The organism is Brevundimonas sp., from assembly GCF_030704825.1.
GTDB lineage: Bacteria > Pseudomonadota > Alphaproteobacteria > Caulobacterales > Caulobacteraceae > Brevundimonas.
The window spans coordinates 1-55,185 of sequence record NZ_JAUYNX010000016.1; the positions used below are offsets into that span (position 1 = coordinate 1).

52 protein-coding genes, 2 tRNA genes and 2 rRNA genes (1 of these 56 only partly in view) are annotated in these 55,185 nt (G+C 70.8%); 22 read left to right on the forward strand and 34 right to left on the reverse strand.

Features of this window, described 5'->3' with window-relative positions:
- From Q8Q71_RS08790 to Q8Q71_RS08810, 5 genes are all read left to right on the forward strand, one after another.
- Positions 1-394 (forward strand): 23S ribosomal RNA (locus Q8Q71_RS08790); the annotation flags it as partial.
- Positions 395-464: 70 nt separating this feature from the next.
- Positions 465-579: ribosomal RNA gene (gene rrf, locus Q8Q71_RS08795) — 5S ribosomal RNA — on the forward strand.
- Positions 580-656: 77 nt separating this feature from the next.
- A tRNA-Met gene (locus Q8Q71_RS08800) sits at positions 657-733 on the forward strand.
- A gap of 175 nt (positions 734-908) precedes the next feature.
- The gene (locus Q8Q71_RS08805) at positions 909-1,283 is read left to right on the forward strand and encodes a BlaI/MecI/CopY family transcriptional regulator (protein ID WP_305759212.1); all 375 of its coding nucleotides are present in this window, start codon (positions 909-911) and stop codon (positions 1,281-1,283) included.
- Entirely contained in the window at positions 1,280-3,004 is a 1,725-nt protein-coding gene (locus Q8Q71_RS08810; protein ID WP_305759213.1) for a M56 family metallopeptidase, read from the forward strand. Before Q8Q71_RS08805 ends, Q8Q71_RS08810 begins: the two co-directional genes overlap by 4 nt.
- Before the next feature lie 162 nt (positions 3,005-3,166).
- On the opposite strand, the gene ileS is transcribed toward Q8Q71_RS08810, so the two are convergent.
- Positions 3,167-6,088, reverse strand: a complete 2,922-nt coding sequence (gene ileS, locus Q8Q71_RS08815) for an isoleucine--tRNA ligase (RefSeq protein ID WP_305759214.1) — start codon at positions 6,086-6,088, stop codon at positions 3,167-3,169.
- Between the two features lie 226 nt (positions 6,089-6,314).
- On the opposite strand from ileS, the gene Q8Q71_RS08820 reads away from it, so the two are divergent.
- Positions 6,315-6,848 (forward strand): DUF3828 domain-containing protein, encoded by a 534-nt coding sequence (locus Q8Q71_RS08820; protein WP_305759215.1) that lies wholly within the window; start codon positions 6,315-6,317, stop codon positions 6,846-6,848.
- Here Q8Q71_RS08820 and Q8Q71_RS08825 read toward each other — a convergent pair.
- From Q8Q71_RS08825 to Q8Q71_RS08840, 4 genes are read right to left on the reverse strand one after another with little or no spacing between them, the layout of a single operon-like run.
- Positions 6,826-7,782: a bifunctional riboflavin kinase/FAD synthetase gene (locus Q8Q71_RS08825; RefSeq protein ID WP_305759216.1), complete on the reverse strand. Its 957-nt coding sequence runs from the start codon at positions 7,780-7,782 to the stop codon at positions 6,826-6,828. The genes Q8Q71_RS08820 and Q8Q71_RS08825 overlap by 23 nt on opposite strands.
- A gap of 7 nt (positions 7,783-7,789) precedes the next feature.
- Complete coding sequence (locus tag Q8Q71_RS08830; protein WP_305759217.1) at positions 7,790-8,251, reverse strand: MaoC family dehydratase; 462 nt, start codon at positions 8,249-8,251, stop codon at positions 7,790-7,792.
- Positions 8,252-8,280: 29 nt separating this feature from the next.
- Positions 8,281-9,150 carry a TIGR01459 family HAD-type hydrolase gene (locus tag Q8Q71_RS08835; protein WP_305759218.1) on the reverse strand — a complete coding sequence of 290 codons (870 nt, stop codon included), beginning with the start codon at positions 9,148-9,150 and terminating at the stop codon, positions 8,281-8,283.
- Complete coding sequence (locus tag Q8Q71_RS08840; RefSeq protein WP_305759219.1) at positions 9,147-9,425, reverse strand: hypothetical protein; 279 nt, start codon at positions 9,423-9,425, stop codon at positions 9,147-9,149. The genes Q8Q71_RS08835 and Q8Q71_RS08840 overlap by 4 nt, the downstream gene beginning before the upstream one ends.
- A gap of 792 nt (positions 9,426-10,217) precedes the next feature.
- Here Q8Q71_RS08840 and Q8Q71_RS08845 point away from each other — a divergent pair.
- Positions 10,218-10,562, forward strand: coding sequence for a glycine zipper 2TM domain-containing protein (locus Q8Q71_RS08845; RefSeq protein WP_305759220.1), 345 nt, complete (start codon positions 10,218-10,220; stop codon positions 10,560-10,562).
- Here the strand turns inward: Q8Q71_RS08845 and Q8Q71_RS08850 are convergent.
- On the reverse strand, positions 10,532-11,359 hold the full coding sequence (locus Q8Q71_RS08850; protein ID WP_305759221.1) for a hypothetical protein: 828 nt from the start codon (positions 11,357-11,359) through the stop codon (positions 10,532-10,534). The two genes, Q8Q71_RS08845 and Q8Q71_RS08850, sit on opposite strands and share 31 nt — an antisense overlap.
- Positions 11,360-11,869: 510 nt before the next feature.
- Positions 11,870-13,138 (reverse strand): EAL domain-containing protein, encoded by a 1,269-nt coding sequence (locus tag Q8Q71_RS08855; protein WP_305759222.1) that lies wholly within the window; start codon positions 13,136-13,138, stop codon positions 11,870-11,872.
- A gap of 107 nt (positions 13,139-13,245) precedes the next feature.
- On the opposite strand from Q8Q71_RS08855, the gene Q8Q71_RS08860 reads away from it, so the two are divergent.
- The gene (locus Q8Q71_RS08860; RefSeq protein WP_305759223.1) at positions 13,246-14,016 is read left to right on the forward strand and encodes an SDR family NAD(P)-dependent oxidoreductase; all 771 of its coding nucleotides are present in this window, start codon (positions 13,246-13,248) and stop codon (positions 14,014-14,016) included.
- A gap of 76 nt (positions 14,017-14,092) precedes the next feature.
- Positions 14,093-14,983 carry a lysophospholipid acyltransferase family protein gene (locus Q8Q71_RS08865; RefSeq protein ID WP_371315944.1) on the forward strand — a complete coding sequence of 297 codons (891 nt, stop codon included), beginning with the start codon at positions 14,093-14,095 and terminating at the stop codon, positions 14,981-14,983.
- Here the strand turns inward: Q8Q71_RS08865 and Q8Q71_RS08870 are convergent.
- The 4 genes from Q8Q71_RS08870 to xseA all read right to left on the reverse strand — a co-directional run bounded on the left by Q8Q71_RS08870 (position 14,941) and on the right by xseA (position 18,128).
- Positions 14,941-15,465, reverse strand: coding sequence for a response regulator (locus Q8Q71_RS08870; protein WP_305759224.1), 525 nt, complete (start codon positions 15,463-15,465; stop codon positions 14,941-14,943). The two genes, Q8Q71_RS08865 and Q8Q71_RS08870, sit on opposite strands and share 43 nt — an antisense overlap.
- Before the next feature lie 111 nt (positions 15,466-15,576).
- Entirely contained in the window at positions 15,577-16,407 is an 831-nt protein-coding gene (locus Q8Q71_RS08875; RefSeq protein WP_305759225.1) for a M23 family metallopeptidase, read from the reverse strand.
- On the reverse strand, positions 16,404-16,604 hold the full coding sequence (locus Q8Q71_RS08880; RefSeq protein ID WP_305759226.1) for a DUF2093 domain-containing protein: 201 nt from the start codon (positions 16,602-16,604) through the stop codon (positions 16,404-16,406). The genes Q8Q71_RS08875 and Q8Q71_RS08880 overlap by 4 nt, the downstream gene beginning before the upstream one ends.
- Positions 16,605-16,652: 48 nt before the next feature.
- Positions 16,653-18,128: an exodeoxyribonuclease VII large subunit gene (gene xseA / locus Q8Q71_RS08885; RefSeq protein WP_305759227.1), complete on the reverse strand. Its 1,476-nt coding sequence runs from the start codon at positions 18,126-18,128 to the stop codon at positions 16,653-16,655.
- A 134-nt stretch (positions 18,129-18,262) separates the two neighbouring features.
- On the opposite strand from xseA, the gene Q8Q71_RS08890 reads away from it, so the two are divergent.
- The 5 genes from Q8Q71_RS08890 (at position 18,263) to Q8Q71_RS08910 (ending at position 24,115) form a co-directional block, all read left to right on the forward strand.
- The gene (locus Q8Q71_RS08890) at positions 18,263-20,698 is read left to right on the forward strand and encodes a glycoside hydrolase family 95 protein (RefSeq protein WP_305759228.1); all 2,436 of its coding nucleotides are present in this window, start codon (positions 18,263-18,265) and stop codon (positions 20,696-20,698) included.
- Positions 20,699-20,883: 185 nt separating this feature from the next.
- Entirely contained in the window at positions 20,884-21,921 is a 1,038-nt protein-coding gene (locus Q8Q71_RS08895; protein WP_305759229.1) for an AraC family transcriptional regulator, read from the forward strand.
- 36 nt (positions 21,922-21,957) lie between these two features.
- On the forward strand, positions 21,958-22,119 hold the full coding sequence (locus Q8Q71_RS08900; RefSeq protein ID WP_305759230.1) for a hypothetical protein: 162 nt from the start codon (positions 21,958-21,960) through the stop codon (positions 22,117-22,119).
- A 46-nt stretch (positions 22,120-22,165) separates the two neighbouring features.
- Complete coding sequence (gene purD / locus Q8Q71_RS08905) at positions 22,166-23,452, forward strand: phosphoribosylamine--glycine ligase (RefSeq protein ID WP_305759231.1); 1,287 nt, start codon at positions 22,166-22,168, stop codon at positions 23,450-23,452.
- A 3-nt stretch (positions 23,453-23,455) separates the two neighbouring features.
- Positions 23,456-24,115, forward strand: coding sequence for a hemolysin III family protein (locus Q8Q71_RS08910; RefSeq protein WP_305759232.1), 660 nt, complete (start codon positions 23,456-23,458; stop codon positions 24,113-24,115).
- Positions 24,116-24,119: 4 nt separating this feature from the next.
- On the opposite strand, the gene Q8Q71_RS08915 is transcribed toward Q8Q71_RS08910, so the two are convergent.
- The gene (locus tag Q8Q71_RS08915) at positions 24,120-25,271 is read right to left on the reverse strand and encodes a DJ-1/PfpI family protein (RefSeq protein WP_305759233.1); all 1,152 of its coding nucleotides are present in this window, start codon (positions 25,269-25,271) and stop codon (positions 24,120-24,122) included.
- 97 nt (positions 25,272-25,368) lie between these two features.
- Here Q8Q71_RS08915 and Q8Q71_RS08920 point away from each other — a divergent pair, with 97 nt between their 5' ends.
- Positions 25,369-26,304 carry a GlxA family transcriptional regulator gene (locus Q8Q71_RS08920; protein WP_305759234.1) on the forward strand — a complete coding sequence of 312 codons (936 nt, stop codon included), beginning with the start codon at positions 25,369-25,371 and terminating at the stop codon, positions 26,302-26,304.
- 1 nt (position 26,305) lies between these two features.
- On the opposite strand, the gene Q8Q71_RS08925 is transcribed toward Q8Q71_RS08920, so the two are convergent.
- Positions 26,306-27,004: a murein L,D-transpeptidase catalytic domain-containing protein gene (locus Q8Q71_RS08925; protein ID WP_305759235.1), complete on the reverse strand. Its 699-nt coding sequence runs from the start codon at positions 27,002-27,004 to the stop codon at positions 26,306-26,308.
- A gap of 135 nt (positions 27,005-27,139) precedes the next feature.
- Here Q8Q71_RS08925 and Q8Q71_RS08930 point away from each other — a divergent pair, with 135 nt between their 5' ends.
- On the forward strand, positions 27,140-28,459 hold the full coding sequence (locus Q8Q71_RS08930) for an amidohydrolase family protein (protein WP_371315948.1): 1,320 nt from the start codon (positions 27,140-27,142) through the stop codon (positions 28,457-28,459).
- Here Q8Q71_RS08930 and lpxK read toward each other — a convergent pair.
- The 5 genes from lpxK to Q8Q71_RS08955 all read right to left on the reverse strand — a co-directional run bounded on the left by lpxK (position 28,444) and on the right by Q8Q71_RS08955 (position 34,449).
- On the reverse strand, positions 28,444-29,466 hold the full coding sequence (gene lpxK, locus Q8Q71_RS08935) for a tetraacyldisaccharide 4'-kinase (protein ID WP_305759237.1): 1,023 nt from the start codon (positions 29,464-29,466) through the stop codon (positions 28,444-28,446). The two genes, Q8Q71_RS08930 and lpxK, sit on opposite strands and share 16 nt — an antisense overlap.
- Complete coding sequence (locus Q8Q71_RS08940) at positions 29,463-30,773, reverse strand: 3-deoxy-D-manno-octulosonic acid transferase (RefSeq protein ID WP_305759238.1); 1,311 nt, start codon at positions 30,771-30,773, stop codon at positions 29,463-29,465. Before Q8Q71_RS08940 ends, lpxK begins: the two co-directional genes overlap by 4 nt.
- On the reverse strand, positions 30,774-31,460 hold the full coding sequence (locus tag Q8Q71_RS08945) for a lysophospholipid acyltransferase family protein (RefSeq protein ID WP_305759239.1): 687 nt from the start codon (positions 31,458-31,460) through the stop codon (positions 30,774-30,776).
- A complete protein-coding gene (locus tag Q8Q71_RS08950) occupies positions 31,457-33,292 on the reverse strand; it encodes an ABC transporter ATP-binding protein (RefSeq protein WP_305759240.1) in 1,836 nt (611 codons plus the stop codon). The genes Q8Q71_RS08945 and Q8Q71_RS08950 overlap by 4 nt, the downstream gene beginning before the upstream one ends.
- A 98-nt stretch (positions 33,293-33,390) precedes the next feature.
- The gene (locus Q8Q71_RS08955; protein WP_305759241.1) at positions 33,391-34,449 is read right to left on the reverse strand and encodes a phytase; all 1,059 of its coding nucleotides are present in this window, start codon (positions 34,447-34,449) and stop codon (positions 33,391-33,393) included.
- Between the two features lie 246 nt (positions 34,450-34,695).
- On the opposite strand from Q8Q71_RS08955, the gene Q8Q71_RS08960 reads away from it, so the two are divergent.
- Positions 34,696-36,912 (forward strand): TonB-dependent siderophore receptor, encoded by a 2,217-nt coding sequence (locus tag Q8Q71_RS08960; protein ID WP_305759242.1) that lies wholly within the window; start codon positions 34,696-34,698, stop codon positions 36,910-36,912.
- 123 nt (positions 36,913-37,035) lie between these two features.
- On the forward strand, positions 37,036-37,701 hold the full coding sequence (locus Q8Q71_RS08965) for a tyrosine-protein phosphatase (RefSeq protein ID WP_305759243.1): 666 nt from the start codon (positions 37,036-37,038) through the stop codon (positions 37,699-37,701).
- Here Q8Q71_RS08965 and Q8Q71_RS08970 read toward each other — a convergent pair whose 3' ends face one another.
- The 9 genes from Q8Q71_RS08970 to Q8Q71_RS09010 form a co-directional block, all read right to left on the reverse strand.
- Positions 37,702-37,932 carry a hypothetical protein gene (locus Q8Q71_RS08970; protein ID WP_305759244.1) on the reverse strand — a complete coding sequence of 77 codons (231 nt, stop codon included), beginning with the start codon at positions 37,930-37,932 and terminating at the stop codon, positions 37,702-37,704.
- Positions 37,929-38,156, reverse strand: coding sequence for a hypothetical protein (locus tag Q8Q71_RS08975; RefSeq protein WP_305759245.1), 228 nt, complete (start codon positions 38,154-38,156; stop codon positions 37,929-37,931). Before Q8Q71_RS08975 ends, Q8Q71_RS08970 begins: the two co-directional genes overlap by 4 nt.
- 68 nt (positions 38,157-38,224) lie before the next feature.
- Positions 38,225-38,473 (reverse strand): DUF4170 domain-containing protein, encoded by a 249-nt coding sequence (locus Q8Q71_RS08980; RefSeq protein ID WP_305759246.1) that lies wholly within the window; start codon positions 38,471-38,473, stop codon positions 38,225-38,227.
- A gap of 22 nt (positions 38,474-38,495) precedes the next feature.
- Complete coding sequence (locus tag Q8Q71_RS08985) at positions 38,496-39,293, reverse strand: 3'(2'),5'-bisphosphate nucleotidase CysQ (RefSeq protein WP_305759247.1); 798 nt, start codon at positions 39,291-39,293, stop codon at positions 38,496-38,498.
- Positions 39,290-40,645 carry a TldD/PmbA family protein gene (locus Q8Q71_RS08990; RefSeq protein WP_305759248.1) on the reverse strand — a complete coding sequence of 452 codons (1,356 nt, stop codon included), beginning with the start codon at positions 40,643-40,645 and terminating at the stop codon, positions 39,290-39,292. The genes Q8Q71_RS08985 and Q8Q71_RS08990 overlap by 4 nt, the downstream gene beginning before the upstream one ends.
- A gap of 40 nt (positions 40,646-40,685) precedes the next feature.
- Positions 40,686-41,105 (reverse strand): MAPEG family protein, encoded by a 420-nt coding sequence (locus Q8Q71_RS08995; RefSeq protein WP_305759249.1) that lies wholly within the window; start codon positions 41,103-41,105, stop codon positions 40,686-40,688.
- A gap of 7 nt (positions 41,106-41,112) precedes the next feature.
- Positions 41,113-42,942, reverse strand: a complete 1,830-nt coding sequence (locus Q8Q71_RS09000) for a M14 family metallopeptidase (protein ID WP_305759250.1) — start codon at positions 42,940-42,942, stop codon at positions 41,113-41,115.
- A 51-nt stretch (positions 42,943-42,993) separates the two neighbouring features.
- Complete coding sequence (locus Q8Q71_RS09005; RefSeq protein ID WP_305759251.1) at positions 42,994-43,665, reverse strand: NIPSNAP family protein; 672 nt, start codon at positions 43,663-43,665, stop codon at positions 42,994-42,996.
- Positions 43,666-43,766: 101 nt separating this feature from the next.
- Positions 43,767-44,255 carry a DUF1579 domain-containing protein gene (locus Q8Q71_RS09010; RefSeq protein ID WP_305759252.1) on the reverse strand — a complete coding sequence of 163 codons (489 nt, stop codon included), beginning with the start codon at positions 44,253-44,255 and terminating at the stop codon, positions 43,767-43,769.
- An 88-nt stretch (positions 44,256-44,343) separates the two neighbouring features.
- On the opposite strand from Q8Q71_RS09010, the gene Q8Q71_RS09015 reads away from it, so the two are divergent.
- Positions 44,344-45,318 carry a YafY family protein gene (locus Q8Q71_RS09015; RefSeq protein WP_305759253.1) on the forward strand — a complete coding sequence of 325 codons (975 nt, stop codon included), beginning with the start codon at positions 44,344-44,346 and terminating at the stop codon, positions 45,316-45,318.
- Between the two features lie 12 nt (positions 45,319-45,330).
- Here the strand turns inward: Q8Q71_RS09015 and Q8Q71_RS09020 are convergent, their stop codons facing one another.
- The 6 genes from Q8Q71_RS09020 to Q8Q71_RS09045 form a co-directional block, all read right to left on the reverse strand.
- Positions 45,331-46,374 (reverse strand): DUF1963 domain-containing protein, encoded by a 1,044-nt coding sequence (locus Q8Q71_RS09020; RefSeq protein ID WP_305759254.1) that lies wholly within the window; start codon positions 46,372-46,374, stop codon positions 45,331-45,333.
- Positions 46,375-46,377: 3 nt separating this feature from the next.
- Positions 46,378-47,907: a UbiD family decarboxylase gene (locus Q8Q71_RS09025; protein WP_305759255.1), complete on the reverse strand. Its 1,530-nt coding sequence runs from the start codon at positions 47,905-47,907 to the stop codon at positions 46,378-46,380.
- 73 nt (positions 47,908-47,980) lie between these two features.
- A complete protein-coding gene (locus tag Q8Q71_RS09030) occupies positions 47,981-48,229 on the reverse strand; it encodes a helix-turn-helix domain-containing protein (RefSeq protein WP_305759256.1) in 249 nt (82 codons plus the stop codon).
- Between the two features lie 77 nt (positions 48,230-48,306).
- Complete coding sequence (locus Q8Q71_RS09035) at positions 48,307-49,158, reverse strand: aldo/keto reductase (RefSeq protein WP_305759257.1); 852 nt, start codon at positions 49,156-49,158, stop codon at positions 48,307-48,309.
- Positions 49,159-49,205: 47 nt separating this feature from the next.
- Complete coding sequence (locus Q8Q71_RS09040) at positions 49,206-49,718, reverse strand: hypothetical protein (RefSeq protein WP_305759258.1); 513 nt, start codon at positions 49,716-49,718, stop codon at positions 49,206-49,208.
- A gap of 47 nt (positions 49,719-49,765) precedes the next feature.
- Positions 49,766-50,638, reverse strand: a complete 873-nt coding sequence (locus tag Q8Q71_RS09045) for a serine aminopeptidase domain-containing protein (protein ID WP_305759259.1) — start codon at positions 50,636-50,638, stop codon at positions 49,766-49,768.
- 123 nt (positions 50,639-50,761) lie between these two features.
- Between Q8Q71_RS09045 and Q8Q71_RS09050 the strand changes: the two genes are divergently transcribed.
- From Q8Q71_RS09050 to Q8Q71_RS09060, 3 genes are all read left to right on the forward strand, one after another.
- The gene (locus tag Q8Q71_RS09050; protein ID WP_305759260.1) at positions 50,762-51,001 is read left to right on the forward strand and encodes a DUF3297 family protein; all 240 of its coding nucleotides are present in this window, start codon (positions 50,762-50,764) and stop codon (positions 50,999-51,001) included.
- A gap of 100 nt (positions 51,002-51,101) precedes the next feature.
- A complete protein-coding gene (locus Q8Q71_RS09055) occupies positions 51,102-52,529 on the forward strand; it encodes a M20/M25/M40 family metallo-hydrolase (protein ID WP_305759261.1) in 1,428 nt (475 codons plus the stop codon).
- Between the two features lie 46 nt (positions 52,530-52,575).
- Positions 52,576-52,660, forward strand: a tRNA-Leu gene (locus Q8Q71_RS09060).
- A gap of 60 nt (positions 52,661-52,720) precedes the next feature.
- On the opposite strand, the gene Q8Q71_RS09065 is transcribed toward Q8Q71_RS09060, so the two are convergent.
- Positions 52,721-55,185, reverse strand: partial view of a cation-translocating P-type ATPase gene (locus tag Q8Q71_RS09065; RefSeq protein WP_305759262.1) — the 3' portion only. Its footprint extends 46 nt past the window's final position; only the last 2,465 of its 2,511 coding nucleotides appear in the window; its start codon lies off the right edge, out of view — the gene reads right to left on this strand; the stop codon is at positions 52,721-52,723.

Sequence of the window (55,185 nt, forward strand, 5' to 3'; positions counted from 1 at the left end):
TGGCACCTCGATGTCGGCTCATCACATCCTGGGGCTGGAGCAGGTCCCAAGGGTATGGCTGTTCGCCATTTAAAGTGGTACGTGAGCTGGGTTCAGAACGTCGTGAGACAGTTTGGTCCCTATCTGCCGTGGGTGTTCGAAGCTTGAGAGGATCTGTCCCTAGTACGAGAGGACCGGGATGGACATACCTCTGGTGGACCTGTCATGACGCCAGTTGTGCAGCAGGGTAGCTATGTATGGAATAGATAACCGCTGAAAGCATCTAAGCGGGAAACTAACCTCAAAACAAGGCTTCGCTGAGGATCGTGGAAGACTACCACGTTGATAGGCCAGGTGTGGAAGTGGGGCGACCCATGAAGCTTACTGGTACTAATAATCCGATCGGCTTGATCGTTTCTCAGCAAAACTCATTCGATTTTCGAATACGACAATGTCTTCTCACAATCGTCTATCCGCCTGGTTGACCTGGTGGCTATGTCGGAGGTTCCCCACCCGATCCCATTCCGAACTCGGTCGTTAAGGCCTCCAGAGCCGATGGTACTTCGTCTCAAGGCGCGGGAGAGTAGGTCGCCGCCGGGTCTACCAGACGGATAGATGATTGTATTATGGGCTGTCGCCCATCTCTCGAACTGCTCTTCCCTTACACTACCGTTTGCCGCGGGATGGAGCAGCCCGGTAGCTCGTCAGGCTCATAACCTGAAGGTCGCAGGTTCAAATCCTGCTCCCGCACCCAAGATCTGAAAGCCCCGCCCGGCATCGCCGGCGGGGCTTTTGGCTGTTCGTCTCGGGGCCGGCTGGCCGGGAGAAGCCCTTTCCTTGCCAGGAGTTCACCTCCACCGCCTCAATTCTGCCGCACTGCGCTACAAACGTAGCGCGACAAATGTAGTGACGATCGGATGGAGCCCGCCGTGATCGAGACCCTGCCGCGACGCGAACGAGAGGCGTTCGAGGTTCTGTGTCGTCTTGAGGAGGCCACTACCGGCGCCGTTCGCGCCGCGATGAGCGGCGCGCTCAGCGATTCCGCGGTCCGGACCTTGCTGTCCCGGCTCGAGGCCAAGGGGTTGGTCGGGCGCCGGTCGGCCGAGGACGGCTTCGTCTATCGACCCATGCAACGGCCGCAGACCCTGGCGGCCGGAGCGCTGAAGCGCACGGTCGACACCTTCTTCGCCGGCTCGGCGGTTTCGGCAGCGACGGCCCTTCTGGGTTTGACGAAAAAATTGAGTCCCGAGGAGGTCCAGGCCCTGGAACGGGCGATCGAGCAGGCCCGGGAGCGCGGCTCGTGAGCGCCGCCCTTGTTATCGAACTGCTGCTCAAGTCCGGTTTCATCGCAGGCGCGGGCCTGGCCCTGGCGTGGGCCCTGCGTTTCCGTCCGGCGGCCGACCGGGTCGACATCCTGAGGGTCAGTGTCTGCCTGCTGGTCGCCCTCCCGCTGGTGATGGCGGCCGCGCCCGGCCTGTCGGTTCCGCTGTTGCCGCCGCTTGAGGCCGCCGCCGCCCTTCCGTCCCCGGTGGCCTGGGCAGGGGCGGTCGAACCGGTCGAAGGCGTGACTCTTTCCGGCTCGATCCTGTGGCCGTCGGTTGCAGACCTGGCGCTCTGGGCCTGGGCCGCCGGCGCCTTGCTGGTGCTGGGCCGGTTCGCACTCGGAGTCTGGACTCTGCGGCGCTGGACCCGGAGCGGCCAGATGGTGACTGCCCCGGCCTGGACCGCGCCTCTCGACCGCCTGGACGCCGCACGGCGTCCGCGGCTGGTGGCGTCCGCAGCCGTCGGCGCCCCGCTGAGTTGGGGGACGCCGCCCGGGGTGGTCCTGATCGGCGAGGACCAGTTGGCCCGCCCCGAGACCGCCCGCGCCGTCATGGCGCATGAACTGGCGCATCTGCAGCGCGGCGACTGGGTCTTCCTGGCCCTGTCCCGGCTGGCGCTCGGCCTGTTCTGGTTCAATCCGCTCGTGTGGAGACTTCACGTCGTCCTGTCGGCGCGCAGCGAAGAAGCGGCGGACGCCGTCGCCCTCGGCGAGGTCGATCGCCGCTCCTACGCTCGAGCCCTCGTCGACCTCGCCGCCGACTTCAACCCGCCCGCCGCCCTGGGGATGGCGGGACCTGCTGAAACCCTCACCCGAAGGATCGCCTGCATCATGAAGACTCCCGCCCCGCTGCGTCCCCGCCCCCTCGCCATGGCCCTGACGGTCGGCGCCCTCATCGCGGTCGCCACGCCGATCGCTGCTCTGGATCTGACGCATCGCGCAGAGGCCGCGCCCGAAGCGGCGGGCGCGCCGGTTGCGTCCGCCGCTTCCGTCGATGTTCTCGCTCCGATCACGGAGGTTCGAGCCGCCGCTGCGGTCATGCCCGCCGCGCTCGTCGCGTCAGACGAGGCGTGGCTCGCGGGCCAGGATGACCATACACCGACCCCGCCTGCTCCGCCTGCTCCGCCTGCTCGGCCCGCTCCGCCTGCTCCGCCGCCCCATGCGGCTCTACCGGTCCCGCCCACTCCCCCGGCCCCGCCCGCGCCGCCGGCTCCTCCGGCCCCGCCCGCGCCGGGCGGCTCCGGCTGGGTCCATAGCGCCCGTCCGTTGACGGAACAGGAGCGGCAGGCGGTCGCCGAAGCCCGTCAGGCGGCCGCGGAGGCGCGGATCGAGGCGCGGGAGGCTCGCCGTCAGGCGGTCGAGGCCCAGGCCCGGGCTCGCGCGTACCTCGCCGGCTCGGAAGGCGCTCGAACCCATGCCCGCGCGGCCATGGCTCATGCGGCGGAGGCCCGCGCCCAGGCGGCCGTCGCCCGTGAACAAGCCGCTCGCGAAATGGCCAATGCGCGGGTGCACATGGCCCAGGGCGCCGAGCAAATGGCCGCGGGGGCCGAACGGATGCGCCAGGAGTCGGCGCGACGTGATTCCGCCTATCGCGCGACCCAGATCGAACGGGCGCGAGAGCATCGCGAACCCGTCAACCCCGCCGAACTGCAGGCCATGGCCTTGCGTCTGACAACCCAGGCCGACAGCCGGCGTCGCCCGTGACTACGCGGCCCGCGAAAAATGGTCACGCGCGGCGCGCCAGCCGTCCTGATCCGAGGATGTGAACGCCCGCCGATCAATCCAGATCGGCGGGCTTTTCGCGCGCGCAGAACCTCGTCCAGGCGCGCAAGCCGGCGGGCCAGCAGGGCGCCCTACGCCGACCAATTAGCCTCGCTGCGTGTCCCACCAGCGCACAGCGTCCGCGTCGCGGGCGCTGAGTTCGGGATAGGCGGGGTCGGAACCGACGTCGGGCACGCGGCGCCATGAGCGGGCGCACTTGGGATGGGCGGCGAGCCGGACCTCGACCGCGACCGCGACCGCGTCGCCGCCGACGACCAGTTCGGCGCCAGAGGTGCGGAACACCTCGGCGGCGTCAAGGCCCTCGAAGGCCGCGAAGGCTTCCAAGGGACCGGTCACCACGGGCCAGGCGTCCAGCGCCCCGCCGATGGTCTTCTCCCGCCGCGCCGCTTCCAGCGACTCATTCACGATCTCGAGCACGGCCTGGACCCCAAGCCAGCGGTCAGCCTCATCCCGGTTGCGCCAGCTGTCCGGAGTTTCCGGGATCACCCGGGCGCAGTTCGAACCGCCCTCCGGGTACCGCGTGCCCCAGGCCTCTTCCATGGTGAAGGGCGTCAGGGGGGCCAGCCAGGCGGTCAGGCGCAGGAAGACCTCATGCATGACGGTGCGGGCGGCGCGGCGACGGATGGCGTCGGGGCGATCGCAGTAGAGGCTGTCCTTGCGGATGTCGAAATAGAGGGCCGACAGGTCGTTGGAGCAGAACTCCAGCACCGGCCGCACGACATCCTGGAAGCGGTATTCGGCGTAGGCCTTGCGGACGTCGCGATCGAGTTCCCACAGCCGGTGCAGGATGAACCGCTCGAGCGGCGGCATCTGGTCGAGCGGCAGGCGCTCTTCCTCGTCGAAGCCGACCAGGGCGCCGAGCAGGTAGCGGACGGTGTTCCTCAGCTTGCGGTAGGCGTCGACCGTGGTCTGAAGGATCTGCTTCCCGATCCGCTGGTCCTCGGCGTAGTCCACGAGGGCGACCCAGAGGCGCAGGATGTCGGCGCCGGATTCCTTGATGACGACGGCGGGGTCGGTCGTGTTGCCCCGCGACTTGGACATCTTCTCCCCATTCTCGTCCTGGGTGAAGCCATGGGTGAGGACGGCCTCATAGGGGGCGCGGCCGCGAGTGCCGGCGCCTTCGAGCAGGTTGGACTGGAACCAGCCGCGGTGCTGGTCCGAGCCTTCGAGATAGAGGTCGGCGGGCCAGTGCGAGGGTCGGTCGCCGGTGTAGCCGTGCGCCGGATCCCGCACTTCCAGGGTGAAGGCGTGGGTGCAGCCGGAGTCGAACCAGACGTCGAGGATGTCCTCGATCTTCTCGTAGCGGGCCGGGTCGTGAGCGCCGAGGAAGTCGGCGTCGGGGCGGGTGAACCAGGCGTCCGCGCCGCCCTCGGCCACCGCGGCGGTGATCCGGGCGTCGACCTCGGCGTCGATCAGCGGCTGGCCGGTCTGTTTGTCGACGAACATGGCCAGGGGCGTGCCCCAGGCGCGCTGGCGGCTGATCAGCCAGTCGGGCCGGCCCTCGACCATGGAGCGGATGCGGTTCCGGCCGGCCTCGGGGTGGAAGTCGGTCTTGTCGATCGCCTCCAGCGCCCGCTCGCGCAGGGTCCCGTCGTCCTCGAGCGGCGCATCCATGCGGATGAACCACTGGGGCGTATTGCGGAAGATGATCGGCGCCTTGGAGCGCCAGCTGTGCGGATAGGAATGCTCCATCCGGCCGCGGGCCAGCAGGGCGCCGGCCTCGATCAGCTTGTCGATCACCGCCGGGTTGGCGGGCCCGAACTTGCCGGTCTTCTTGCCCTCGGTCTCCAGCACCTTGAGGCCGGCGAACAGGGGGACGTGGTCGTAGTAGGCGCCGTCGGGATCGACGGTGTCGGGCACCTCGTGATGGCCGTGGGCCTTCCACACCTCGAAGTCGTCGGCGCCGTGGCCGGGCGCGGTGTGGACGAAGCCGGTGCCGGCGTCGTCGGTGACGTGGTCGCCGGCCAGCAGGGGCACAGAGAAGCCGTAGCCGGGCGACAGCTGGGCCAGCGGGTGGGCGCATTCGAGGCCCGACGGGTTCAGGTCGTCGATGCGGGTCCAGGTCGCGATCTTCGCGGCCTTGAAGACGTCCCCGGCCAGTTTGTCGGCGACGATCAGCCGGTCGCCTGGTTTGGCCCAGGGCTCGAACTCCAGCCCGGTCTCCATGGCCGTGACCTCATAGAGGCCATAGGCGATCTCGGGGCCGTAGCTGATGGCGCGGTTGGCCGGAATGGTCCACGGCGTGGTGGTCCAGATCACGACCGAAGGCGTGGCGTGGCGGAAGGCCAGCAGGTCGTCGGGGTGATCGTCGGTCGCCCCGGTGACCGGGAATTTGACCCAGACCGTCGGACTGACGTGGTCGTGGTATTCGATCTCGGCGTCGGCCAGGGCGGTGCGTTCGACCGGCGACCACATGACGGGCTTGGAGCCGCGGTAGAGCTGGCCGGAGTTCTTGAACTTGTGGAACTCGGCGACGATGGCCGCCTCGGTCGTGAAGTCCATGGTGGCGTAGCGGTGGTCCCAGTCGCCGAGGACGCCCAGCCGCTTGAACTGATCGCGCTGCACGTCGATCCAGCCAGCCGCGTATTCACGGCAGGCCTGGCGGAACTCCGCCTTGGAGACCTCGTCCTTGCGCCGGCCCTGGGCGCGGTAGCGTTCCTCGATCTTCCACTCGATCGGCAGGCCGTGGCAGTCCCAGCCGGGGACGTAGTCGACGTCGTGGCCCAGCAGGAACCGCGAGCGGACGACGAAATCCTTCAGCGTCTTGTTGAGGGCGTGGCCGATGTGGATATCGCCATTGGCGTAGGGCGGGCCATCGTGGAGGACGTAGAGCGGCGCGCCCTCGGCCTGACGCTGTTTGCGCAGGGCGGAATAGAGGTCGCCCCAAGCCTCGATGATCGCCGGTTCCTTCTGCGGCAGGCCGCCGCGCATGGGGAAGGGCGTCTCGGGCAGGAAGACCGTCTCGCGGTAATCGCGTCCGGTGGGCGTGTCGCTGGCGTCGGCCATGAAGTCTCGTCTCGTCGTCTGTGATCGTTCGCGAAGTTTCGATATCCCGGCGAGCACGGGGCCAGCGGCCCTGCGGCGCTACGCCGGGCGACGAATCGAAATCGGGCGAAACACGCGGACGGTCATGGTGGCGCCGGTCTAGCAGAGGCTGCCCCTCCTGCGCCAGTCGGGATTGCCACCGGGTGGCGGCGGCGGGATAGTCGGAGCGACCTTGGGAGTGTTCGTCATGGGCCGGAACGTTCTGATCATCGCCGTCGCCGGCTTCGCAGCGGTCGCCGCCTGTTCCTCGCCGGAAGGGGCCGCGCCGGAGCCGGCCGACGCGCCGGCCGCCCTGCCGCCCGGTCGGCCCGCGATCTACGAGGCGGCGAGGGCGGGGCCGGAGGAATTCGTGCGGGCGATCTATGCGGCCTACGCCGCCGACGCGATGGGCGAGTCGCCGGCGGCGGGGCAGGACCCGATCTATTCGCGGATGATGGCCGCCCGGATCGGGGCGGACGCGAGGCGGCCGGGCGGGGAGCCGAGGCTGGACTACGACCCGATCTGCGACTGCCAGGACCCGGCGGGGATGGGCCCGGCGGTGGTGGAGGTGACCGGCGCCTCGACGACCGAGGCGACCGGAGTGGTCCGATTCCCGCAGGCCGGGGAGGAGAAGACCCTGACGCTGAAGCTGCTCAAGGAGGGCCCGATGTGGCGGGTCGAGGACGTGCTGGTCGAGGGCCGGCCGCCCCTGTCCGAGGTCACGATGGAGGGGCTGGAGTAGCCAGCACGGCGCGGGCCGCGGCCGCGTCGGCCCCGATCTGGACCTTGAGGGCCTCGAGGCCGTCGAAGGTCATTTCCTCGCGCAGGAAGGCGATCAGGTCCGTCTCGACGGTCTGGCCGTAGAGGTCCTCGTCGAAGTCGAACAGCCAGACCTCGAGCAGGGGCTGGTCCAGCGCGTACATGGGGCGCAGGCCGAGGCTGGCGACGCCGTCGAACGTGCGGCCGTCCCATTTCTCGTTTTTTGGCAGACGGGTGCGGGTCGCATAGATTCCGTAGGCCGGGCGCATGTAGTCGCCCATGGGGATGTTGGCGGTCGGGACGCCGATGGTGCGGCCGCGCTTGTCGCCGTGAACGACCTCGCCCTCGATGGCGAAGGGCCGGCCGAGGATGGCGGCGGCGCGGGCCATGTCGCCGGCCTTGAGCGCCTCGCGCACGGCGGAGGAGGACAGTTTCAGCCCGTCGGGATCGTCGATCCGGTCGGCGACGCTGACGGTGAAGCCAAGGGCCTCGCCCTGGCGGCGCAGGCCCTCGGGCGAGCCCGTGCGCCCCTTGCCGTAGGTGAAGTCGAAGCCGACGGCGGCGTGCCGGATCCCCAGTCCGTCGGAGAGCACGTCCCGGGCGAAGGCCTCGTCGGACATGGCGGCCATGCCGCCGTCGAAGGGCAGGAGGTACAGGATGTCGACGCCCAGCGGCTCCATGGCCCGGGCCATCTGGCCGGGCGTCATCAGGCGGAAGGGGGCGGCGTCGGGCTGGAACCAGCGCCGGGGATGGGGATCGAAGCTGACCACGCCGAGCGGGGCGCCGAGCCGCCGCGCGGCCTCGCGGGCCTCCGCGATCACCGCCTGGTGTCCGCGATGCACGCCGTCGAAGGCGCCGATGGCGACGGCGGCGCCCCTCAACTGCTCGGGCAGGCCGCGCCAGTCGGTGACGATCACGGCCCGGTCAGTCCTTCGCGGGACGCCGGCGGCGGGGCACGCGGACCAGGGCGACGCCATCCATGATCAGCTTGCCGTCGACGAAGCCCTCGCAGTCCAGCTCGACCCGGGCGCTTTCCGGGTCGACGGATTTGACGCTGACCCGGACCAGGACCTGGTCGCCGATGCGGACAGGCAGGTGGAAGCCGAGGGTCTGGGACAGGTAGATGGCCCCCGCGCCGGGCAGGATGGTGCCGACCACGGCCGAGCCGAACGAGGCCGTCAGCAGGCCGTGGGCGATGCGGCCGCGATAGGCGGTCTTCGCGGCGAAGGCCTCGTCCATATGCACGGGGTTGAAGTCGTCCGAGGCCTCGGCGAACTGCTGGATCCGCGCCTCGGTGACCGGGATGACCTTTTCGGCGGTCATGCCGACGTGCAGCTCCTCGAGGATGTAGCCGCCGGACGGATGTTTGCTGACGAGTTCGGTCATGGCCCGGCCTTAGCGTGAATCGAGACCGGTCACCACGTCAGATCGAGCGCGGCGTAGCGGGCGTACGTCGTTTCCGCCTTCAGCAGGTCGGCGGCGCGGGCCGGGTCGAGGCGGCCGTCGGGACCACGGGCGGCGTCGCCGTGGATGCCCTGGGCGACGAACAGGCAGTCCAGCGCCTGTTTGGCAGCGCCGAGGACGTCGGTGACCACGCCGTCGCCGATGCACAGGACGCGCGACCGGTCGACGGGTTTACCGAGCAGGTCGGCGGCCTCCCTGAGCGCCAGGTCGTAGATCGGGCCGAAGGGTTTGCCGGCCATGACGACGCGGCCGCCGAGGCTTTCGTAGAGGTCGGCCAGGGAGCCGCCGCACCAGATGAGTTTGTCGCCGCGCTGGACCACCCGGTCGGGGTTGGCGCAGATCATCTCCAGATCGCGGGCGGCGCCGGCGGACAGGCGGTCGCGGTAGTCCTCGGGGACTTCCGTTTCGTCGTCGATCATGCCGGTGACCGAGATGAAGGCGGCGTCCGCGGCGCCCGCCGCCATCGCCAGGCCGAGGCCGTCGTAGAGGGGGGCGTCGCGCTCGGGGCCGATGATCCATGCGGGGCCGGGCGCGCGCCTGGCCAGCTCCACGCGGGTGGCGTCGCCGGAGGTGACGACGGCGCCCCAGGACTCCCGCGGCACGCCCAGGCCGTCCATCTGAAGGATCATGCCCGGCGAAGGACGGGGCGAGTTGGAGATCAGCACGACCTGGCCGTGATCGCGGTGGAAGCGGGCCAGGGCGTCGCAGGCGGCGGGCCAGCTTTCGCGGCCGTTGTGGATCACGCCCCAGACGTCGCAGAGCAGGATGTCGTAGTCGCCGGCGATGTCGCCGAGACCGTTCAGGGCGTGGGGGAGGGTCATGGGGCGGAGATAGCGGGTTCGGGGGTGGGGGAGAAGGGTTGGGTGGACTGCGGCTCACCCAGTTCGGTCAGGGCCTCTATCAGCAGCATCGGATACGGGATGATGAAGTCGGCGGGGTTGGCGCGGCCATCCTCGCGCAGGGTTCGAAGGTAGAACTCTTCGCGATTGCAGAGCGGCTGTTCCTTGCCGCTGGCGATCTGTTCGAGACGCCAACGCTGCAAAGCGTGAGCACAGGCGCGAACCCAGCGCTGTCGCGACATCCGGCGGGGCTTCATGGCGGCGATATCCTTTCGTTGCGGGCAGGCGGAAACCCTCTTCGGCATCGCTGCCGAAAAGTGCGGGGAGGGAGCGGGGCCGCCGGGCCTCGCCCGGAGAGCTATGGTTTTACCGTTTCGACGAGACAGACGCCCCGCGCAGCCGTTTTCCACACGCCCTCCGGTTGGCGGCCCTTCTTCGGGCCTTGCCGGATCATCCGCCGCCGCCATTGCTGACGACGGCGCGGGGCGGACTTGACGCAATGGGCGACATCGGTCCGCAATCCGCAGGCGCGCGGCGAGCAGGGGACGCCATCCATCGACGTCCTCAAGGACCCCCGGGATATCCGTCTCCCGGGCTTCATCGCTCGACCACAGCCCGCCGTCATCGAGAACGTGGATCCGACGCCCTCCCCGCCGACGGGATGGGCAGGAGTCTGGCACGGCCCCCACATGCGGCGCGCAAATGACGCTGCATTTCTTAATTTCCGTGGAAAAACAACGGTCGGGGTGTGAAAATTGGTGTGTCTGGAAATGAAATTGTAGCAGCGTTTCCTTCTCCCCTTGAGGGAGAAGGTGGCCGAGCGGAGCGAGGTCGGATGAGGGGTGAAACACCCGTCTGTCCGTGGACCGCGTCTGCTCTCGCCGGCGCGCACGCGGACGCAGCCCCCTCATCCGCCCCTCCGGGGCACCTTCTCCCTCAAGGGGAGAAGGAATCCGTGCGGCGCCCCTCAAGCGGAGGGCCTCTCTACCCGCCCCGGAACGGCCCCCGTCCTGCGGAGTTTGAAGGCCGGGGCCTGAGGGAGAGACGCGATGCGAGCCATATCGATCACCGCCGCGGCGGCCTGCGGGCTGATGCTGACGGGGTGCGCCACCATGCGCGACGACTACGCCTCGGCGTGCGAGCGGGACTACGCCCGGAACCGGGAGTTCGCGACCGGCGCGGGGGCGGCGCTGGGGGCGGCGGTCGGGGCGGCGGTCGCCGGGCGCGACAACCGCGAGGAGGGGGCCGCCATCGGCGCCCTGGCCGGAGCCCTGATCGGCCACCAGCTGTCCGAGGAGGAGGACCCCTGCGGCTACGGCTTCGGCGGCTACAACCGGGATTACCGCTATGGCCGCGAGCGGGTCTACTGGCGGGACGACGACCGGCGCTGGTGAGGCCCTGAGGCCGTCCCGATGGAGTCGGACGCGGGTCGGCTCCAGATGTCCGGGGCGCACGCCACATCCAGAACCGCCGCCTCATCGGAGCCCGCCGTCACGGGCCGGGCGGGCCCGGCGTCCTCGGTCCGGGGGCCGTAGCCGCCGTCGGCCCGCGCCGGGGCGGACCATTGCAGATCGGCGGTGCGGCGCCAGCTGCAATCGACTTCCCACCAGGACCACACGCCCCGTCCGTCCTCGCCGGTCCGCTTCAGGCTGCGCACCTCCCATTGCGGCCCGCCGCCGTCCAGGGTCGCCCGGTCCACCAGCACGGCCGCCGGTCCGGACCGGGCGACGATCAGCTCGAGAGGGCGTTGACGGATCGCCTGGGCGCTCAGGGGCAGGGCGGCGGCCATCGCCGCCTCGACGCCCGGCGCCGGCGGCGTCCCGGGGTGAGGGACCCGGCCGTCGCAGACCGCCGCCTGCAGCGCCCGCCCCAACCGGTCGTACGGACGCAGCGGCCGATGCCAGGCCTCGCCCTCGAAGGGCGGGGGCGCCGAATCCTCCGGCCTGATGTTCTTCGCCGCGATCAGGGCCGAGGTTCCGGCGGCGCAGTCGGTCTCCAGCACCAGCCAGAACGGCTGGACGCCCTTCCGGACCCGCAGGACCCGCGCGCGGACCCGGTCGCCTTGCCGCGGCGTCGACGCCTCGAGCCAGGTCGCCAGGGTTTCGTCGCCGTGAAGGAAGGTCAGGCGCGCCGGCGGTTCGGGCGCGGGCGCCTGCAGGCTCATCATCGCGAACAGGGCGGGCAGGATCATGGGGATATCGAACCCGCCGTGGCCGGAGCGGCCACTGTTCGAATCTGACGGTAGGGTCTTTGCCCCGTCCCTGATCGCCGATGTTCTGCGTTCTTGCCCGAATAGCCTTAGTTGTATTTTATCGAAACCGAATACAATCTAAGAACGTCAAACTGAGGAGAATCCAGCATTCCGGATCTCACTGACCCGCCCGCCCAGGAGCTTCCCCCAGTTACGGTGAGCCCCGGGATTTTCACAACTCCGGACGCCGCCGGTTCGCCCGGGCAGCGTCCGACGCGCGTCCACGCCGACGGGGTCAGGTACACGCTGTCGACGTCGGGAACACAGGCGGACGGCGCGCGGGCAGCCGTGACGATGCAGGCGAACGCCGGACCCCTTGCGCAGTGGGGGGACCAGGTCGTGGCCTCCATGGCCGCCTGTGCCCCTGATCTGGTGCAAACGCCGCTATAGGCCAAGGGTCCGTCGCGATCCCGATCAGCTCGACGCTCTCCGGCGCCTGGCGTTCGGCCCCTACCCGAACCGCCGCCGCTGATCCGCGCTGCGCAGCGTCGAGCGGATGAAGTCCGCCGGGGGGTCGGTCTCGGCGAGGACGGCTTCCTTGATGGCGCGGGGTTCGCCGAACAGGTGGCCCTGGCCCATGGCGATGTCGAGCTCGAGGATGTCGACGATCTGGCGCTCGCTCTCGCATTTCTCGGCGATCAGCTCGATGCCGTAGCGGCGGGTCAGGCCGGCGAAGTCGGCGGCGGAGATGTCGCGCAGCGACGGCAGGGCCGAGGCGCCGTCGAGGTCGAGCAGCTGTTCGATCAGCAGGTCGGCCGCCACCTTCATGAACTTGACGTCGGACCGCTGCAGGTCGGCGAAGTCGAGGTCCAGGGTCTGGACCTTGTCGATCGAGAAACGGAAGCCGAGGTCGGCCAGCTTGGCCATGTTGCGGGCCTCGACCGCGCCGCGGGCGTCGAAATTGGCCTGCCCCAGTTCGAAGATCAGGGCCTGGTTGAGGTCGCGGTTCTCGCTGAGAAAGTCGAGGAACTGGGGGAAGAAGGTCTCGTCGCCGAGCGACGAGAGGGCGACGTTGCAGAAGACCCCGACCTTGCGGTCCTGCCGCGCCAGGCGGCGGACGATCTGGGCGCAGCGGAACAGCAGCAGGTTGTCGATGGCCGGGACCAGGCCCTCGCCCTCGGCGACCGAGAGATATTCGGCCGGCATCATGATGCGGTCGTCGGCGGCGCGCAGGCGGGTGAAGCTCTCGTAGAAGATGGTCCGGCGCTGGGGCAGGGAGACGACCGGCTGGAGGTAGAGGTCGACGCGGTTCTCGGCCAGGGCCTCGTGGATGGTCTGCAGCAGGACGTTGGACTGCTCGCGGTGCCGGGCCTCGTAGGTGTTGGTCGGGGCCGGCTGGGAGACGCGCTGGTCGATCGACTCGCTCATCTGCTGGATCAGGGTCTCCAGCATGCGGACCTCGCCCGAGAGGGCCTCGTTGGAGGTCACGGCGCCCGACTCGATGGCCTGGGCCAGTTCGGTCAGGGCGCCCTGGGTCGACTCCATGGCGTCGGCGAGCAGGCGGTGGGCCTCGCGGACCTGTTCGATCTCGCGGCGCAGGGCGGCCTTGTCGGCGCGGCCGGCGACGCCGGCGTGGACGGCGACCATCAGGCCGAGGGTGGCGATCGCCCCCGCCGCTCCGGCCCCGGCGCCGAGGCCGGCGCGCCACACGAAGGCGCCGACCGTCAGGGCCAGGAACAGATAGCCGAAGAACAGAAAGCCCTGGGTGAGTGCGCGCATTGGAAACGGATGGTCCGTCTTCCCGGATGGAATCGCCCGAGTATCGGGGTATCAGAGCAGATCGCCTAGGCTTCCGCACGAATTCTCCCCACTCTTCGAGGTTAACGATGGAATTGTTCGATCTGAGCGGCAAGGTCGCCGTCATCACCGGCTCCTCGCGCGGCATCGGCAAGGCCATCGCCGAACGGATGGCCGAGCACGGGGCGCGGGTGGTGATCAGCTCGCGCAAGGCCGGGCCGTGCGACGAGGTGGCCCAGGCGATCAATGCGAGGCACGGCGAGGGCCGGGCCATCGCCATTCCGGCCAACATCGCCTCGAAGGAGGAGCTGCAGCGGCTGGTGGACGAGACCAACGCCGCCTTCGGCCGGATCGACATCCTGGTCTGCAACGCGGCGACCAATCCCTATGCGGGGCCGATGGCGGGGATCAATGACGAGCAGTTCGGCAAGATCCTGCAGAACAATGTGGTGTCCAACCACTGGCTGATCCAGATGGTCGCGCCGCAGATGCTGGAGCGGAAGGACGGATCGGTGATCATCGTCTCGTCGATCGGGGGCCTGCGGGGCAACGCCCTGATCGGCGCCTACAACATCTCCAAGGCGGCGGACATGCAGCTGGCGCGCAATCTCGCCGTGGAGTGGGGGCCGTCGAACGTGCGGGTCAACTGCATCGCGCCCGGCCTGGTGCAGACCGACTTCGCCAAATATCTGTGGGAGAACCCGGACCTGCTGAAGCAGGTCACGGACCCCGCGCCGCTGAAGCGGATCGGCCAGCCGGACGAGATCGCGGGGGCGGCGGTCTATCTGGCGGCGCCGGCGTCCAGCTACATGACCGGCCAGACGCTGGTGGTGGACGGCGGGATCACCATTGCCTGGTGAGGGCCTCAGCGACGCGCGCTCAAATAGCCCGACGGGCGGTAGCGCGACAGGATTCCGCCAGGACCTCGCCTGGCGCGTGCAGGCCATCGGCTTCGCCGGCTTCATCGGGCTGATGCGGCTGCTCGGCGTGGAGCGGGCCTCGGCGCTGGGCGGCTGGCTGCTGCGGACGCTGGGGCCGAGGACGGGCACCCAGCGCACCGTGCTGCGCAACCTGCGCATCGCCTTTCCGGACATGCCCGAGGACGAACGCGAGGCCCTGGCCCTGGCGCAGTGGGAGCAGACGGGGCGGTCGTTCGCCGAGACGGCGGTGATGGACATCCTGGTCAGGCAGAACCGGATCGAGGTGGTCGGGCTGGAGCGGCTGCACGCCATTCGGGACTCGGGCAGGCCGGTGGTCTTCGTCGGCGGGCATTTCGCCAATATCGAGACGCTGGCGGCGACCATCACCGGTTCGGGCGTGCCGTGCCAGATCACCTATCGCGCGGCCAACAACCCCTATGTCGACGCCCAGATCATCGCGGCGCGGGCGCGGTACGGGGTGAAGCTGTTCGCGCCCAAGGGCGGGGACGGGGCGCGGGAGCTGCTGGCCGGGATGGCGCGGGGCGAGTCCGTGGCCCTGATGAACGACCAGAAATTCTCGGAGGGGCCCGAGGTGACCTTCTTCGGCCAGCCGGTGAATGCGGCGCCGGGGCCGAGCCGGCTGGCGCTGCGCTTCGGCGCGGTGCTGCAGCCGATGTCGGTGGTGCGGCTGCCGGGGGTGCGGTTCCGGCTGACCGTCTATGAGCCGATCGAACTGGCGAAGACCGGCGACCGGCAGGCGGACATCGCGCGCGGGGTGCAGGCGATCACCAGCTTCATCGAGGACCGGGTGCGCGAGAGCCCGGTCGACTGGTTCTGGGTCCACAAGCGGTGGCCGGACCGGGTCTACGCCGCGCTGGAGCCGTCGCGCGATTCGTCCCGGGCCTGATCCGACGCCCGGCGCAGGGGGCCGCGATAGTTGGAGGCGGTGGTGCGGCGGCGGTCGGGCCCGAAATAGCCCTCGGTCTTCACGAACGGGCGGGGATGGAAGATGACCGCCTGGATGCGGTCGAGGATGGCCTTGGCGGTGATCGGCTTGACCACGAACTCGGTCACCCCGGCGTCGCGCGCCTCATAGACCCGGCTCTTTTCGGAATGGCCGGTCATCATGATGATCGGCAGATAGGGATTGGTGCTGTCGGGGCTGTTGCGGACCAGGCGGGTGAACTCGACCCCGTCCAGCGGGAACATGTTGAAGTCGACGATGGCCAGATCGACCGCGTGCTCGCGCAGCATCTGGAGGGCGGCGGCGCCGTCCGCAGCCTCGCGCACCTTGCGGACGCCGGCCGACTGCAGCACGGCGGAGGTGATCGCCCGCATGTGCTGGTTATCATCGACCAGCAGAACCTGGAGTGACTGGAGAGAAGACATGGGACGGACGCCGTGCCGGAATCGGCGAAGGGATCATCAATTTAGAGGGCGAATCATTACCGGTCCATGACCGATCAATGTTCACTCACTGAGGTAACCGGTTACGCACGCTCAGGTTTTCACCATGAGAGAGGGGTCGAGGTTGCGGTCCCGCCATTTCATCCGCCAGCACAGGTGGGGGCCGGTGGCGCGGCCGGTCATGCCGACGCGGCCGATCGGGTCGCCGCGCATCAGGTCCTGACCGACGGCGACGTCCAGCCGGGACTGGTGCAGACAGGCGGTGATCAATCCCTGGCCGTGGTCGATCAGGACCAGGCCGCCCTCGAAATGTAGCGCCGGCCGGGCCAGGGTCACCCGGCCGGCGGCGGGCGCGCGCACCACCGTCCCGTGTGGAGCGGCCAGGTCGATGCCGTAGTGGGGCCGCGCCGGCGTGCCGTTGAGAACCCGCTGCGCGCCCCAGCGGCTGGTGACGCGAAAGCCTTCGAGCGGCCAGTCGAAGCCGTCGCGGAAATGGTCGGCGTCGAGACGGCTGGCGAACCCCTCGGCCTTGAGCGCGATCTCGCGCTGGATACGGGCCAGCAGTTCGGGATCGGACGGCTCCACCGTTGAGGGCGGCAGGCCGCTGACGCTGGTGCTTGGAAACCGGCCGGGGGCGATGTCGAGGGTGCGGCTGGCCGATCGGGCGCCGAGGCGGGCCTCGATCTGGACGCTGCCGGCCGCGTCGCGGTCGAAGCCGACGACGAAGACGCCGTCGGCCGAGGCGGCGGTCAGGGATTCGCCGTCGACGAAGACCAGGGCGCGCGGCCAGGTCCGGCCGATGGCGTGGCCGCCCTGGACGAAACGGCCGGTCAGGGCGAGGTCCTCCGGCGCCTGGGCCGAGGTTCGACCGGCGGCGAGCAGGGCGCCGGATCCGATCAGGACGCCCCGACGGCTCGGGATCACGGGACCTGGCCCAGTCGCTGGAAGGCTTCATCCGGCCCGGCGTAGGCTTCCTGCAGGCTGACCGACCAGTAGCGCAGGACTTCCAGGGGAATGACCTTGCCGCTGACGGCGCAGGTGACGGCGCGCCCCGGCTTGAGCACGGCGTATTCGCCGTCGCCATAGTGCAGCGTCGCCTGATCGGTCGGGGTCCTGGCCATGTCGGCAGGCTAGCGTGACCGTGGGCCCGGCGCCACGGATTTCGCCGTTCAGAAGAGGTCGCCCTGGCCGGGCGGCGGGGCCTTGGCGCGCGGCGTCGCGGACGGCGGACGCGGGCGGGCCGGCGCGGCTCCGTCGCCGTCGATCCGGGCCCCCCGCGATCCGTCGGCGAAGACCAGCCGCACGGCCTGGCCCTCGCGCAGGGCGGCGGCGGCGGCGATCATGGCGCCGTCCTCGTCCTCGACGCGGGCGAAGCCCGGCTTGGGCGTCTTCGGATTGAGACCAGCCAGGGCGCGGGAGAGGGCCGCCAGCCGCGCCTCGTCACGCTCGAGGCGGCGGGGCAGGACCGGAATGAACCGGCCGGCCGCGGCGGCCAGCCGGTCGCGCCGGCGCTCCATGGCGCGGTCCAGCAGGGCGGGGGAGAGGCGGCCGGCGACGGTGATCAGCCCACGCTCGTGAACCGCCAGATTGCGGGTCAGGCCCGAGGCCAGCCGGCTGCCGGCGTGGTCGAGGCGCTGCTGCGGCAGGGCCAGCAGATCCTCGGGCCGGGCCGGCAGGCCGCGGGCGGCGGCGCGCAGCCGGGTGCGGCGGTCCTCGAGGATGCGGCCCCCGGCCCGGGTCAGGCGGCGGTCGAGGTCGGCGACGGCATAGGCCAGGTCGGCCAGCACGGGGGTGGCGATCTCGGCCGCGCCGGTCGGGGTCGGGGCGCGGCGGTCCGAGACGAAGTCGATCAGGGTGGTGTCGGTCTCGTGCCCCACGGCCGAGATGATCGGGATCGAGGCGGCGGCCACCGCCCGGGCCAGACCCTCGTCGTTGAAGCACCACAGGTCCTCGACCGAGCCCCCGCCGCGGGCGACGATCAGGACGTCGGGGCGGGGGATGGCGCCGCCGGGGGTCATGGCGTCGAAGCCGCGGATGGCGTTGGAGACCTGGCCGCAGGCGGCGTCGCCCTGGACCACCACCGGCCAGACGATGACGCGGCACGGCCAGCGCTCGGCGATGCGGTGCAGGATGTCGCGGATCACGGCGCCGGTGGGGCTGGTGACGACGCCGACGACCGACGGGAAGGCCGGGATCGGCTTCTTGCGCCCGGCCTCGAACAGACCCTCGCCGGCCAGTTTCGCCTTCAGCCGCTCCAGCTGGGCCAGCAGGGCCCCGGCCCCGGCGGCCTCCATGGTCTCGATGACGATCTGGTAGGAGGAGCGGGCCGGGTAGGAGGTGATCTTGCCGGTGACGATCACCTCCAGCCCCGACTCGGGCCGGACGCCGAGGCCGCGGACCGAGCCCTTCCAGATCACGCCGTCGATGGCGGCCTTGTCGTCCTTGAGAGTCAGATAGACGTGGCCCGAGGCGTGGTGATTGACCTTGGATATCTCGCCGCGCAGCCGGACGTGGCCGAACCGGTCCTCGAGCGTGCGCTTGAGAGCGAAGGACAGCTCCGAGACCGTCTGGGGCGGATTGTTGTCCCGCGCGGGCGCCGGCGGCTCGTCGGCCGGTCCCTCGAAGACGTAGGAGTCGTCGCTCATCGGGGGAGACTAGCGGGGGAGGCGGGCGGCGGGAATGGGCCGTTGCGGCGAGGGGCGGATCGCCGACATCCCGCGAGCGCGGCTGGCGACAGCGCCGCGAAAAATGTTAGCGCTACCGTCAAGGGAGAGACGCGATGGGCCTGTTCGACATCACGCGACGATTCGTTCTTGCGGGCGCCGCGGGTTTGTCCCTGTCGCCGTCGACCACAAACGCGGCGCAAGCCGGGAAACCAGCCCGACGCCTCTGGTATCGTCAGCCCGCCGCCATCTGGGACGAGGCCCTGCCGATCGGCAACGGCCGGATGGGCGCCATGGTGTTCGGCGGCGTCGCCCAGGAACGGTTGCAGCTGAACGAGGATACCCTGTGGGCCGGCGGTCCCTACACGCCCGACAACCCCGAGGCGCTGGCCGCCCTGCCCGAGGTCCGCCGCCTGCTGAACGAGAGCCGGTTCGCCGAGGCCACCGAACTGGCCAGCGAGAAGATGATGGCCAGGCCGCTGCGGCAGATGTCCTACGGCACGCTGGGCGACGTGTTCGTGACCTTTCCCGGCGCGGCCGCTCCGACCCGCTACGAACGCGAATTGAACCTGGAGGAGGCGATCTGCACCAGCGCGTTCAGCGTCGCCGGGACCGACGTCCGGCGCGAGGCCTTCGCCTCGGCGGCGGATCAGGTGGTGGTCCTGCGGCTGGAAGCCGGGGGCGGCCGGCTGGATTGCGATTTCGCCTGGCGCGCGCCGCGCCGGGTCCAGCACACCAGTCCCGATTATCATGGCTCGGCGACGCCGCTCGCCGGGTCCCGCGAGACCGACTGGCTGGCCGTCGAGGCGGCCGGCGACCTTCCGGACGGCTTCCGGATCACCGCCGACGGGCCGTCGGCCTGGCTCGTCACCGGCGTCAACGTCGGCGGACAGGACACGCCGCCGGCCCTGACTTTTGCGGTCCGGATCGAGGTTCTGTCGGACGGGGCGGTCGAGGCGACCGACGCCGCCCTGCGACTGCGCGGCGCGCGATCCGCCACGGTGCTGATCAGCATGGCCACCAGCTATCGCCGCTTCGACGACGTCTCCGGCGATCCGGTCGCCCTGGTCCGCGCAACCGGCGCCGCCGCCGCTGAAAAGCCGTACGCCGAGCTTCGTCGCCGTCACGTCGTCGACTACCGCGCGCTGTTCGAGCCGGTGTCGCTGGATCTCGGCGGATCGGCCGCCGCCGCCCGGCCGACCGACCAGCGCATCGCCGCCTCCGGAAACGGCCAGGACCCGGCGCTGGCCGCCCTCTACTTCGATTTCGCCCGCTATCTGCTGATCGCGTCCTCGCGCCCAGGCTCCCAGCCCGCCAACCTGCAGGGCATCTGGAACGAAGGGGTCAATCCGCCGTGGGGCGGCAAATACACGATCAACATCAACACCGAGATGAACTACTGGCCCGCCGATCCGGCCGGGCTGGGGGCTTGCGTCGAGCCTCTGCTGAAGATGGTCGAGGAGCTGTCGATCACCGGCGCCCGCACCGCCCGGACCATGTACGGCGCGCGGGGCTGGGTGACGCACCATAACACCGACCTGTGGCGCGCCGCCGCTCCGATCGACGGCCCGATGTGGGGCCTGTGGCCGTGCGGCGGCGCCTGGCTGTGCAACACCCTGTGGGATCACTGGGACTACGGGCGCGACCCGGCGGTGCTGGAGCGGCTGTATCCGCTGATGAAGGGGGCCAGCCTGTTCTTTCTCGACACCCTGGTCGAGGATCCGGGCGGTCGCGGCCTGGTCACCTCGCCGTCCCTCTCGCCCGAGAACCAGCATCCGTTCGGATCGTCCCTGTGCGTGGGGCCCGCCATGGACCGCCAGATCGTCCGCGATCTGTTCGAACGCACCGGCCAGGCCGCCGCGGCCCTGAATCGTGACGCCGACTTCGCCGCCGGCCTCGACGCCGCCCGGACCCGCATCGCGCCGGACCGGATCGGCAAGAGCGGCCAGCTGCAGGAATGGCTGGAGGACTGGGACGCCGCCGCGCCCGAGCAGGACCACCGCCACGTCTCGCATCTGTACGGCGTCTATCCGGCCAGCCAGATCAATGTGCGGGACACGCCCGAACTGATCGAGGCGGCCAGGGTCAGCCTCGACACGCGCGGCGACTACGCCACCGGCTGGGGCACGGCCTGGCGGCTGTGCCTGTGGGCGCGGATGGGCGACGGCGAGCGCGCCCATGCCGTGCTGAACGGACTGACCGGCCCGCAACGCACCTATCCCAACATGTTCGACGCCCATCCGCCCTTCCAGATCGACGGCAATTTCGGCGGCGCGGCGGGCATCATGGAAATGCTGATCCAGTCCTGGGGCGGGGAGGTCCACCTGCTGCCGGCGCTTCCCCGGGCCTGGCCGGCCGGCCGGCTGAAAGGCGTGCGCGTGCGCGGCGGGGTCGCCGTGGACATGGATTGGGAGGACGGCCGCCTCGACCGTCTCCTGCTGAAGGGACCGCCGGGAGCCGAGGTGAACCTGCGCTACCGCAATGCCCTCCGCGTCGCCATTCTGGACGACCGGGGCCAGGCGTCCGTTGCGGCCGACCGGTTCGCAGACTGAGTCCTGGACGGGCAGTCCGCCGCATCGGTCGGAGCGCGGGCAGGGGTCGGCAAAGCGTGTCCACGGCTACGCTTGTCGCCCAATTGGATGGCCGGTATGCAACCGGGACGCGCCGCCCGGTGGGGACCGCGGCGGATCCGGGGGCAGTATCAGTGGCGTTCAAGGATTCGGGACCAGGCGCGCCATTGGGCGCATCCGTCGACGGGGGCGGGCCGCGGGCCGAGGAGCCGGTCAATCCCATCCCCATCCTGCGCTGGTCGACCGACGACCTGCCGCCTGAACAGCGGTACCGCACCTGGTATCAGAGGGACTGGCCCCGCAGCGAGCCGATCTTCCGGACCGAGCCCAGCGAACCCTTCAACACGCGTTGGGAGTCGGTCCAACTGGGACAGGTGATCTTCGTCCATACCGAGATCACCGGCATGCGCTGGGAACGGCGACGGCAGGACATCCGGGTCTCGGACTTCGATGCGATCGTCGTCAACATGATGATCGAGGGCGAGGCGCAGGGGGATCTGGACGGGCGGCCGTTCCACCAGACGGCGGGGATGTTCCATTTCCACGACCTGAGCCGGCCCTCGCTGCACGGCTCGACCGCCAGCCGGACGTACAGCGTGGTCATCCCGCGGCCCGTGGCCGAGGCCTGGTTCGCCCCGATCCACGACCTGCATGGCCTCGTCATCGGCGGAGCGGCGGCGAAGGCGCTGTTCGCCTATTCCGCCCACCTGCGGGAGATGCTGCCGCGCCTTGACCTGTCGGAGGCCGATCGCCTCGGGCGGGTGCTGCTGGAACTGCTTTCCGTCGCCCTGCTGGACAGCCGGCCGCCGCCGTCGAGCCGCCTCAGCGCGGAGAGCATCCTGCGCCGGAGGGCGGCGGAAGAGATCGAACAGCGTCTTGGCCGGGGAATCGTCATCGCCGAGCTGTGCCGCGCCCTGGGCACGTCCCGCAGCCGGCTGTTCGCGGCCTTCCAGGGCGACGGCGGAATCCAGACCTACATCCTGGGCCAGCGTCTCGAGCGGACGCGCACGGCCCTGGCCGATCTCGAGCCGGCCGAGTCGATCAACAACATCGCCCTTCGCCTGGGGTTCGGGGACGCCTCCCACCTGAGCCGGTCCTTCCGCAAGCGGTACGGCATGGCGCCGAGCGAGTACCGCAAGCTGCTGGCGGCCGGCCCGGCCCGTTTGCCGGACGCCGAAGCGACGGCCGCTCTCGTCGCCGGGTAGCGGGAACCGGGGGCGGAGGCCGCCGTTGCCCCAGCTATGGCTGACCCTCGCAACACCGATCCCGAGGACCGGACTCCGCGCGAACGCGGGCTGGAACGGCGCAGCGGCGGGGCCGGTGTGAGCCCGTGGCTGGTCATCGGGGCGATCCCGATGCTGGCCGCGGCGGCCTATGTGATCTTCGCCGTGTTCGCCCGTTGAGCATCCGCGACTTGACCGCCTTCGCCGGCGCCGTCATTGCGCGAGCATGAATATCCTGCTGGTGGGATCGGGCGGACGCGAGCACGCCCTGGCGTGGAAGATCGCCCAGTCGCCGTTGACGCGGCGGCTGGTCATCGCGCCGGGCAATCCGGGCATGGAGACGCTGGGCGAACTGCGCCCGCTGAAGGTCACCGACGCCGACGGGCTGTGCGCCCTGGCCCGCGAGATCAAGGCCGATCTGGTCGTGGTGGGCCCCGAGACCGCGCTGGAGGCGGGGCTGGCCGACCGGCTGGCGGCGGCGGCCATTCCCTGTTTCGGACCGACGGCGAAGGCGGCGCAGCTGGAGACGTCCAAGGCCTTCTCCAAGGCCTTCATGGAGCGGCACGAAATCCCCACCGCGGGCTTCGGCGTCTACGAGCGGCTGCACGAGGCCCGCCAGGCCCTGACGGTGTTCAAGCCGCCCTATGTGATCAAGGCCGCCGGCCTGGCGGCGGGCAAGGGGGTGGCGATCAGCCCCACCCGGCGGGACGCCGAGGCCGAGATCGAACGGATGCTGGGCGGCCGGTTCGGATCGGCCGGCGCGCGGGTGGTGATCGAGGAATTCATGGACGGCGAGGAAGGCTCGCTGTTCGCCGTCTGCGACGGCCAGAGGGCCATGCTGCTGGGCGGGGCCCAGGATCACAAGCGGGCCTATGACGGCGACCTCGGGCCCAATACCGGCGGCATGGGCAGCTATTCGCCGGCCCCGGTGTTCACGCCGGAGCTGGTCGAGGCTGCGGACCGGCTGATCGTCCAGCCGGTGGTCGCGGCCATGGCGGCCGAGGGCACGCCCTATCGGGGCGTGCTGTACGCCGGGCTGATGGCGACGGAGGACGGGCCCAAGGTGGTCGAGTTCAACGCCCGCTTCGGCGATCCGGAATGCCAGGTGCTGATGATGCGGCTGGACGGGGACATCGTGCCCCTGCTGCTGGCCTGCGCGCGCGGCGACCTGACCCGGGCGCGGGCGCCGGAGTTCAGCCCGGACACGGTGATCTGCGTGGTGCTGGCCGCGTCCGGCTATCCCGACAGCCCGCTGGAGGGGTCGATCATCCGCGGGGCCGAGCAGGATTTCGGGCCGTATGTGCAGGTGTTCCACGCCGGCACGCGGCGACGCAGCGACCGGCAGCTGGCGGCGGCGGGCGGCCGGGTGCTGAACGTCTGCGCCCGGGGCAAGGATATCGCGGAGGCGCGCGAGCGGGCCTATGCGGCGGTGAAGAAGATCGACTGGCCCGGGGGCTTCCACCGCACGGACATCGGCTGGCGGGCGCTGGACCGCGATTCCGGGGGGAGCTGAGCCGTGCCCGATACCCTGCCGCCGGAGCCGCCGAGCCACTACCGCGACGGGAAGGAGCGCCTGGCGGATCTGATCGTGCATCTGACCGGCCTGGCCCTGGCCCTGGTCGGCGGCGGGATGCTGCTGGGGCTGGCGATCGGATTCGGCCATGTCGGACGGCTGACGGCGGCGGCCATCTACGCCGTCGGGCTGCTGACCATGCTGGGCCTGTCGACGGCCTATAATTTCGCCGCGCCCCGGTTCCAGCCCCTGCTTCGCCGCTTCGACCACGCGGGCATCTTCCTCATGATCGCCGGCTCTTACACGCCCTTCACGACCCAGCATCTGACCGGGGCCTGGGCCTGGGGCATGACGTCGGCGGTGTGGGCCACGGCGATTTTCGCCGCCCTGGCCAAGCTGCTGCTGCCGGGGCTCGGCAAGGGGTTCTGGATCGTCGTCTATCTGGCGCTGGGCTGGCTGATGGTCATCGCCATCCAGCCGATCCTGCAGAGCCTGGGGCTGGCCCCGCTGATCCTGATGGCGGTCGGCGGGCTGCTGTATTCGGTGGGCGTGATCTTCTACGCCAACAAGGCCATGCGCTATCGGCGGGCGATCTGGCACGGCCATGTGGTGGTGGCGGCGGCGGTGCACTGGGTCGCTGTGCTGCTGGCCGTCCTGAAGTAGCCGCTCACCGCGCGGCGGTCGGGCGCGGATACTCCAGCTGCATGGCCACCACGCTCGCGGTGGGGGCGCCGTAGCGGGCCCCGATGCCCAGGAGGGCGTCGTCGAGCGCTCGCGCCGGCCGGCGGCCGCCGATGGCCGGAAGCCGCCGCCGGGCGTCCCAGGTCGCGGCGACCCGGTCCGGCACTATGCGGAGGCCGTTGCGGGTTCGCACCGGTCCGGCCGTGGCCGAGAAGGTTTCGGCCTTCGAGCGGTAGGTCCGCGACCAGGCGTCGGCGACGAGGGCCAGCGACACCTCGTCGACGCCCGGCGCAAGCTCCAGGCCCAGCGTCTCCCGGTTCCAGATGGCGGCCGTGTTGCCCATCACGGTCAGGGCGAACGGGCGACTGAAGCGGAAGGCGCTGCTGTCGTGGCGCGCGTCCCAGGCCCCGACGCCGAGATCGCGGGCGACGGCCCCGGCTTTTTCGCGGCCGGCGATGGCCTCGATCAGGGTCAGCATCATCGGCATGGAGGCGGTGATGCCGGTCGTGGTGGCCACGCCCCGGTCGACCACCAGCCGGCGGTCCGGAACATAGCGGACCTCCGGGTGCACCCTGCGCAGGCCCTTGAGGAAATACCAGTGGGTGGTCGCGCGGCGGCCGTCGAGCAGGCCGGCCTCGCCGACCACGGTCGCGCCGGCGCAGACGCCGATGATGATGGCGCCGCCGGCGGCCTGTTTGCGGATCCACGCCAGGACGGCCGGGTCGTCGTCGCGGCTCATGGCGGGGACGATGACATAGTCGGCTCCGTCGGGATGGCGGGCGTCGAACCCGGCCGTGGTCGCCTGCGGCTGGACGGTCAGGGCCGGATAGAGGGTCATCGGCCCCGGCTCGGTGGAGAGGGCGACCACGTCGGCGACATCGGCCCGGCTGAGGATGCCGTAGGGCATCAGATAGTCGGTGGTCTCGGTGGCGTCGTTGACGCCGATGATGGCGACCAGGGGGCGGGCGCGCTTGGGCGGCTTCAGGGCGGCGAGGGTGGCGGCGGCCTCGTCCCGGGCGATCGGCGGCGAGGCCGCGGCGGCCGGCGCGGGGGGCAGGGAGAGGAGCCATCCCGCGCCGATCAGCGCGGCCAGGGACGCGAAGGCCCCGCCGCTCCACAGGATTATTCGCCGTTTCATGAGGTTCTGGCCCGCAAGCCTCCCTGTTGTCTGGCTTGACTCAAGAATGGCGCCGCCGCCTTCTGGCTGAAATGACATAAATCGGGCGAATCCTGCCATGCGCCGAGCCGTCGCCGTCGTCATCTTTCCGGGATTCCAGCTGCTGGACGCCGCCGGTCCGACGACGGCTTTCGAACTGGCGGAACGCTTCCGGCCCGGAAGTTACGCCCTGACGCTTGTGACGCCGGGCGGGGGAGCGGTCGAAAGTTCGTCCGGCCTCGTCCTTTCGGCCGTGCCGCTGGACGACGGCGTCTTCGACACCATCGTCGTGTCGGGCGGGGAGATCGATCGCTCCATGGCGGCGCTGCTGGCGGTGGTCGGCTGGCTGAGGCGTTCGGCGGCGCGGCGGATCGCCAGCGTCTGCTCCGGGGCCTTCCTGCTGGCCGAGGCGGGATTGCTGGACGGAAGGCGCGCCACCACGCACTGGGACAGCACCGACGCCTTCGCCCGGCGCTATCCCGAGGTCCGGCTGGACGCCGAGCGCATTTTCATCCGCGACGGCGATGTCTGGACCTCGGCCGGCATCTCCGCCGGCATCGACCTGGCCCTGGCGCTGATCGAGGATGACCACGGCCCGGCGCTGGCGCGCCGCGTGGCCCAGCAACTGGTCGTCCACCAGCGCCGCCCTGGCGGCCAGTCGCAGTTCTCGGCGCTGGTCGAGCTGGGCGGACGCACCGGTCGCTTCACCGGCCTGATCGACTGGATGCGCGACCATGTCGCCGAACCCCTGCCCGTCGAGCGGCTGGCGGACCAGGCCGCCATGAGTCCCCGCAATTTCGCCCGCGCCTTCACGGCCGAGACCGGGACGACCCCGGCCCGGGCGGTGGAGCGGCTGCGGCTCGAAATCGCCCGCGCGGCGGTCGAGGCGAGCCATGCGCCGCTCGACGAGATCGCCGAAAGCGTCGGCTTCCGTGACGCCGGGCGCATGCGTCGCGCCTTCCTGCGGGCGCTCGGCCAACCCCCGCAGGCGCTCCGGCGCGCTGTCCGGACCTAGGTCAGGCCCAGGCGAACAGCAGGCGGCCCTGGCCCATGCGCTCGCGCAGGGCGGGCAGGTCGGTGTGCGCGACCGAGAAACAGCCGTAGCTGCGGCCCAGCTTGCCTTCGCGGGCCAGGAAGTCCGGATCGGCGTAGTCGGCGCCGTGGACGATGATGGCGCGTTCGCGGGCGCGGTCGTTGCTGTACTCCAGCCCGTCCAGAAGCACGTTCGGCCCCTGCTGGGCGCCGTGGCTGGCGCCGGCGGTGGCGTAGGCGCCGACCGAGGACATGTAGCTTTCCGGCGTGTTGGAGAAGTTGCGCGCGAAACCCGAATGCGCCGGATCCGAGCCGCGGCCGTGGCAGGTGCGCAGGGCGGTGACGTGGCCGGCGACCAGATCGACCTCGTACAGCCGCTCCTCACCCGAATATTTCTGGAAGTCGACCAGATACATCCGGTCGCGCAGCGGCACCCGGCGGTGGTGGATGTCCAGCGCCGCCATGGCTCGGTCCATCAGATCCTTCCGCACCACGCCGCGCGGATCGAGCGGCGGGGCGACGACCTGGACGGTCTGTATGGCGGTTGCGGCTGGAACCGGGCGAGGCGGCTGGGCCGATGCGGCCAGGGGACGGAAGCCCGAGGCATGGGTGGCGCTCGTCGTAGCGCAGCCCGACAGGATCGCCGCGCCGCCCAGAATGAAGCCTCGTCTCGCCAAAATCATGCGACGCCCCTCGCACGGTTACAGAACAGGTCACGGGTTGTTTCAGGTCGTGACGGGTGTTTCAACCTGAGCCTTGGCTCAGACGCCCTGAGGTCTAAGGTGCAAGCCCTGTTCCGGGAGGATTTCGTGAAGTCGATCACATCGCTGTTGGCGGCCTGCGCCGCTCTCGTAGCCACAAGCGTTGCCGCGCAAACGCCCGCCGCCACGCCGGTCTCGCCCGAGGGGGGAACCACGTTCGTCCAGATCGGGCGGCTTCTGGCCGATCCCGCGACCGGCGTTGTGCAGCGCGATAAAACTCTCGTGATCGAAGGGAACCGAATCGTCGAAGTGCGTGACGGCTTCGTTTCCGGCGCCGGGGGGGAGGGCCGGATCGTCGATCTGCGCGACTCCTTCGTCCTGCCCGGCCTGATCGACAGCCATGTGCATCTGACCGGCCAGCAGAACCCGAACAGCCGGCTGGAGGGGGTGACCCAGTCCGACGTGGACCAGGCCTTCGTCGGCGCCCGCTATGCGCGGCGGACCCTGATGGCCGGCTTCACCACGGTCGCCGACCTCGGCGCCACCAACCAGACGATCTTCGCCCTGCGCGACGCGGTGCGGCGCGGCGACGTCCCCGGACCGCGGATCATCGCCTCGGGCGAGTCGGTGTCGGTCCACGGCGGCCATGGCGACGTCAACGGCTATCGCGACGACATCATGCATCTTTTCACGGGCGAGAGCATCTGCTCGGGCGCTGACGACTGCATGCGGGCGGTGCGGCTGCAGGTCCGGTCCGGGGCCGACATCATCAAGATCACCGCGACGGGCGGGGTGCTGTCGAACACGGCGGCGGGTCTGGGCCAGCAGTTCTCGGACGAGGAGTTGTCCGCCATCGTCGGCGCCGCCCACCGCATGGGACGCCAGGTGACGGCGCATGCCCACGGGGTCGACGGGATCAACGCCTTCCTGCGCGCGGGCGGGGATTCGATCGAGCACGGCACCTATCTGGACGATGAGTCGATCCGGCTGTTCCGGCGCGAGGGGACCTGGCTGGTGCCGACCCTGATGGCCGGCGACTTCGTGGGGCGGATCGCCTCGGGGCCGGACAATTTCTTCACCCCGGCCCAGACGGCCAAGGCGCTGGAGGCCGGGCCGAAGATGCTGGACATGGTGCGGCGCGCCCATGCAGGCGGGGTGGGCATCGCCTTCGGCACCGACAGCGGCGTGTCCGCCCACGGGGACAACGCCCAGGAGTTCGCCTTGCTGGTGCGGGCCGGGATGACGCCGCTGGAGGCGATCCAGGCGGCGACGGTGAACGCGGCGGCGCATCTGCGGATCTCGCAGGAGGCCGGACGGATCACGGCGGGGATGCCGGCGGACCTGATCGCGGTCGTGGGCGACCCGCTGACCGACGTCACCGAGCTGGAGCGGGTGCGGTTCGTGATGCGCGGCGGGGAGATCTACCGGGCCGAGTAAGTCCGGACCGCGCCCAGAAGCAGCGCCTGGAAGGCGGCCTCGTTCTCGAAGGTCGCCTTCACCGGCCATGAAATCACCCGCGTCCGCCATTCGGGAGGCAGGCGGAACCAGTCCTTCTCGGTGGTGACCAGCCGGGCGCCGAAACGGGAGGCGCGGTCGGCGAGGAAGGCCAGGTCCGCGTCGCGGAAGGCGGCATGGTCGGGGAAGGGGGCGAAGTCGACCAGTTCGGCCCCGGCGGCGTCGAGGGCGCGCTCGACCTTCCACGGCTTGGCGATGCCGGCGAAGCCGAGGATGGGACCCCTGGGCGGCGGGGCGGCGGGGGTCAGCCGGGCGACATGGACCGGCAGGTCGCCGAAGGCCGCCAGCAGTTCGGGATCGACGCCCGGGGCGTCGGCGGGCAGCAGGACGACGACGGCGTCGGCGCGGGACAGGCCCGTCCGCAGCTTTTCCCGCATCGGCCCCGAGGGGAAGACCGAACCGTCGCCGAAGGGCCATTCGTCGCCGCGGGTCTCGCCGTCGACGACCACGAGGCTGAGCGTCTTCTTCAGGGTCGGATTCTGGTGGGCGTCGTCGAGGATCATGATCGCGGCGCCGGCGGCCGCCGCGGCGCGGGCGCCGGCGACGCGGTCATGGGCGATCCAGGTGGGGCCGCCGAGGGCCAGCATCAGGGGCTCGTCGCCGACGTCGGCGGCGGTGTGGATGGCCGCGTCGACGCGCGTCGGCTCGCGTAGCGATCCGCCATAGCCGCGCGACAGGCCATGGGCGTCGATGCCCGCCTCGCGCAGCAGGCGGATGGCCTCGCGGGTCACCGGCGTCTTGCCCGAGCCGCCGACGGTCAGATTGCCGACCGAGATGACCGGAACGCCGGGGTCGACCGGCTCGGCGCGGGCGATGCGGCGCGCGGTGACGCCGGCCCAGACCCAGGACAGGGGCCTCAGCAGGGTGCGCGCCGCCGCGCCGTGGCGGGCGTCGCGGGTGTACCACCAGCGGGGGGTGTTGAGCTTCATCGCCGGCCTCGCGGCAGGCCCGGGAAGGTTTGGGCGAGGGGAAGCAGGGGCGTGACGGCCTCCCAGAGGCGGTCGAGGCCGGAGCCGGCCTCGGCGGCGGCCCGGCGGCCGCACTCGCCCATCGACCGCGCCGCGCCGTCGTCGGCCAGCAGCGGGGCGAGGATGGCGGGCAGGTCCCAGGGGGCGTCCACGACCCGGAGGCCGCCGGCCTCGACCAGGGCCGCGGCGACCGCGGCCCAGTTGGTCATGTCCGGGCCGGTGACGGCGGGCTTGCCGAGGCGGGCGGGCTCGAGCGGATTGTGGCCGCCCACCGGCGGCTTCTCCAGCGCCGCGGAGAAGGAGCCGCCCATGACCACGACATCGGCCAGACGCAGGAACAGCCCCATCTCGCCGAGGGTGTCGGCGATGTAGATGTCGGTGTCGCGGTCCGGTTCGCGGCCCTGGGAGCGCAGGGCGAAGCGGTAGCCGTCGCGACCCAGGGCGGCGGCGATGGCGGCGCTGCGCTCGGGGTGGCGCGGCACAAGGATCAGGCACAGCCGGTCGGCCAGTTTGTCGAGGGCGCGGACGAGGGCGATTTCCTCGCCGTCGTGGGTGCTGGCGGCGACCACGACCGGCCGGTCGCCGATGGCGGCGCTGAGGCGGGTGAAGGCGCCCGGATCATGCGGCGGCGCGGCGCCCGCCAGCTTCAGGTTCACATGGCCGTCGATGCGGGCGCCGAGGCTTTCCAGCCGGGCGGCCGAGGTTTCGTCCTGGGGCAGGATGCGGTCGAAGGCGGACAGGATCTCGCGCGCCGCGCCGGGGAAACGGCGCCATCCGTCGACGGTCTTCTCCGTGATGCGGGCGCTGGCCAGGACCAGTTTCACGCCGCGCCGACGGGCCTCGAGAATGAGGTTGGGCCACAGTTCGCTCTCGACGAAGACGGCCAGCGACGGCCGCCAGTGGTCGAGAAAGCCGGCCACGGCGCCGGGCGCGTCGACCGGGGCGAACTGGTGGATGACGCCCTCGGGCAGGCGTCTGGCCAGCAGGGTCGCCGAGGTCAGGGTGCCGGAGGTGACCAGCACCGTCAGGTCGGGCCGCTGGCGGCGCAGGCGCTCGACCACGGGCAGCAGCGACAGGGTCTCGCCGACGCTGACCCCGTGCAGCCAGACCAGGTCGCCGGGGGGGCGGGCGGCCGAGGCGCGACCGAGCCGTTCGTCGACGCGGGCCGGATCCTCCTTGCCCTGTTTGGCGCGGGCGTCGAGCAGGCGGGGGGCCAGCGGCTCGAGCATCCGCGTGAGCAGACGCCAGGCGATCAGGGCGGGGCTCATCTAGACGCGCTCCAGGCCGACGATGGCGTCGGCCTCGGCCTCGACGGCGGTCAGGCGCCGGGTCCAGTCCAGGGCGACGTCGGCCAGTTCGGCGCCTTCAGGGAAGCGGTCGATGTCCCAGACGATGGCGCCGCGTCCGAACGGCAGCGGAAGGAGGGCGCGGTCCCAGCTGGCGAGGCGGATGGCGGGCTTGCAGGACAGGCCGATGAACAGCACCGGCGCTTTCGACAGCTTCGCCAGCAGCGGCAGGCCTTCGGCCATTTCCCGCATCGGGCCGCGGGGGCCGTCCGGCGTGATGGCCAGGCCGCCGACCTTGAGCTGGCGCAAGCCGTCGCGCAGGGCCTGGGAACCGCCCTTGGCCCGGTCGGCCTTGTCCTTGTTCGAGGACGAGCCGCGGATGGCGGGGAACCCCTGCCGGGCGACGGCCCTGGCGATGAACTGGCCGTCCGGGCTGAGCGAGATCAGGGCCTTGGCGGACTGGGCCCGGTCCAGCGGCCAGCAGGCGGGGCTGAGCCCGATGCGCGAGTGCCAGAAGGCGCACAGCACGCCGCCGCCGTCGGCCCAGATCTGTTCGGCCACGCCCTCGTTCCGGTGCGTCCAGCGGATGGTGGCGAAGCAGAAGCGCATCCATTGCGCCAGCGTCCAGGCGAGGACCGCCTGTATGACCGGATTGCGGAGCGGCCTCATAGCACCGCCGTGACGGGGTCGCCGTCCAGCGACTGCTGTTTCGCGAGCCGGGAATAGAGGCCGCCCAGCCTGACCAGTCCGGCGTGATCGCCGGTCTCGACGATACGGCCGGCCTCGACGACGTGGATGCGGTCGGCGTTGCGCACGGTGGACAGGCGGTGGGCGATCATCAGGGTGGCGCGGCCTCGCATCAGCCGCTCCAGCGCCGCCTGGACCAGGGCCTCGCTCTCGGTGTCGAGGGCCGAGGTGGCCTCGTCGAGCAGCAGGATGGGGGCGTCCTTGAGGAAGGCGCGGGCGATGGCGATGCGCTGGCGCTGGCCGCCGGACAGGCGAAGGCCCGCCTCGCCGGCGCGGGTGGCGTAGCCCTCGGGCAGGGCGGTGATGAAGTCGTGGGCGGCGGCGGCCCGGGCCGCGGCGACGATGTCCTCGGCCGTCGCCCCTGGGCGGCCGTAGGCGATGTTGGCCGCGAGGGTGTCGTCGAACAGGAAGGGCTCCTGGGTGACCAGGGCGATCCCGGCCCGCAGGTCGTGGAGTCTGAGTTCGCGAATGTCGCGGCCGTTGACGGTCACGGCCCCGGCGGTGACGTCGTAGAAGCGGGGCAGGAGGGACAGCAGGGTCGACTTGCCGCCGCCCGAGGGGCCGACCAGCGCCACCGTCTCGCCCGGGGCGACGGTCAGGGAGACGTCGGACAGGGTCGGGGCGCCGCTGTCCGAGGCCGGACCATAGGCGAAGGAGACCCGGTCGAAGGCCACGGTGACCGGGCCGGGCTCCAGCGGGGCGGCGTCGGCGGCCTCGCGGATCTCGGGCTGGATGTCGAGGGCGGCGAACAGGCGCCGGGCGGCGGTCAGGCCCTCGGACATGACGGTCTGGAGGTTGGTCACCTGGCGCAGCGACTGGCCCGCCGCCATCAGCAGGCCGATGAAGGCCGCGAAGGACCCCACGCTCATGGCGCCGTCGCGCGCCCGCCAGCCGGCGTAGGCCATGACGGCGGCGACCACGATCATGGCCACCAGGTTGGAAAAGGGGCCGGCGAAGGCGCGCGAGTCGGCGCTCTTGATCACGTGGCGCTGGCGGCGGGCGACGACCTCGCCGACCCGCGCCTGCTCGGCCGCCTCGCGGTTCTCGATCTTGATCAGGCGGACGCCGTCGAGGTTCTCCATCAGGGCGGTGGACAGGTTCGAGGTCTCGACCATGGCCCCGGTGGTCGCCTTGCGCATCCGCTTGCCGAAGCGGCGCATGACGAGGGCCATCAGCGGCGCGCCGAGCAGGACGATGGCCGTCAGCCGCCAGTCGGTCCAGGCCATGTAGCCGATCACCGCCGCCAGGGTCAGGGCGTGCTGGGTGTAGTTGACGACGCCGTTGGTGAAGGCCTCGCGGACCAGATTGGCGTCGAACAGGACCGAGGAGACGAAGCCGCCGGAATGCTGGCTGCGCAGCCGGGCGAGGTCGGCGCGGATCATGGCCCCGAACAGCCGGACCTGGATGTCGCCGACGATGCCGTGGCCCAGCCGGTTGACCAGGGCCGCCTGGCCGAGGGCCGCGGCGGTCCAGATCAGGGCCGCGCCGACGATGACGACCGGTATCCAGACCAGCGCCCGCCCGGCCGGCACGGTGAAGACACCCCAGATGGTCACGGCCTTACCGAGGAACAGGCCGTCGATGGCCGGCTCGAGCAGCTGCAGCACGGTGGCGGCCATGATCCCGACCACGGCGGCGCAGGCGATCGACAGGAACAGCGGCGTCCGGTGATGCGAGAGATAGTCCCGCCAGATGCGGGCCAGCAGCGGGCGCACCGGTTCCTTCTCGTCAGCGGCGGGCGCGGGCGTCATCATCGGTCCGAGGTCGGACGGCTGGGGACGCAAGTCAAGCGGCGGTGCGTCGCGAATGCGCGGCGGCCGCCTGATCGGGGCCCCGGCGCCCGGGGAAGGCGCTAGAAGGCGAGCGCGCGGCGGATGTCGCGCCAGTCGATGTATTTGAAGTTCTGACCGCCGTCGTTGATGTCGTCCTGGACGACCACGACTCCCTCGGGGAAGGCGCCGAACGGACCGCCGTGGGCGTCCAGGCCATCCGTCCCCGTGACCTCGTCCCCGCCCGGACCCGCATGGACGGCGAACCGCCCCACCCAGACCGGGTCGCCCGCGCCGATGCGCCAGACGGCGAAGGCGGAATCGCCCTGGCTCGACGCGATCAGCCAGGAACCGGCGCCGTTCGACAGAATGGCGGCGCCCTCCACGTCCGCGGTCAGCCGCTCGCCGTCGACGGCCTGCACCCGGGTGCGCGCGTCGCCCGAGGCGGGATCGAGGCCGTAGCGCCAGACGCCGACCCCCTCCTCGTTGAGGTAGAGGGCGGCGTTGTCGGCGTCGATGGCGCAGCCCTCCGAGATCGAGCCGACCGCGAAGCGGCGAACCTCGCGACCCCGCGGCTGGCCGTCCGGGCCGCTGGAGATCACCAGCTGGCGGACCTGGCCGTCCTTGCCGACGACGAAGGCGTGCAACTCCCCGCGCCAGGGCCGCATGCAGAAGCCGTAGGGCTCGTCGAGGTCGAGGGGCAGGGAGCCCCAGCGGGCGACCGCGCCGCCGGCGACGGGGTCGAAGCGGAACAGGGCCACCCCGGCGCGGCCCGGCGTGCGATCGCTGGCTCCCAGGACGACCTCGCCCGACGCGCCGGGCAGGGTCGCCACATCGACGTTGTTGAGCAGGCCGTCCGGGAGAAATTGCAGGATCGCCCCCTCCGGACCGTAGATGTACAGGCCCGCCTTCTTGTCCGTGCCGGCCACGAAGCCGGTCACGCGCCGGCCGTTCAGCGTCGTCTCCGGCCCGCTCCAGATCGCCGGGTCGTCGGCGGCGTCGGCGTTGCGGGTGCCCACCGAGGGCGTCTCCAGGGCGGCGAACACCCGGGCCCCCTGTCCGGGACGATCCGCCGGGGTGGCGCAGGCCGCGAGCGAGATGAGCGCGGCCATGCCCGCCGCCGCCAGAAGTCTGTCCCGCATGGAATCCCGCCCGTAAAGCCCAAGGCTGGCGGAAAACCATGACCACCCGGCCGGTTCAAGCGAACCCCGGTGACGGTTCAGCGTCGGAAATATTGCAGACCCTCCGTGCCGGGAGCGACCGTCGCGAGCCGGTCGGAAAACCGCCAAGCCGGTGTCCTGAAAGCGTCGCGCCTCCGTCGCCGTCGCCCCCTAGCGGAGCCGTGTCCGGCGGTCGTGGGGGCCAGCCGGGGATGCGGGATGCCTTCCATGAAATTCTACCTGATGCTGGGCGCGGCCTTGGCGCCGCTGAGCCTGGCGGGGATCGCTTCGGCCCAGTCGACCGAGCCGGCCACCTCGCTCGAGGAGGTCATCGTCACCGGCGAGCCGGTGATGCGGAATCGCACGGACGACGTCGTGCCGACGCTGTCCTACGACCTGGAGTTTTTCCAGCGGTTCGAGCCCCTGACCGTCGGCGACGCGCTGAAGCGCGTGCCCAGCGTGACCTTCCTGTCCGACATCCTCGAGGCGGACGGCGTCCGCCTGCGGGGCCTGGACCCGGGCTATACCCAGATCCTGATCAACGGCGACCGCGTTCCCGGCTCGGGCGTCGACCGTTCCTTCTTCGTCGACCGGATTCCGGCCGAGCTGATCGAGCGGGTCGAGGTGGTGCGTTCGTCCTCGGCCAACCGCTCGGGCGACGCCGTGGCGGGCGCCATCAACATCGTGCTGCGCGACGCCATGGCGCTCGACGGCGGCTACACGCGGGCGGGCGCGATCCTGTTCCCCGACGACGAGATCGGCGGCACCTTCGGCGCCGTCTACGGCGGCGCCCTGGGTGAAGGACGCTTCCTGCTGGGCGCGAGCGTGCAGGACCGGCGCAATCCGAAGAACAAGTACAGCCAGCGTTTCGATGAGCCGGGCGGGACCCTGGACAACACGGAGGTCCAGACCGACGTCCGCGACGGGCGCGACTATTCCGTCAACGCCGCCTGGGAAGCCCCGGTCGCCGGCGGCCGACTGGATCTGTCGGCCGTGTTCGTGCGGACCGACCGCCTCCAGGACGAGGATTCGATCGAGTACGACGAGGGCGTCGAGACCGAGGCCAATCTGCTGACGATCAACGACAACAACGTCGACATCCGCACCGACAATCTGGCGCTCCGCGGCCGCTACGCCCGCGACATGTTTGGCGGCGAGACGCGGTTCAAGCTGGGTTATGCCTCGTTCGACGACGCCCAGACCGAGTTCGAGAACGAAGCCGAATATCTGCGCGACGGCCTGCCCTTCCCGGATGAAGACCGTTTCACGGCCGATTTCGAGATCCGCGACCTGATGGACGAGGAGATCTCGGGAGCCGTCGAACACACCCGCGCCCTGGGGGAGGCCCTCGAGCTGGAGTTCGGCGTCCAGGCCGTGTCGAAGGAGCGCGAGGCGGTGACCGACACCGCCGACCGCGTCCGCTTCAACGTTCCGAACGCGCCCGCGCCGCGCCCGGCGCAGCCGCCCTTCGTGTTCAACACGACCCGCTACGCCATCGAGGAGACCCGGATCGACCCCTACGTCATGGTTTCGGGAGACATGGGCGCGCTGAAGTGGGAGGCGGGCCTTCGCTATGAGATGACCGACGCCACGATCGCCGGGATCGAGACCGACTATGCCGAGTTGCTGCCGTCGGCCAGCCTGCGCTACCGGCTGTCGGACTCCGATCGTCTGACGCTGTCGATCGCTCGAACGATCCGTCGGCCGGACTTCGACGATCTCGCCCCGACCACCCTCGAGGAGGAGCGCGGCGACAACGATTTCCGCGGCAATCCCTTCCTCAAGCCGGAACTGGCCTGGGGTGTCGACGCTGGCTTCGAGCGCCGACTGGGCCGTCGTGGCGTGGTCGGCTTCAACGTCTTCTATCGCGACGTGACCGACCTGATCGAAGATGTGAACACCGGGGTCGAGGGCAGCGGCGGTCCGGGCACCTTCGTGGAGTCGATCGACAACGTCGGCGACGGCGAGGTCTATGGCGTCGAGTTCGACCTTTCCACGCCGCTGGACTTCATCGGCATGGAGACCACGGGCGTGTTCCTGAACGCCTCCTGGCTGGACAGCGAGGTCGAGGACGATCCGGGCGAGCGGCGCTTCAACGACCAGTCCGACTATGTCGTCAACTTCGGCTTCACCCACGACATTCCGACCTGGGGCGCGGCCTTCGGCGCCACCTATCGCAAACAGGGCGACGCCTTCGGCCGGGTCTGGGCCGAGGAGGTGCGCACGTCTTACGGCGCGGACCTGGAAATCTTCGTGGAGAAGCAGATCTTCGCCAATACGGTGGTCCGCCTGGCCGGCTCCAACCTGCTGGACAGCTCCAAGGACGAGGTCTTCGACAAGTTCGACGACCAGGCCGCCCAGATCGCTCGCGACCATGACGAATACGAGCTGGAGACGGAGTCGGCCGGTCCGGTCTGGCAACTGGTCATGCGCGTCGCCTTCTGATCAGGCGATCCGGGTCGGTCGGAGACGGCCGACCCGGGATTGGTCCGCGAGGGGCGCCTGCGAGGCCGCGGATTCGCCTCATCCGGGATGACGGGCGCGGCCGGACCCTCTATCTCCGTGCCGATGCCTCGCTACGACCTCACCACCCCGGCCGGCCGCTTCAGGGCGAAGTGGGACTATGTCTGGAAGGATCACGCCTTCCTGAGGCGATGGTTCATGAACGCCCACTGGCTGGGGCCGGACCTGGTGCGGACCAACCAGCCGTCGCCGCGGCAGCTGGCGTACTGGAAGTCGCAGGGAATCCGGACGGTCATCAACCTGCGCGGGGCGCGGGACGAGGCCTATTACGCCCTGGAGAAGGCGGCGTGCGAGCGGCTGGGGCTGACCCTGATCGACGCTCCGCTGGACAGTCGCGATCCACCGCAGAAGGACCGCATCCACCGGGCGCGGGCGCTGTTCCGGACGATCGACTATCCGGTGCTGATCCACTGCAAGTCGGGCGCGGACCGGGCCGGGATGATGGCGGTGCTGTACCGGCATTTCCACCTCGGCGAGCCGATCTCCGAGGCGATCAAACAGCTGGACAAGAAATACCTTCACCACCGCGAGGGGCTGACCGGGGTGCTGGACTACACGCTGGAGAAATACCTGAAGGAGGTCGAGCCGACCGGGGTCAGCTTCATCGACTGGGTCGACAGCGAGGCCTACGACCCGCAGGCGATCCGGGCCGAGTTCAAGGCCGGCTGGTGGGGCACGATCCTGACCGACCGACTGCTCAGGCGCGAATAGTCAGCCCCAGGGGCCGCGGGGCGCTCCGGAGGAGGGGGGCGGGCGGTCGCCGCCTTGTCCCGGCGCCAGTTCGATCTCGCGCCGCGCCTTGCGGTCGGCCTCCCAGCGGCGGAACCAGCGCGTCCAATCGCGCTCGCCGCGCCACGCCATCAGCCAGATGACGAGGGCCAGGAGCAGGAAGACCAGGCTGGCGATCTCCTCGCCGCCGAGGGTGCGGCCGAACAGGGTCAAGGGCGCGGCTCCTGCGACGGGGAGGTCGCGGGCGGCGGAGCGTCGGCGAAGACGTCGGGGCGCGAGCCCGGACGGGCGGGCTCGCCGGGGGTGACCGGATCGTTCCAGGCCGTGTCGGCCTCGCGCGGACCGGTGGTGGTGGCCGAGGGCTTCTTGCGGGTGGCCCAGACGACGATGCCGACGCCAAGCGCCAGCAGGACCAGGACGATCAGGATGGTGTTCATCGGGTCTCTCCGGTTCAGGCGCGACAGTATACGCCTGAAAGCGCCTCAGTCCGAGACCGGGTTCCGCCTCAATGCGCGTCGGCGTCGCCGCGCGGATCGATCATCCGGTGGGCGTGCAGGATGAAATAGCGCATGTGGGCGTTGTCGACCGTCGCCTGCGCCCGCGCCTTCCACGCCTTGCGGGCCTCCTCGTAGTTCGGATAGGCGCCGACGAACTCGACCTTGGAGAGGTCCCGGAACACCGGGGCGTCGAGGTGGCGCAACTCGCCGCCGATGACGAGGTGAAGCAGCTGGGGGGAGTCGGGTTCGGCGGGCATGGGCGGGTCCGGACAGGGGGAGCTAGCGGGGCGCCAGCGGAATAGGCGCTGTGCGCCGCACGATCAACGGGTGAAGCGCCGGAGCGCTGCACACCAGGCTGTTCTGGCGCGGATCGGCCTGGTTGAAGCGCCAGGCCTGGCCGTGGTGGTCGCTGACCCGGCCGCCGGCCTCCTCGACGATCAGGGCCCCGGCGCAGACGTCCCAGTCCCATTTCGGCGTCAGGTTGATGGCGGCGTCGAAGGCCCCGGCGGCGACCAGGGCCATGCGGTAGGCGATGGCGTTTCGCTTTTCGAACCGCATGGCGGGCCAGGGCTCCAGCCAGTGGGGGCCTTCGATCAGGCGCGCGTCGGCCAGCACGGAAGCGTCGTCCAGATCGGTGGTGTCCGAGGCGGTGATCGGCCGGCCGTTCAGGCTCGCGCCGCCGCCCAGGATCGCGGCGAAGGTCTCGCCCAGGGCCGGAGCGTGGATGACCGCGGCGACGGGCCGGCCGTCCTCGACCACGGCGATGGGGATGCACCACCACGGCTTGCCCTTCATATAGGCGACGGTGCCGTCGATCGGATCGACCACGAAGATGCGGCGGTTCGACAGGCGGTCGGCGGTGTCGGCGGTTTCCTCCGACAGCCAGCCGTGGTCGGGTCGGGCCGACAGCAGGGCGTCCCTGAGCAGGCGATCGACGGCCATGTCGGCCGAGGTGACCGGCGAGCCGCCGGACTTGGACCAGATCTTCAGCCCGGCGTCGCGTTCGGACAGGGCCAGCCGGCCGGCGGCCTCGGCCGCGCCGCGGATCAGGTCGAGATCGGCCGCCAGATCGCTCATTTGCCGGCGATGGCGACGCCGTCGAACAGCAGCGACGGACTGTTGAAACTGCCGCGGAACTCCAGGTCCGACCCGCGCTGGAGGCGGGCGTAGAGGTCGGTCAGCCGGCCCGCGACGGTGACCTCGCTGACCGGATACGCCCGTTCGCCGTTCTCGAACCAGAAGCCGGAGACGCCGGCGGACCAGTCGCCGGTGTTGGCGTTCAGCGAGGGGCCGAACATGGAGGTGACCAGCAGGCCGGAACCGGCCCCGGCCATCAGGCCGTCCAGATCGCGCTCGCCGGGCTCCAGGTGCAGATTGTGGGTCGAGACGCCCGGCGGGCCGGCGAGGCCGCGCGAGGCGTGGCCGGTCGAGGCCAGGCCCAGCTGGGCGGCGGCGGCGCTGTTCAGCAGCCAGGTGGTCAGAATTCCGTCCTCGACGATGGCCCGGCGCGTCACGGCCACGCCCTCGTCGTCGAACGGCGCGGAACCGAGGCCGCGGGGGCGGAAGGGGTCGTCGACCAGATCGACCCCCTCGGGCAGGATCCGTTGGCCGAGGCGGTCCTTCAGGAAGGACGTGCCGCGGGCGATCGAGGGGCCGGAAATGGCGCCGAGGATCGGCGAGAGGACCTGGGTCGCGACGCGATTCTCGAAGACCACCGGCGCGGTGGTCGAGGCGATCTTGCGCGGACCGGTGCGGGCCACGGCGCGGCGGCCCGCCTCCTCGCCGATGGACCGCGCCGACGGCAGGTCCGACCGGTGGCGGACCGCGCGGTGCTCGCCGCCCCGCTCCATGGCCCCGTCCTTTTCGGCGATGACGCCGACGCCCAGCGAAAACGCCGAGCCGCGCCAGGCGCCGTCGAAGCCGTGCGAGGTGACCAGCCGCCAGCGGTTGGACGAGGCCGAGGCGTGGCCGCCCTCCGACCGGGCGACGCCGTCGACGGCCAGGGCGACGGACTCGGCCTCGGCGGCGGCGGCTTCGAGGTCGGCGGCGCCGGGCCCGGAAGGATCGAACAGGTCGAGCTCGGGGAAGGGGCCGCTGGCGAGGCGGTCCTGCGGGGCGAGCCCCGCGTAGGGATCCTCGGGGGCCAGCCGGGCCATGGCCACGGCGCGCTCGACCAGCCGGGCGCGGGTCGCGTCGGACAGGTCGGAGGCGGAGACGGTGGCCTGGCGCCGGCCGATGAAGACACGCAGGCCGAGGTCGCGGCTCTCCTCGCGCTCGACCTCCTCGAGCGCCCCGTTCCGGACCCCGACGGAGAGTGAGGCGCGCTCGGCCGAGACGGCCTCGGCGGCGTCGGCGCCGGCCCTCAGGGCGGCGGCGACCAGATCGGGCAGGATGTCGGGAGAGGCGGCGGCGTCACGCGGGGAGGTCATGCCCCGATATGGCCGGGCCGCCCCACGGGTGCAACCGCCGTCAGGAGAAGGCGGTGAAGATCAACAGTCCTGCCATGCCGAGGAACGGGACGTAGGTCAGAAGCATGCCCAGCATCCTCCCGGCCGCCGGCTGCTTCTCCTGCGCCATGCCCCAGGCATGCAGCACCCGGCCGAGCAGGAAGGCACCGCCCAGCGCGTGCACGATCGCCGCGCTGTAGAAGACCGCCACGACGGCCAGGGCGACAAGGGCCAGCGGCATGTATTCGATGGCGTTGCCGAAGGCGCGGGTCGTGGCCGTCAGCTCCGGCTGGCCGCCATCGCCGACCGACACCTTCAGGCGGCGCCGGCCCGTGCTGATCCTCAGCGACAGGAACAGGACGAACAACAGCGACAGGCCGGTCCAGAGGGCGACGGCCATGAAGGCTTCGGTGCGAAAGGCCAGTAACTGTTCGGGGGTCATGGCGGGCTCAGTTCTCGCGGGCCACCGGATAGAGCCGGTAGTGGTCATCATAGAACGGGGTTCGCTCGTAGAACCATTGCAAACGCGCGTCGCCGTCGGCGGCGAAGGCGGGGTCGGCGGCCACCTTTGCCTCGAACTCGGCCTTCAGGGCCGGGTCGGCCGCGAGCATGCGCTCCGCCAGAGGAGCGATGGCGTAGCCCTCGATGTATTCGACGCGGCTCAGCACCTCGGGGAACATGCCCCAGGCGAAGAAGCTCTCGTTCGATTGCGGCTCCAGCAGCAGGACGACGACGTCGCCCAGCGGCTGGTCGGTCGGCACGCGGACGGAGCCGGTCGGGAACGTCCAGTCCCGGCGGTGCGGTGTCACGGCGGCGACGGTTGCCGGGACATGCCCCTCGTTGGGACGGGCGGCGAGCCTGGGGTCGTCGAGGCTGAGCATCTCGACCGACACGGTGCGCGGCGCGTCCAGCGTCTCCATCGACACGCCGTGGAGGCGCAGGCGCTCGATGATGTCGGCCCGGTACGACGGCACCCAGTAGGCCTCGGGACGCCGCAGGGTCAGGGTCGGCTTCGAGCCGAAGAAGGGCAGGGCCCAGGGTTCGGGATCGGCCCGGCCCAGCCAGCGGATTTCCTGACGGCCCGAGGCGGGGCTGTCCCAGGTCTCGTAGAGGATGCCCTTGAAGCTGCGGGTGTAGGCCGGGGTCGGATCGGCCTGGAAATTGGCCGGGATGTCGGCGGGACGCAGGGCGCTGTCCGCCCCGATCGCGGCCCGCAGGGCGGCGCCGTCGCGGGCCAGCAGGCGCAGGGCGTCCTCGAGGAAGACATAGGTTCCCAGCACCCGCTGCTCATAGGGTTTGAGGCTGTGGTTCTCGATCAGGATCGTCGGCACGTGGGCCGCCGTGCCCCAGCCGTTGGAGAAGCGTTCGCCGAGGCCGCCGTCCGACAGGCCCGCGCGGGGGTTGCGGTCGTCGACCCCGAAGACCAGCTCGCCCGGGATATGGCCCTGCGCTTCCAGCCCGGCGTTGATCGCCGGCTTGAAGACGTCGTTCAGCCATTGCGAGGTGGCGGGCGAGCGCGAATACGCGCCGTTCTCGCCGTTGAAGCCCCAGGTGACGTCGTACTGGTAATCCATGCCGTCGGTGACGTGGATGTCGACATAGAGATCGGGCCGGTATTTCAGGATCAGGCCGCGCACCGCCCGCATCTCGGGCTGGTCCAGCTTGAGATAGTCGCGGTTCAGGTTCTGGTTGGCCGCCGTATTGCGCCAGCCCTGGATGCGGGGGCCGCGCTGGTTGGGACGGCTGTAGGCCGAGGCGCGTTCATGGCCGTCGACGGACAGGATGGGGATCAGGATCAGATTGACCCGGTCCAGCAGGTCGTCCTTGCCGTTGAAGGCGATGTCGCGGAGCAGCATCATGCCCGCGTCCTTGCCGTCGATCTCGCCCGGGTGGATGCCGGCCTGGGCCAGCAGCACGGGCTTGGCCGGATCGAAGGCCGCGCCGTCCTTCGAGGCGATCACGGCGTAGATCGGCCGCCCCTCGGGCGAGACGCCGAACTGTTCGATGCGGATCAGGTCCGAGGCGGCGTCCAGCCGGTCGAACCAGGCCCGGGTGTCCACATAGGTCGGGCTGAAGTCGTGGTCCGGATCGGTTTCGAAGGCCGTGACCCAGGGGTCGGAGGCGTCGCGCAGCAGGGCCCGGCTGACGCCGTCCCATGCGGGCGCGGGCGGCAGGAAGGGCTGGTCCCACGGCGCGGCGTTGGGAACGGACGGGGACTGGGACATGACGGGACTCGATACGAGCGCGGCGAACGCGGCGATGATCAGGGCGGAGCGCATGGCTCCCCTCATCCGCCGTCCGTCCGGTCGTGGCAAGTCCGGACAGGGAGCCTATCCATGCAGGCGCGACCGGGCCGTAGGCTCGAGGCGCAGGCGCTGGATCGACTGCTCCGTGAAGACATGATGGATCGAGTCGGCGGCCATGGGATCGACGAAGGCGGCGAACCAGGCCAGCACCGGTTCGCCCTCGCGCACCGGCAGGCGCGGGAAGGTGTTGGCGCTGCCGTCAGTGACCAGCACCGCAAGGGAGGCGGCGCCGACGTCCCGCAAGACAGGGACGGCCTCGCGCCGGAACCGCTCGGGCAGCGGATCGTCAGATCCTTTCAGGGCGTGGACGCCGGCGATGATCCGCCCCGCGCCGGGGCCCGACGCTCCGCGCGGACCCCGCTCGCCCGGGGTGAAGCCCGACGCCTCGTCCAGCGGCTTGAGCAGCAGGACATTGTCGGAGTCGATCATGGTCGGATTGGCCGTATCGCGGTTCCCCTGCCAGACGGGGCCGAAATAGAAGGCCTCGAGCGCGAGACGCCGGGCCTCCATGTCCGGAAAGCCGCGCAGCCAGACGAAGCGGTCGGGATCGTCGAGGTCGCGGAACTGGCCGATCAGGGTCATGCCGACGGACTCCTGTCCCTCGACGAATTCCCGCTCGAACAGGTCGATCAGGACATCCCGCTTGCCGGGATGGAGGGTGTACTGGCGCAGTTCGACGACAGGGCTGACGATCATGGGCCTCTCCGGGGTTCGGGCGATCGCGGGGTTCCAGGCGGGGAAGAACGTGCCGGCGGCGGCCATGCCCCCGACGACCGCGCGGCGATGGGGCCGGTCGGTCATCCGGCGGCCCTCGTGAAGTCCATGACCCAGTTGGTTTCCCAGGTCGCGCCGCCGTCATACGAGAATGTCTGTGTCCAGCGGGCGCTGCCGGCCGTGATGTCGGACCAGATGTAGCGGGCGATGACGGGCCGGCCGCCGTCGCTGTCAGGCCCTTCCAGCACGCAGCCTTCGGCGTGGAAGCGGCCACGGACAGGCGGCTGCAGGACGCCGTTGGCGCTGCTGATCCAGTAGATGACCCATTCGCGGGCGGGAATGTCGAACGACCGAACCGCCATGCCGGTCCAGCCGCGCGCCGGACAGTCGATCTGTTCGACGTTGGCCAGGCCGTCCAGACGCGGCTCGCACCATGCGGTCGAGGGGAATTCGTCCCAGTCGTCGGAGCCGACGCCCCGGACCTTCAGCTTGTGGTTGGCGACGCTCCAGCGGCCGTGGATGAAATCGAAGTCGTGGATCCCGGGCAGGGTTTCGACGGGTTCGGCGGACATGGGGGGCTCCTTCTCAAGGGACGATGCGAGAGGAGTACGATCCATAACCTGACACCTGTTGTCAGGATTTATCGGCTAGTGTCGAAAAATGCGCGCCAGCCGACTGCTTTCCATCCTGCTACTGCTCCAGACCCGGGGGCGGATGACAGCCGAGGCCCTGGCGGCCGAGTTCGAGGTGTCGGTGCGCACCATCTATCGGGACATCGACCAGCTGAGCGCGGCGGGCGCGCCGGTCTATGCCGACCGCGGCCGGGCCGGCGGGTTCCAGCTGCTGGACGGCTATCGCACCCGTCTGACCGGCCTGACCGACGCCGAGGCCGAGACGCTGTTCCTGGGCGGCCTGTCCGGGCCGGCGGCGCAGATGGGCTTCTCCGGGGCGGTGACGACCATGCAGCTGAAGCTGCTGGCCGCGCTTCCGCCGGAAAGGCAGGCGGCGGCGGATCGGCTGGCCGGGCGGTTCCACCTCGATCCGGTCGGCTGGTACCAGAACCCCGACGAGGCCGAGCGCCTGCCCGCCATCGCCCAGGCGGTGTGGAACAGCCGCCGCATCGCCTTGCGCTACGAGAGCTGGAAGGGGGAGGTCGAGCGGAGGCTGGAGCCGCTGGGCCTGATCCTCAAGGGCGGCCTCTGGTATCTGGCGGCGCGGCCGGCGGAGGGGCGGCGGCGGGAGCCCCGGACCTACCGGGTGTCGAACATCCTGTCCCTGACCACGCTGGAGGAGACCTTCGAGCGGCCCGCGGGATTCGATCTGGGGGCGTGGTGGGAGGAGACGTCGCGGCGGTTCGAGGCGGAGATATTCACCGGGACGGCGATCCTGCGATTGACCGCTCCGGGGCTGAAGCGGCTGGCCCGGCTGGGGGTGGAACAGGCGCGGATAGCCGCGGGGGCGGCGATCGGCGCGGACGGATGGGTCGAGTTGGAGGTTCCGATCGAGTCGATCGAACACGCCGCTATGGATTTCCAGCGTCTGGGCGCGGAAGCCGAGGTGCTGGCGCCGGCGGCGCTGCGGGCGGCGATGGGCGCGACGGCCGCCCGGATGGCGGCGCTCTACAGGGCGCGGTGATCGCGACGCGGTTCAGCCCTGGGTGACCGCGCCATGGAGTTCGGACATATCCCCGTGCGCGAGACCGTCGGCGGGGATGAAGACGAAGATCGGGTCGGCGTCGTTGATCCAGAGGTTCATCGGCTTGTTGGACTGGATCATCAGCAGGAGGCGCAGGCGCGCGACCTCGGCGTCAACCGTGGCCCGGTTGGCGAGAAGGAAGCGCACGTCGTCGTCCCCCGCGGCGGTCCAGGGGGTGTAGATCCGGCCGTTCGGCAAGGGATGGCTGATGGTCTTCAGCTGCTCCCACTCCTCCCAATCCCTGATGAAGTCATAGCGCTCGAGGCCGGGGCGGCCGATCTGGCGGGCATGGATGGCCCGGCGCAGGTCGGTTCCGTCGTGGTCGGAGCCCAGTCCCAGCAACTGGCCGATGGCCCCCTCCGGCCGGGACCAGAGCCCGTCCTGCAGGGCGTCGAGGTCTCCGTCCGGGGCCAGCGCCGCGATGCGGTCGCCGAGGCGCGGGTCGGAGGCGGGGACATCGATCCCCGGCGCGAAGGCGGCGACCTCGACCGGATTGAGCCAGCCGGTGTAGGCGCCGTAATCGTCCTCGTCAGCCGGAGGCGTCAGGCGCTCGAGCGGAACCCCGGGCGGGGTCAGGATCGCCCTCACCGGGACGGGATCCGCCGCACTGTCGATGAAGTCCACGAACACCGACAGCAGGCCTTCGGACGGCAGGTCGCTGGCGCCCGCGCGGGCGCGAACGTCGGCGAGGTCCAACTGACCGAGGAAGCCGCAGGCGCCGTATTCGCTCGAGGGCCAGACGCTGCCGACGGGCAGGTCGGGCGCGCCGCCGAGCCGCGTGGTCCCGAGGGACGCATCAGCGGCCGGACCTCCCGCGATCATGTGGACGCAGGGAATGGCGCGCGACAGGATCAGGTCCCGCGCGGGGGCGAGGCCGCAGCGGTCGATCAGGGCGTCGAGATCGGCCAGCGAGGTCAGGGGCGGCGGCGGCGGCGGGCGCGGGGGCAGCGCCACGGCGGCCTTGGGTCGGAACAACCGAGCCAGCCAGGTCCACATGCGCTATTTCCAGATCGGCGCGCCGTCGCCCGGCAGGCCCAGCCGTTCCCACATTTCCGACACCCGTTCCACGACCGCCTCGTCCATGCGGATTTCCTCGCCCCATTCGCGCTTCGTCTCGGGCGGCCATTTGTCGGTGGCGTCGAGGCCGATCTTGGAGCCGAGGCCGCTCTCGGGGCTGGCGAAGTCGAGGTAGTCGATCGGGGTGTTCTCGATGACGGTGATGTCGCGCGCGGGGTCCATCCTGGTCGCGACGGCCCACATCACGTCTTTCCAGTCGCGGGCGTTGATCGTGTCGTCCACGACGATGACCCACTTCGTGTACATGAACTGGCGCAGATAGCTCCAGACGCCCAGCATCACCCGCTTGGCGTGGCCGGGGTAGGCCTTCTTCATCGACACCACGGCGATGCGGTAGCTGCAGCCCTCGGGCGGCAGCCAGAAGTCGGTGATCTCGGGGAATTGGGCCCGCAGCAGGGGGATGAAGACCTCGTTCAGCGCCTCGCCGAGCACCGAGGGCTCGTCGGGCGGGCGGCCGGTGAAGGTGGTCAGATAGATGGGGTCCTTCCGCATGGTGATGGCGGTGACCTGGAAGACCGGGAAGGTCTCGACCGAGTTGTAGTAGCCGGTGTGGTCGCCGTACGGGCCCTCGGGCGCGTGCTCGTCGAACAGGACGTGGCCCTCCAGCACGATCTCGGCGTTGGCGGGGACCATCAGCGGTATGGTCTTGCAGGGGACCAGCTCGGCCTTGGCGCCGCGGAGCAGGCCGGCGAACTGGTATTCCGACAGGGTGTCCGGGACAGGCGTCACGGCGGCGAGGATGGTCCCCGGGTCCGCGCCGAGCACGACGGCGCATGGCAGGGGGCCCTTCTTCCCGGCCTTCTTGTGACGCGCGTAGTGCTGGGCTCCGCCGCGATGGGCGAGCCAGCGCATGATGGCCTTGTCCTTGCCCAGCACCTGCATGCGGTAGATGCCGAGGTTGAAGTCGTCCTCGCGGTCGTCCGAGGGGCCCTTGGTGACGACCAGGCCCCAGGTGATCAGGGGCGCGGGCTCGCCGGGCCAGCAGCCCTGGACGGGAAGCGAGGTCAGGTCGATCCGGTCGCCCTTGAGCACCACCTGCTGCACCGAGGCGGTCTTCACGATCTTGGGCCGCATCGACATCACCGTCTGCGCCAGCGGCAGCATCTCCATGGCGTCCGACAAGCCGCGCGGCGGGGTCGGGTTGCGCAGGAAGGCCAGCAACTCCCCGACCTCGCGCAGCTCGGCGGCGGTGGTGCGGGTCTTCTTCTCCATGGTCACGCCCATGGCGACGCGCTTCACCGTGCCGAACAGGTTGGCCAGGCAGGGGATGGGGCTGATCGAGCCGTCGGGCATCACCGGCTTTTCGAACAGGACGGCCGGGCCGCCGTTGCGCAGCAGCCGGGTCTGGATCTCGGTCATTTCCAGATGGGTGGAGACGGGCTCGGAAACGCGAACCAGCTCGCCCTCGGCCTCCAGCATGGCCATGAAGTCGCGCAGGGATTTGTAGGCCAATGAGACGCTCCGGGTGGAGCCTCTGGATTAGGCGGACGCGGGCGTCCTGTCACGCCATGGCGCGTGCGGCCTTTCAGTAGGCCCGCGTATCCGACACCAGGGCCCACAGCGGCAGGTGCAGGGCGCTGGTCGCGGCACCGATCTGGACGGTGGTCAGATGGGCGCGGCCCGCCTCGGCGCGGCGCGCTTCCTCGACCGGGACGTGCAGTACGGCGGCCACGTCCTCGATGGCCATGCCGCGGGACTCGCGCCACCGCTTCAGCCTCGCGCCGACCGCCGCGTCGAGCGGATCGACGCCGGGAAATCCCAGCACCGAACCCATGCATCCCTCCTTGCGCTATCGGCCTTCGGCCTGCTTGAGCGGGGGGCTCCCTGATCGCGCCGGCTATGCGCGGCGCTTCAGGCCCATTCTTCGTCCCAGCGGAACGACTTGTCGAGCCAGTCGCCGAGGCGGCCGTCCGGGCGGGCCAGGGCGTGGATGCGGTCCATCTCTTCGGACGAGAGCTCGAAGTCGAAGATGTCGAAGCTTTCCTCGGCCCGGCTGACCTTCGTGGTGCGGGGGATGGCGATGACCTCCTGCTGGATCAGCCAGCGCAGGGTGACCTGACCGGGGGACTTGCCGTGGGCCTTGCCGATCCCGATCAGGGTGGCGTCGTCGGCGATCCTGCCCTGGGCCAGCGGCGACCAGGCGGTGATGGAGGAGCCGAGCTCCCTCGCAGCGGCCTTGAGCTTCGAGAGCTTGAGGTAGGGGTGGTATTCGACCTGGTTGGTGACCAGTTTCGCCTTCGACAGGGCCTGCGCCCGGCGGAACTCGGCCGAGGGGAAGTTGGACAGGCCGATGGTCCGGGTCAGGCCCTGGTCCTTCGCCTCCTTCAGGGCGCCGAGGGTCTCCTCGAACGACGGTTCCGCCCTCGGCCAGTGCAGCAGCAGCAGGTCGGGGGTGAAGCCGAGGCTGGCGGCGGATTCCCGCGCCTGTTTCAGCAGGCCGTCGTGGTCGAAATGCTCGACCCAGATCTTGGTGGTCAGCCAGATGTCTTCCCGGGCGACATGGCCGGCCTCGATGGCGTCCCGGATGCCGTCGCCGACGGCCGCCTCGTTCCTGTAGATCCAGGCCGTGTCGATGTGGCGATAGCCAATGCGGAGGGCCTCCGCGACCATGCGCCGGGCGTCGTCGGGCTCGAGCATCCAGGTGCCGAAGCCGAGCAGGGGAATGGCGTGGCCGTCGGCGGTGATGGCGGGCTGGTCGATCATGGGCGGGCTCCGGCAGGGGGCTTAACCTATGCGCCGACGGCCGGGGATCAACGGCGGCGGTAGGTGAAATCGTATCCCGATGTCCACGTCGCCCCACCGTCGGTCGAGGATTCGCCGCGCTGGCGCACCGTCCCGTCGGCCTCGGGCGAGACGGTCATGCGCTGGATCGAACCCGGCCGGCCCGGCGCCTCCAGCACCATGGCCCCGTCGCGCGGACCGCCCTCGAACACGGTCACCGCGCCGCCGCTGTCCATGTAGAACTGGCGCCAGACGCCGCCGCGCCGGGCGTCGAACGTGCTGAAGCTGACGCCGTGATAGGTCGCGGCGACGCCGCCGGGGCCGACGGTCTGAAGATAGTCCTCCTCGATGGCGCAGCCGCCGGCCGTCGAGGAGATGGTGCTGCGCGCCACCACGGTGTCGCTCCCGGTGGCGCTGACGTCCCAGTCGCCGATCCAGAAGGCGAAGGCGCTGTGGTCCGCGTCGGCGCAGTCGACCGGGGGCGGGGCCGGTTGCGCCGACGCCGTCTGGAGCAGGGCGGCGAACAGGGCGATGTGGATCATGGCGTCCTCCATCAAGAAGGATGGCCCCCGCCATTCGACCGGGTCAACTACGATCTGGTGACGGGGGCCGTCAGCCAGTCGAACATCTTGTCCCACAGACCTTCCATCCCCCGGCGGAAGGCGCCCTCGTGGCCGATGCGGGCGGCGCCGTAGTCGGCCGGGGCGCGGACCACGACCTCGCGCGGGGCGTTGGGATAGACCTGCAGCAGTGCGGGTGAAGTCACGGGGGTGGCGATGGGATCGTCGGTGAAGATCCACGACCGGATCGGCGCGGTCACCGCCTCGAAATGGTGGGGTTTCAGGCGGTCCTTCAGTTCATCGAGGAAATAGGCCTCCTTCAGGCACCAGCGGCGCCACGTCTCCCACACGCCGCGCGGGAGGTCGGTCCCGGCCCACAGACCGCCGCCCTTGATATAGCCGCGCCTGAACAGGCTCCAGGGGCCGTAGGCCAGCCAGAAGAACAGCTCGAGCGGATTGTAGGACCGGTGGTGCCGGCCCCAGAAGCCGCTGCCGACCGATACGAAGGCGTGGCGGTCGATGCGGTGGTGGTTGGGCATGAAGCCGAGGAAGTGGCCGCCGACGCTGTGGCCGACATGGACGACCGGCAGGCCGGGGGCCGCCTCGATCAGGGCCTCGAGGGCGGCGGGCATGTCGAGCCGGCCCCAGTCCGGATAGTCCATCTGCATGGCGGCGAGGTCGTCGGGCCGCGAGCCGGCGATGCCGCGGAAATCATAGGTCAGGACGGCGGCGCCCCTCCCGGCCAGATGCCGGGCGAACCGGTCGTAGAATCCCTTGGGAAAGCCGGTGCCGGAACTGACCAGCACGGCGACCGTGGGAGCCGCAGCCGAGATCAGCCGCATCGACAGCGGATAGCCGTCGGCGGCGGGGACGGCGAGGTCGCGGACGAGGGGGTCGCTCATTGGAGGTCCGTAGCTATTCGCAACGAACCTAGCCGATTGACGCGACGTCAGGTCAAGCGGGCTTGGACAGCAGACGCGTCCTCGGCTAAAGGCCGCAGCCTCAGTTTCCGCCGAGCGATCCTCATGACCGACGTCCTTCCCGACCGCCTTTGCGTCGATCCCGACAGCCCGTTCCACGACGCCGATCTTCTGGCGAAGGGTGTCGGCGTCCGGTTCAAGGGCGAGGACAAGACCAATGTCGAGGAATACTGCGTCTCTGAAAGCTGGGTCCGCCTCGCCGTCGGCAACCGCGTCGACCGCCGCGGCAAGGCCCTGACGGTCAAGCTGCAGGGCCCGGTGGAGCCGTACATCAAGGGCGAATAGTCCTGCTTATGCGGCGCCGGACAAAACTCCGGCCCGCATCGCTTCTCGCCCCGACGCGCGCGGTCTAGGTTCGGGTTCCTGCTGAGTCCCCGGAGCCGCCATGTCCCCGTCCGCCCGCCTCCTCGCCGCCAGCGCGCTCGCGCTGACCCTCGCCGCGCCTGCCTTCGCGCAGGACGCCGCGACCATCCAGCGGGCCGAGGCCATCCGCGACCAGGCGCTGAACGGGAACATCGCCCTCGACTACGTCACCCAGCTGACCACCCGGTTCGGGCCGCGGCCGGCGGGATCGAAGGCCGAGCAGGACGCGTCGGCCTGGGCCGCCCAATACATGCGGGCGCAGGGCTTCCAGAACGTTCGGATCGAGGAGTTTCCGCTGGTCGGGTGGGAGCGCGGCGAGGAGAGCGCCGCCATCGTCGGAGCCCATCCGCAGCGCCTGGTCGTGGCGGCCCTGGGGCATTCGCCCGGCACCAACGGCGCGATCGAGGCCGAAGTGGTCCGCTTTGACAGCCTCGAGGCGCTGAACGCCGCCCCCGCCGGCTCGCTGGCGGGCAAGATCGCCTATGTCGACGCCGGCCAGATGGTGCGGATGCAGACCGGCGCCGGCTACGGCCCCCTGACCCGCATCCGCGGCGCCGGGCCGGGCGCCGCCGCGACCAAGGGGGCGGTGGCCTTCATCATGCGCTCGGCGGGCTCGGACGAGCACCGCATGCCGCACACCGGCACCACCCGCTATGTCGACGGCGTCGTGCCCCTGCCGGGCTTCGCCCTGGCCGCGCCGGACGCGGACACCGTCTCGCGCCTGATCGCCATGGGCGAGACGGTGCGCATCCGCCTGTCCTCGACCGCCCGCACCTATCAGACGGTCAGCCAGAACGTCGTCGGCGACATCGTCGGCCGCTCGCGGCCTGACGAGATCATCGTGCTGGGGTCGCACATGGACAGCTGGGACCTGGGCACGGGCGCGGTCGACGACGGCGCCGGCGGGGCCATCACCCTGGCCGCGGCCAAGGCCATCGCCGAGAGCGGCCGCCGTCCGGCCCGGACCATCCGGGTGGTTCTGTACGGATCGGAAGAGGTGGCCCAGCCGACCGACACCGGCAACGGCGGCGGCGCCTATCTGCGCGGGATCGGGGCGGCGGTGGAGAAGCACGTCATCGCCGGCGAGAGCGACTTCGGCGCCGACCGGGTCTATGCGCTCGGCCTCCCGCCCGGCGCACAGGACAGCGATTTCGCGCGGGCGGCGGCGCGGGTGCTGTACCCGATCGGGGTGCTGGCCTCGCCGCAGCCGGAACTGCACGGCGGCGCCGATATCGGGCCGCTGGCGGGCGCGGGCGTGCCGGTGTTCGGCCTGAACCAGGATGGAACCCGCTATTTCGACCTGCACCACACCGCCGACGACACCCTCGACAAGATCGATCCGGCCCAGATGAGCCAGAACGTGGCGGCATGGGCGGCGCTGGTGTGGCTGATCGCGGATTCGGACGTCGATTTCCGGGCCATGCGGCCGGCGGCGGAAGCGGCGCACTGATCGCATGGCCGAAGCCGTCGTGCGCTGCTAGATCACGCCGCAGCCTGCGAGCGTGGCGAAACTGGTAGACGCAAGGGACTTAAAATCCCTCGACTTCGGTCATGCGGGTTCGACCCCCGCCGCTCGCACCACATCGCAGGCGTGTTCGCGCCGCGCTTCCGATCGGGAGCGGGAGCGGCTCGCTGGCCCGGTCAGGGCCGGATCGCGTGTGAAGGCGGCTTGATCTTGCCCCGTCGCATCCCCGGCGACGCCCACAGGGCGCGGACCACGCCGCTCCATCCTCCGGCCACCAGGCCGGTCCCCAGCGCGAGCGCCAGGACCGGCGGGGGCGGCGGGCCGAAGCGGAAGACCCCGGCGACGGCCGGAACGTAGAGGCCCGCGAGCAGAACGGCCGCCAGCCCGGCGCAGACGCCCCAGAACAGGCGCCGATGCGGACCGAACGGATCCACGCCGGCCGAAGCGCCGATCGCCATGGCCAGGGCCAGGTTGCCGACGGCGAGCGCGACATAGGCCGCGGCTCGCGCGACGGGTTCGCCGGCGGCGGGCAGGAGTCCCAGATAGAGGACGAGGACCGCCGCGAGGATGACGGCGCCCTGCGCCAGCCCCGTGAGGATTTCGCGCACGCCGAACAGCCCCGCGCGTCGCGATCGCGGCGGCCGTCGCATGGCGTCCGGCTCGCTCGGCTCGGCCTCGAAGACAAGGGAGCAGACCGGGTCGATCACCAGTTCGAGCAACACGATGTGGACCGGGAACAGCAAGGGCGGCGCGCCCAGCAGGATCGGCAGCAGGGCCAGGCCGGCGATCGGCACATGGATGGCGGTGATGTACACCAGCGCGCGGCGCAGATTGGTGAAGATGCGCCGGCCCAGCCGCACCGCGCCCAGGATTGACCCGAACCGGTCGTCCAGCAGAACCAGGTCGGCCGCTTCCCGGGCGACATCGGTGCCACGCCCGCCCATGGCCACGCCGATGTCCGCGGCCTCCAGCGCGGGGGCGTCATTGACCCCGTCGCCGGTCATGGCCACGACCGCGCCATTGGCCTGGAAGGCCCGGACGAGGGCCAGCTTCTGGCCGGGCTGCACCCGCGCGAACACCCGGACGGCGCGCAACCGCTCCGCCAGGGCGGCGTCCCCCAGCCCCGCGATCCCGGCGCCCGTCATCAGGCCGCCCGACACGTCGATGCCGGCGTCGGTCGCGATCTTCAGCGCCGTCGCGGGATAGTCGCCGGTGATCATGGCCACGTCGATGCCCGCGGTCCGGGCGGTCTCCAGCGCGGCCGGCACGTCGGCGGCGACGGGGTCGAGAAAGCCCACCAGCCCCCTGAACGAGAAGTCGAGCGCCTCGGGGACCGCCACCGGGGCGTCGTGGACGGCCTCGGCGACGGCCAGGACCCTGAGCCCGCCGGAGGCGAGCCGTTCGAGCGCGGATCGCGCCGACGCCATCTGGAGGGGCGTCATCCGGCAAAGGGCGAAGACCGCTTCCGGCGAACCCTTGGCCGCCGTGCGCAGCCGCTCCGCTTCGCGCCAGGTCTGAACCACCGCCAGCCGATGCGCCGTCAGCGGCCAGACCTGCTCCGGCCGATCCGCCGCCGGTGGCCCGAGCGCCGCCAGGGCCATGTCCATGGGATCGGTCGGTTGCGGACTGCTGGCCAGAACCGCCGTCTCCAGCACTGTCCGCAGGGACGGCGCGAGGTCGCCGTCGTCGGGACGGCCCTCCGCCTGCGGCGACCAGAGGGCGACGACCGCCATGCGATTTTCGGTCAGGGTGCCGGTCTTGTCGACGCAGAGCAGGGTGGCCCCGCCGAGCGTCTCGATGGCCGCGCCGCGCCGCACCAGCACCCGATGCTGCGCCAGCCGCCAGGCGCCGAGGGACAGAAACACCGACAGGACCACCGGGAATTCCTCCGGGATCAGGGCGATGGCGATGGTGATGCCGGCCAGGGCGCCTTCGATCCAGAGGTTCCGCAGCAGGCCATAGGCCATGGCCACGGCGACGGCGAAGACGAGCGCCAGGACGCCGATCCAGACGACGATGCGGCCGGTCGATTTCTGCAAGGGCGACCGATCCCGGTCGATCGTCGACAGCGAGGCGCCGATCTCGCCCAGGGCGGTCCGCGGACCGGTCGCGGTGACCCGGGCCACCCCCTGGCCCGCGACCACCAGCGTTCCGGCGAAGACCCGATCCGACAGGGCTCCGTTCGACGATCCGCCGGCGCCGCCGCGGACGACCGGAACGGATTCTCCCGTCAGCGCCGACTCGTCGATCTGCAGAACCTCCGATCCGATCAGCACGCCGTCGGCCGGCGCCCGCTGGCCTTCGGCCAGGAGGACGACGTCCCCGCGCACCACTTCCCGCGCCGGTATCGCCACGGTCCGGCCCGCCCGGACCACCCGGACGACGGGATCCGAGAGGCCGCGAAGCGCCCTGAGGGTGGCCTCGCTACGGACCTCCTGGGCCACGACCAGAGCGATCGTGGCGAGGCCGGCCGCAGCCAGCAGCAGTCCCTCAGCCCGATCCCCCAGCGCCAGGTAGAGGACCGAGGCCGCGGCGAGCAGCACGAACATCGGTTCGCGCAGGGCCGAAAGGGCGATCGTCGCCACGGGCCGGGTGCGGTCCTCCGACAGCAGGTTGGGGCCGTCCTCACCCAGCCGACGGG

Excerpts from the sequence above, each read along its gene's own strand:
- ileS (WP_305759214.1), bottom strand. The coding sequence starts at position 6,088 with ATGGCCGACGCCAGCGACACGCCCACCGGACGCGATTACCGCGAGACG.
- Q8Q71_RS08820 (WP_305759215.1), top strand. The coding sequence starts at position 6,315 with ATGGGCCGGAACGTTCTGATCATCGCCGTCGCCGGCTTCGCAGCGGTC.
- Q8Q71_RS08830 (WP_305759217.1), bottom strand. The coding sequence starts at position 8,251 with ATGACCGAACTCGTCAGCAAACATCCGTCCGGCGGCTACATCCTCGAG.
- Q8Q71_RS08835 (WP_305759218.1), bottom strand. The coding sequence starts at position 9,150 with ATGACCCTCCCCCACGCCCTGAACGGTCTCGGCGACATCGCCGGCGAC.
- Q8Q71_RS08840 (WP_305759219.1), bottom strand. The coding sequence starts at position 9,425 with ATGAAGCCCCGCCGGATGTCGCGACAGCGCTGGGTTCGCGCCTGTGCT.
- Q8Q71_RS08845 (WP_305759220.1), top strand. The coding sequence starts at position 10,218 with ATGCGAGCCATATCGATCACCGCCGCGGCGGCCTGCGGGCTGATGCTG.
- Q8Q71_RS08850 (WP_305759221.1), bottom strand. The coding sequence starts at position 11,359 with ATGATCCTGCCCGCCCTGTTCGCGATGATGAGCCTGCAGGCGCCCGCG.
- Q8Q71_RS08855 (WP_305759222.1), bottom strand. The coding sequence starts at position 13,138 with ATGCGCGCACTCACCCAGGGCTTTCTGTTCTTCGGCTATCTGTTCCTG.
- Q8Q71_RS08860 (WP_305759223.1), top strand. The coding sequence starts at position 13,246 with ATGGAATTGTTCGATCTGAGCGGCAAGGTCGCCGTCATCACCGGCTCC.
- Q8Q71_RS08870 (WP_305759224.1), bottom strand. The coding sequence starts at position 15,465 with ATGTCTTCTCTCCAGTCACTCCAGGTTCTGCTGGTCGATGATAACCAG.
- Q8Q71_RS08880 (WP_305759226.1), bottom strand. The coding sequence starts at position 16,604 with ATGGCCAGGACCCCGACCGATCAGGCGACGCTGCACTATGGCGACGGC.
- xseA (WP_305759227.1), bottom strand. The coding sequence starts at position 18,128 with ATGAGCGACGACTCCTACGTCTTCGAGGGACCGGCCGACGAGCCGCCG.
- Q8Q71_RS08890 (WP_305759228.1), top strand. The coding sequence starts at position 18,263 with ATGGGCCTGTTCGACATCACGCGACGATTCGTTCTTGCGGGCGCCGCG.
- Q8Q71_RS08900 (WP_305759230.1), top strand. The coding sequence starts at position 21,958 with ATGGCTGACCCTCGCAACACCGATCCCGAGGACCGGACTCCGCGCGAA.
- purD (WP_305759231.1), top strand. The coding sequence starts at position 22,166 with ATGAATATCCTGCTGGTGGGATCGGGCGGACGCGAGCACGCCCTGGCG.
- Q8Q71_RS08915 (WP_305759233.1), bottom strand. The coding sequence starts at position 25,271 with ATGAAACGGCGAATAATCCTGTGGAGCGGCGGGGCCTTCGCGTCCCTG.
- Q8Q71_RS08920 (WP_305759234.1), top strand. The coding sequence starts at position 25,369 with ATGCGCCGAGCCGTCGCCGTCGTCATCTTTCCGGGATTCCAGCTGCTG.
- Q8Q71_RS08925 (WP_305759235.1), bottom strand. The coding sequence starts at position 27,004 with ATGATTTTGGCGAGACGAGGCTTCATTCTGGGCGGCGCGGCGATCCTG.
- lpxK (WP_305759237.1), bottom strand. The coding sequence starts at position 29,466 with ATGAAGCTCAACACCCCCCGCTGGTGGTACACCCGCGACGCCCGCCAC.
- Q8Q71_RS08940 (WP_305759238.1), bottom strand. The coding sequence starts at position 30,773 with ATGAGCCCCGCCCTGATCGCCTGGCGTCTGCTCACGCGGATGCTCGAG.
- Q8Q71_RS08945 (WP_305759239.1), bottom strand. The coding sequence starts at position 31,460 with ATGAGGCCGCTCCGCAATCCGGTCATACAGGCGGTCCTCGCCTGGACG.
- Q8Q71_RS08950 (WP_305759240.1), bottom strand. The coding sequence starts at position 33,292 with ATGATGACGCCCGCGCCCGCCGCTGACGAGAAGGAACCGGTGCGCCCG.
- Q8Q71_RS08955 (WP_305759241.1), bottom strand. The coding sequence starts at position 34,449 with ATGCGGGACAGACTTCTGGCGGCGGCGGGCATGGCCGCGCTCATCTCG.
- Q8Q71_RS08960 (WP_305759242.1), top strand. The coding sequence starts at position 34,696 with ATGAAATTCTACCTGATGCTGGGCGCGGCCTTGGCGCCGCTGAGCCTG.
- Q8Q71_RS08965 (WP_305759243.1), top strand. The coding sequence starts at position 37,036 with ATGCCTCGCTACGACCTCACCACCCCGGCCGGCCGCTTCAGGGCGAAG.
- Q8Q71_RS08975 (WP_305759245.1), bottom strand. The coding sequence starts at position 38,156 with ATGAACACCATCCTGATCGTCCTGGTCCTGCTGGCGCTTGGCGTCGGC.
- Q8Q71_RS08980 (WP_305759246.1), bottom strand. The coding sequence starts at position 38,473 with ATGCCCGCCGAACCCGACTCCCCCCAGCTGCTTCACCTCGTCATCGGC.
- Q8Q71_RS08985 (WP_305759247.1), bottom strand. The coding sequence starts at position 39,293 with ATGAGCGATCTGGCGGCCGATCTCGACCTGATCCGCGGCGCGGCCGAG.
- Q8Q71_RS08990 (WP_305759248.1), bottom strand. The coding sequence starts at position 40,645 with ATGACCTCCCCGCGTGACGCCGCCGCCTCTCCCGACATCCTGCCCGAT.
- Q8Q71_RS08995 (WP_305759249.1), bottom strand. The coding sequence starts at position 41,105 with ATGACCCCCGAACAGTTACTGGCCTTTCGCACCGAAGCCTTCATGGCC.
- Q8Q71_RS09000 (WP_305759250.1), bottom strand. The coding sequence starts at position 42,942 with ATGCGCTCCGCCCTGATCATCGCCGCGTTCGCCGCGCTCGTATCGAGT.
- Q8Q71_RS09005 (WP_305759251.1), bottom strand. The coding sequence starts at position 43,665 with ATGATCGTCAGCCCTGTCGTCGAACTGCGCCAGTACACCCTCCATCCC.
- Q8Q71_RS09010 (WP_305759252.1), bottom strand. The coding sequence starts at position 44,255 with ATGTCCGCCGAACCCGTCGAAACCCTGCCCGGGATCCACGACTTCGAT.
- Q8Q71_RS09015 (WP_305759253.1), top strand. The coding sequence starts at position 44,344 with ATGCGCGCCAGCCGACTGCTTTCCATCCTGCTACTGCTCCAGACCCGG.
- Q8Q71_RS09020 (WP_305759254.1), bottom strand. The coding sequence starts at position 46,374 with ATGTGGACCTGGCTGGCTCGGTTGTTCCGACCCAAGGCCGCCGTGGCG.
- Q8Q71_RS09030 (WP_305759256.1), bottom strand. The coding sequence starts at position 48,229 with ATGGGTTCGGTGCTGGGATTTCCCGGCGTCGATCCGCTCGACGCGGCG.
- Q8Q71_RS09035 (WP_305759257.1), bottom strand. The coding sequence starts at position 49,158 with ATGATCGACCAGCCCGCCATCACCGCCGACGGCCACGCCATTCCCCTG.
- Q8Q71_RS09040 (WP_305759258.1), bottom strand. The coding sequence starts at position 49,718 with ATGATCCACATCGCCCTGTTCGCCGCCCTGCTCCAGACGGCGTCGGCG.
- Q8Q71_RS09045 (WP_305759259.1), bottom strand. The coding sequence starts at position 50,638 with ATGAGCGACCCCCTCGTCCGCGACCTCGCCGTCCCCGCCGCCGACGGC.
- Q8Q71_RS09050 (WP_305759260.1), top strand. The coding sequence starts at position 50,762 with ATGACCGACGTCCTTCCCGACCGCCTTTGCGTCGATCCCGACAGCCCG.
- Q8Q71_RS09055 (WP_305759261.1), top strand. The coding sequence starts at position 51,102 with ATGTCCCCGTCCGCCCGCCTCCTCGCCGCCAGCGCGCTCGCGCTGACC.